Raw genomic sequence first — 57,671 nt, forward strand, 5'->3', positions numbered from 1 at the left:
CAATTCGAGGGCCAGCGCGTTCATGCTTCTGCCCTCCGGATCAGTTCTTCAATTTCGGTACTCACTTCGCCCCACGCATGTTGAAAGGACTTCCTGGCGCGCCAGAAGCCGAACCCGCCCACGGCCAGCAGCACGGCTGCGGCAAACCAGCCGGACGGTGCGGCGGTGTCGACCTGGAAGCCGAATAGTTTCATGGCGGTACCATTGGCCGACTCCAGCGTCAGGTGATACAGCATTTCGATCATCATCACGATGCCCAAGAACGCCACGCCCGCCATCGCGCACACGGCGCACAAGTGAGGCCATATGCGACCGAATCTGCCGTACTTGGCCACGCGCAGGTTCATCATGAGGATGCTGGCCAAGCCGCCCGGCGCGGCCATCACGATCAGGATGAAGAACACGCCGAGGTACAGCTGCCATGCGGTCGTGTACTCCGACAGCATCACCGTCAGGAACACGCCGATGATGGCGCCGATCATGGGGCCGAAGAAGAAGCCGACGCCGCCGATGAAGGTGAACAGCAGCACGCCGCCGGAACGCAGGGCGCTGACGTTCTCGGCCGTGACGATCTCGAAGTTGATCGCCGACAGGCCGCCGGAAATACCGGCGAAGAAACCGGAAAGGATCAAGGTCAGGTAACGCGCCCACTGGGTGTCATAGCCGATGAACTCGACGCGTTCCGGGTTATCCCGCACCGCGTTGATGAGGCGCCCCAGCGGCGTCTGCGTGAACGCAAACATGCCCACCGTGCTGATGAACAGCCAGAACGCGATCAGGTAGTACACCTGGATCTGCGGGCCGTAGGTGATGCCGAAGAATTTCTCGCCGTACACGCGATTGGTGGAGATGCCGCCCTCGCCGCCGAAGAACTCGGGGAACATTAGCGAGCAGGCAAACACCAGCTCGACGATGCCCAGCGTGATCATCGCGAATGTGGTGCCTGATTTCTTGGTCGTGACATAACCGAACAGCATGCCGAAGAACATGCCGGCGAAGCCGCCGACCAGCGGAACGAGCGTGACCGGCATCCAGATCTTGCCGGCCGTGGCGAGATTCATCGCATGGATTGCAAAAAACGCGCCCAGGCCGGAGTACACGGCATGTCCGAAGGACAGCATGCCGCCCTGCCCGAGCAGCATGTTGTACGACAGGCTGAAGATCATCACCGTGCCGATCTGCGACAGGATCGACAGCGACGCGCCCTTGTTGAAGATCAGGGGCGCCACGATCAGGATCACAGCGAACATGCCCCAGATGATCCAGCGCGCCAGATTCATCGGTTTGTAGGTCAGGCTGTTTGTCATTGCTAAAGTATTCATTGGTTCAGCCCTCACGCGTGCCCATCAAGCCACGCGGCCTGAAGATCAGAATCAGGACCAGGAGCAGATACGGCATGATCGGCGCTACCTGGGAAATGGTCAGCTTCAGCACTGGATAACCGAAGGTTTCCGGTGTGACGGCGGTGCCGAAGCTCGACATCAGCGTGGCAAACGAATAGTCGAGCGCCACGGCAAATGTCTGCAGGACGCCGATCAGCAGCGAGGCGAGCAAGGCGCCCACAAGCGAGCCCATTCCGCCGACCACCACCACCACAAAGATGATGCTGCCGACAGTGGCGGCCATGCCTGGCTCGGTGACGAAGGCATTGCCACCGATCACACCCGCCAGGCCAGCCAGCGCACAACCTCCGCCAAACACCAGCATGAACACCCGCGGCACGTTATGCCCGAGCGTCTCCACCGCCTCCGGATGGGTCAGCGCCGCCTGAATGACCAGCCCGATGCGGGTTCTCGTCAGTACCAGGTAAATCGACACGAGCATCAGGGCAGCGATCAACATCATGAAACCGCGATAGGTCGGGAAGGTGGTGGTGAACAGCGTAAACAGCGGCCCGTCCAGCTCGGGTGGGATCGAATAAGGCACGGCCGCCCTACCCCAGATCAGTTGCACCAGCTCCACCACCACATAGGAAAGGCCGAAGGTGAATAGCAGTTCGGGGATATGGCCGTACTTGTGCACCGAGCGCAGGCCGTAGCGTTCGACCACAGCGCCGATAACGCCTACCAGCAAAGGTGCGACCACCAGGGCCGGCCAAAAGCCGATCACGCTGCTGATCGAATAAGCGAAATAGGCTCCGACCATGTAGAAGCTGGCATGGGCAAAATTGAGCACGCCCATCATGCTGAAGATGAGCGTCAGGCCCGAGGAAAGCATGAACAACAGGAGCCCGTAGCTCATGCCGTTCAGCAAGGTGATGACTGTAAACTCCACGAAGTGACTCCTGCGAGGTGTGCAACTCTCTTGTTTTTATGTATGGGGAAACAGCGTGGTGACCTGCGAGGCACCACGCTGCGCGGGCATTCTTACTTCGACGGACGCTTCATTTGGCAGGAAGTCGGCTGTGCCGAGATATGAGTGTCGAGCACCTGGTTGGTCTTCCAGCCGTAACCGGTGTTCTCCTGGTCATACTTCACGTCCTTGCCGTTGATCTTGGTCCATGTCGTGATATAAAGCGGCTGCTGCAACTGGTGGTCGGCCTTGCGCATTTCGACTTCGCCATTCAGGCTTTGCACCTTCATGCCCTCCATGGCAAATGCGACTTTCACGGGGTCGGTCGACTTCGTCTCCTTGATCGCCTGACCCAGCATCTTCATGCCGGTATAGGTCGCCATCGCGTAGTAATCGTCGTTGTACTTCTTCTTGAAACCTTCGACGATGTCCTTGCCGACAAAGCCCTGGTTGTTCGGGTTCCAGTAGCCGACAAATTTCACACGATCGACGCCGGCGCTGCCCATCGCCGTGGGTGTGCCCGTGGTCACGGCGTAATAGGTATACATGTTCGTCTTCAGGTCGGAGTCTTTCGCTGCCTTGATCAGCAGCGCGAGGTCGGCACCCCAGTTGCCGGTGATGACGGTATCGGCGCCGGCCGCCTTGATCTTCGCGATGTAGGGCGAGAAATCCTTCACCTGCCCGATCGGATGCAGGTCGTCGCCGACGATCTGGATGTCCGGGCGCTTGCGCCTCAAATACTCCCTGGCTGCACGCTGGACAGAATGGCCGAATGCATAGTTCTGGTTGATCAGGTAGACCTTCTTGATGTTCGGATCCTTCGCCATGTAGGAGGTCATCGCCTCCATCTTCATGTCGCTGTTGGCATCGACCCGGAAGTGCCAGAAACTGCACTTGCTGTTGGTGAGGTCGGGATCGACTGCCGCATGGTTCAGGTAGATAACCTCTTTGCCAGGGTTACGCTCGTTATACTTGTTGATGGCATCGATGAGGGCAAGTGCGACGCCCGAGCCGTTACCCTGGATGACATAGCGATAGCCTTGGTCGATTGCTGCCTTCAACTGGACCAGCGATTCCTGCGGGCTGCCTTTGTTATCGAAACCAACGATGTCGAAGGTGTTGTCGCCTGCCCACTTCTGCTTGTTGGCCAGGTCGGCGATGTACTGCCAGCTTCTCAGCATATTTTCCCCGACTGGCGCGAACGAGCCCGACAAGGGATCGATGAACGCCATCTTCACAACTTCGGCGCCAGCTGTCGCGGGAATGGCAATCGCCGCAGCGAATGAAATTGGCAGGATCAGGGATTTCAAGCGAATAGTCATTTTCCTCTTCCTTATGGATCTTGTGCATACGCCATATTGTTTCGGCGTTCTGTATTGGTCATTGTTGCAATGCTGTAGTTATTGTCTTTCCTGGTCCCCCTTTACATTGGTGTGAATACTCCGGCGTTAAAGATATGGAGCTCCTTTCTGCCGGAAGCCGATCATGAAAACAGTCTCGATCCAATCGAGCGCGGGCAGGCAATCAATTACGTCGCTTCCGTCCTCGGAATAACGCTTGCCTTTGTCAACGTCTTGCCAGGATCACGCCACCTCGAAAAGTCCGGCCGCGCCCATGCCGCCGCCTACGCACATCGAAATCACGACGTATTTCACTCCGCGCCTTCTTCCCTCGATCAGCGCGTGTCCAACGAGACGTGCACCCGTCATGCCGTAGGGATGGCCAACTGAAATTGCGCCGCCGTTGACGTTGTAGATCTCTGGATCGATATCGAGCTTGTCGCGGCAATACAATGTCTGGCACGCGAATGCCTCGTTCAGCTCCCACAAGCCGACGTCTTTGATGGTCAGTCCGTGTTGGTCGAGCAGTTTATGAATGGCGGGCACGGGCCCGATTCCCATTTCTTCCGGAGCGCACCCTGCCACCGCGATGCCGCGGTAGATGCCAAGCGCTTCCAGTCCGCGACGTTCGGCCAAGCTGCGCTCCATCACAACGCAAGCCGATGCGCCATCCGAGAGCTGGCTCGCATTACCTGCCGTGATCACGCCGTCATCAATTACCGGCTTCAGGAGCTGCAATCCTTCGAAAGTCGTATCGGGGCGATTGCCTTCGTCCGCGGACAAGGTGACATCCCGGAAGCTCACCTGCCCGGTTTCTTTGCTGAAAACGGCCATCGTGGTGCGGATCGGCACGATCTCGTCGTCGAATAGACCTGCCTTCTGTGCCGCTGCGGTACGACGTTGCGATTCGAGGGCATAGCGATCCTGCGCCTCGCGCGTGATGCCGTATTTGGCGGACACGAATTCCGCCGTTTTCAACATGGGCATGTAGGCATGTTCGGCTGCGGCAACGACGTTCGGATCGGCGTCCTGCCATGTCCACTCCATGTAGCGGTTCTGCAGAGCGGAGATATTGTCCTGGCCACCGGCGACGACAACCTGCATGCCATCGACGATGATCTGCTTCGCAGCGATGGCCACTGCCATCAACCCCGAGGAGCATTGACGGTCAATGGTTTGCCCGGGAACCGTATTGGGCAGGCCGGCGGCAAGCGCAGCGTACCGGGCAAGATTGCCGCCGCCGGTCCCTGCCGTCAGCACACTGCCGATGACGACGTCGTCGACTTCCGCGTCGTTGATGCCGGCACGATCCACCGCGTGCCGAATGGCATGCCCCATCATTGTGGGCGACTTGATGTTGTTGAGCGAACCGCGAAAGGCACGACCAATGGGCGTGCGTGCGGTAGAGACAATGACAGCGTCTTTCATGTTTTCCTCTGAAGCGATCGGTTATCCGATCTGTATTTCAATTAAGCTGCCGGCCGCATACACGTTGCTCTTTTCAGCCGACTCTGACTTCAAAGGCCGGCATCTTGTCTAGAGGGCCGTCGCACACTCTCACCGTCGATGAGCGACGCGCAATGATCGGCTTACAGTGTCGGGGATGGGTGCTTCAAAAACTATGTGCGCCGAGCACATATACGAGGGCATTTAGGTGTAACAACAGGCATTTCTTGTTTTACAAGTGCAGTTCTACCAAGTTCGCTGTACGCCCATGCGTCTCGCCGCCGGCCCCCACCGCCCCGAGGTCCGGCGAGCATGAGCGCGCGGCATGCAGTGCAATTGCGCCGCCAGGGCGGCATCTCCCTGTCGCTTATTCGACGAAAGCCCCGGCCTTGGCAAGTTCGAGCCGGTACTGCTCCCAGCCCGATTCCGGAACGGTCTCGTCGTGCCGATCCCGGATTTCATCGAACCTCTTGCAGATTTCTGCGACCGGCTCCTCGGAATCCCCCGCAAAAATGCCCTTCGTCATGGTGATGTGCGCGCACTCGAAGCTCCCTGCACCCGCCAGAAGAATCGTGCGCGTTGGTGCATTTTGTCCGACAAGCGCTACCACACCCGGGCTCACGGCGGCCGGCTGAAGTTGCGCCAGGTCTTCGGGGGAGAGTACGCCTTCGGTCATTGCAGTCGCTGCCGTCGGGGCCAGGCAGTTGACGCGGATATTGTATTTGGCACCCTCGAGCGCGAGCGTTTGCATCAAGCCGACGACGGCCATCTTGGCGGCACTATAGTTCGCCTGGCCGAAATTTCCATACAAGCCGGATGACGATGTCGTCATCACGATCCGGCCATACTGTTGCGCACGCATCTGCTCCCATACCGCTTTGGTGCAGTTGACCGAACCCATCAGGTGAACGTCCATCACGAGGCGGAATTCATCGAGCGTCATTTTCGAAAAACTCTTGTCTCGCAAAATACCTGCGTTGTTGACTAGAATATCGACGCGCCCCCACTCCTCCACAGCCAGCGCAACCATCTTTTCCATTTGGGCGAAATTTGTGACATCACCTCCGTCCGCGATCGCGATACCGCCATTACTTACAATCTGATCGACGACATTCCGTCCGGGCGATCCCTGGTGGCTCCCGCCGATATCGTTGAGCAGCACCCGGGCACCATACTTCGCAAGCGCCAGGGCATGGGTGCGCCCCAGTCCGCTTCCCCCTCCGGTGACGATGGCCACTCGGCCGTCCAGAATTTTTTTCATCTTTGCTCTCCTGTTAGAACGGGTTATCGCGTGCCGACGTTCACGGACACGCTTGAATTGTTGACTGAAGTGAACACGGCCTTCCCTGACCGACCAGCTAGCGCATGAGACGGTATCGAAAGAAAATCCGAAACGGATCGACCCGGGCGGAGGATCTTTCCAAACTTGTTTAATGATCAAGTTGCCTGCTTCGGCATTTCGGAGTGGATCTTGCGGAATCTGAAATCGGCTGCTTCGTGTCAGGTCGCGGTGGGAAACACTATATGGAGCGATGCCCCACTACTCAATGTCAGGCATCGACATCAAAAGCCGCATATTTGTGTAGTTGGCCGACATGGCTTCTGGATGGTGCGCATGATGTAGTTCATCATCCTTAACACTCGCCTGCACGTTCGCCGCCTGACGACAGCAAAAAGACTTGGAGAACCCGGACGAGGTGTTTCACGCCCAGCGCGATATTCGGCCCCGCAAATGGCTGCCATATGCCAGCGGCAAATCTTTCAACCAGGTTGGTTTACAATGGAACACATACATCAATCGCCATTCGGTCTGTTCGGCGCGAAATGAATAAATTGAGTGATCATGGAATCGACCACACGCCTGAAAACATCGCGGCCGATCTAATTCGCCTGATGCATCGCAGCGCTCCTGCGAAAGAGTTTGCAATACATCTTGCTCAAGCCGAGGCGATTCCCGATAACGACCCGCGAAAGCCCGGCGTTGTCGAACTCGTGCAAATGGCGATGGCGGTGCAGGACCGGCTGGAGTCGCAACAGCACAGCGAACAGGGCATGCTGGCAGTGGTCGAATCCGCCAAAGATCTTTCCAGTCGTCTGAACCTGACCGGACTGCTGCGAGCAATTGCCACTCGCACTCGCAATTTGCTGGGGTCGCATGTGACCTGGTTGTCGGTGTACGATGCGGAGCACAATGAATTCCGGGTAGTGGTCACCGACGGCGCGATATCTGAAAGCACAACGAAGATGACTGCCGGAAGACAGCTGGGGGTCGCCAGCGTCGTCATGTCGACACGCCTGCCGTTTTCAACCCCCGACTACCTCCACGATAAACGGTTTCCTCACGATCCCGAGATTGATAATACTTTTCGCGATGAGGGAATCGCTGCACTGCTTGGAGTGCCGTTGCTCTGCGACGGCAACGTCCTTGGTCTGTTGTTCGTCGCAGATCGATACCACAGAACGTACACTGCCCTGAACATTGCCATTCTGTCCACGCTTGCAACACACGCCGCCGTCGCGATTAATAACGCAAAAGCTTTCGAGCAGGCCAATGCGGCGCTTCAAAAGGCCGATATCGCACGCGCGGAACTGGAACGGCACGCACGCGATGTACAAAGTGCCGCCGAGGCTCACGAACAGCTAACGTCCCTGCTCGCAAAGGGGGCTTCGCTGGGTAACCTCTGTCATTCCATTGCACAACTGCTTGACGGCGACGTGCTCATTCTAGACGAGGCCTCCCAGGTCATCTGCCGGGCGACAGCATCTGATTACGCCGGAACCGCGGCAGATACCTACGCACCGCACACGGCGCACAACGCTGCCATTACGCAGGCCTTGCGCGAAAGCAGACTGAGAGGACGATCGGTGATTGCCTACGAGGCAGATGGCGAAATATGCAGAGTCACTGCTGTCATAGGCGGAGATGACGTACTTGGAGCCGTACTGCTATTCCGACATGATGATCTCAGCGAGATTTCGATACGTACGCTGGAAAGAAGCTCGAGTGTAATAGGCATCGTTTTACTCTCCCAGGAGCGAATTGAAGCAATCAAGAGTCGCGATGTATCCACCTTGCTACGCGCTCTCATTTTCCCTCGACAGGAAAGCACGAAATTGATATGGGAGAGAGCCGAACGCTTCGGGCTCGATTTGTCCCAGCCAATTTCGATGATGCTCATTGAGATGGAGCAACCGAAGTCAGAGTTGGTAGCACGGCGCCTGCGAGCGAGCGCCCCATTTTCCCAACTTGTACTGGATGAAGTGGATGGCGCGCTGGTTATCGTTTGCGGGACCACGAAGGCGCAGGGCGTCTTGAAAGGACTCACTTCCACCATCCGGTGTGAATTCAGCCAGGATTACCGCGGGGTCTTGTCAAGGCCGATTCAATCTTCCGCAGAAGCCCCCGCTCTGTATACGACGCTAAGGCGGGCTCTTTCGGTACTCGCTCGCATCGGCGTCCAAGGGCAGATCCTGGATCAAAACGAGATGGCCTTGTACTCGGTATTATTCGAGACCCACGATCAAACAAGTCTGAAAGCATTTTTGAGTGCAAACATTGGGCCACTTATCGCATACGACGAAAAGCGCAGCGCTGACCTCACACACACGCTACTCAGTTATTTCGATAACAACCAGAATGCGAAATCCACCGCAGCCCGCCTGGGTATCCATGTAAACACGTTGCGGCAGCGACTGGCGAATGTTGAGGAGCTGCTGGGTTACTGGGGCAGTCCAAGTCGGGCGCTTGAAATTCATATCGCGCTGCGACTCTGGAGTGTGAGCATGCGCAGCCAAAAAGGACAGCAATGATTTACTTCCCGGCTGCGGCCTTCGCCAACTAACAGAACCCACCAACGTTGCACCCGGGCGCGGATCCCGCATGATCCGCACGATTGTGGGTCACATAAGCAGTCTATTCAGGTTTCCCCGCCCTCCTTGTTTCTATTCGTTCACGCTAATCGATGACGAAAAAAAGCCGGCATCGCTGCCGGCCAAAAACCCTCAAGAGGCATCGGATGGACTGGGCCAATGAATCACCATCCTCCACCGAGGGAGCGGATCAAGGCGACGGTGGCGGTTGCACGGGAGCCGCGCAGCTGCACCGCGCTGCGTTCCACCACCAGCAGATTGCGCTGGGCGTCGAGCACATCGAGAAAACTGGTGCGTCCGGCGTCGTACAGCTTGTGCGCGAGCTCAGCACTGCGGCGCGCGCTGGCGACTGCGTCGTCGATGGCTTGCGCCTGGTCGGCCAGCGTGCGCAGACCGACCAGGTTGTCTTCCACTTCCGCGAATGCGGACAGCACGCTCTGCCGGTAGCCGGCAACCGATTCCTCCAGCGCCGCTTCGCTGCGGGCGATGTTGGCGCGGTTGCGACCGCCGTCGATCAGAGGCAGGGACATCAGCGCGCCGACCACCCAGGTTCGGCTGCTCCACTTGAACACGTCCGACAGGTCTGCCGACTCGCCGCCGCCGGCTGCCGTCAGAAGCAGCGCCGGGAAACGCGCCGACTTCGCCACCCCGATGCGTGCGTTGGCGGCGATCATTGCGCGCTGCGCAGCGGCGATGTCGGGCCGGCGTTCCAGCAGAGCCGACGGCAACCCGGGCGGGATCGCCGGCAACAAGGTCGAGGTCAGCAGCGGATTGCCCTGCATGCCGAAGGCGGCAGCCGGTTTGCCGAGCAGTACCGCGAGCGCATGTTCGAGCTGGGCGCGTTGGCGCTCGAGCGCGATCGCATCGGAGCGTGTGGTCGACAGTTCTGTCTTCGAGCGTTCGAGGTCGAGCTCGCCCAGGTCGCCGAGGTCATAGCGCCGCTGGTTGATGCGCACGTTCTCTTCGCGCAGGCGCACCGTCTCGTTCAGGTAGGCGAGTTCCGCGTCGGCGGCGCGCAGCCGGAAGTAGGTTTGCGCCACGTCGGCCTGCAGCGCAAGCAGTACCGACCGCAAGCTTGCTTCGCTCGCCGCTGCGTCGGCTTGCGCCGCGCTGACATTGCTGGCCACGCGACCGAACAGGTCGACTTCATAACTGGCGGTCAGCTTCGCCTGCCAAGTGTTGCGGGGCGAAACCGGCGTGCCTTGCGGCAAACCGAGCGAGACATCCGACGCGCGGCCGCGCTGGCCGCCGAGCTGCACGCCGACCTGCGGCACACGGTCCGCTTCCGTTATCCCGGCGATGGCGCGTGCCTGCTTTACGCGGGCGGTTGCGGCGGCGAGGTTCTGGTTGGCCTTGGTTGCATCGTCGATCAGCCGGGTGAGCGTCTCGTCCTTGAATGCCCTCCACCATTCGCCGCGCGGCTGCGCTTCGGCGGGTTGTGCTGTCTTCCACTTGGCGGCGAAGGTCTGGTCAACCCCGGCCGCCTCCTTGTAGCCGCTCGGCACTTCGACGTCCGGCGCGCGCAGCTCTGGCGCTGCACAACCGGCGAGGACGACGGCGGCGACCAGCGGAATGAGTTTGATTGCTTGCATCATGCCACTCCTTCCGGCTTTGCCTGCGCGTGCGCGACCGCATGGGCAGGCTCTGGTTGTTTTTCAAAACGTTGTGCCAGCGTGCGCAACAGCACGTAGAACACCGGCGTGAGGAAGAGCCCGAACAGCGTCACGCCGAGCATGCCGGCGAACACTGCTACGCCCATCGCGTGCCGCATCTCGGCGCCGGCGCCACTGGAGAACACCAGTGGCACCACGCCCATGATGAAGGCAATCGAGGTCATCAGGATCGGGCGCAGACGCAGGCGGCAGGCTTCGAGTGCGGCCTGCACCACGCTGCGGCCGTGCAATTCCAGCTCCCGCGCAAATTCCACGATCAGGATCGCGTTCTTCGACGCCAAGCCCACCAGCACGAACAAGGCGATCTGCGTGAAGATGTTGTTGTCGCCATGCGTGAGCTTCACGCCGAGCAGTGCGCACAAGATCGACATCGGCACGATCAGGATCACCGCCAGCGGTAGCGTCCAGCTTTCGTATTGCGCGGCGAGCACGAGGAATACCAGCAGCACGCACAGCGGAAACACGATGACCATGGTGTTGCCAGCCAGGATTTCCTGGTAGGTCAGTTCGGTCCACTCATAGGTCACGCCCTTGGGCAGCACTTCCTTCGCAAGCGCTTCCATCGCAGCCTGCGCCTGTCCGCTGGAGACGCCGGGCGCCGGACCTCCGTTGATGTCGGCGGAGATATAGGCGTTGTAGCGTTGCACGCGGTCGGGGCCGTAGCTGTCCTTGACGCGCATCAGCGACGACAGCGGAATCATTTCGCCCCTGTTGTTGCGCACCTTCAGCTGCGCGATGTCTTCGGCATGCGAACGGAACGGCGCGTCAGCCTGCACCCGCACCTGGTAGGTGCGGCCGAACTGGTTGAAGTCGTTCACGTACAACGAGCCGAGGTTGATCTGCAGCGTCTGGTAGATCGTTTGCAACGGAACGCCGAGCTGCTTGGCCTTGGTGCGGTCGATGTCGGCGAACAGTTGTGGCACGTTGATCTGGTAACTGGAGAACACGCCCGCCAGCTGCGGCGTCTGCCAGGCCTTCATTTGCAGCGCCTGCACCGCCTTGTACAGCGCGTCGTAGCCGACGTTGCCTCGGTCCTCGATCATCATCTTGAATCCGCCGATGGTTCCCAGGCCGTTGACCGGCGGCGGCGGAAACACCATGATGAAGGCATCCTGGATGCCGCCGAGCTTCTGGTTGATCTGCTGCGCGATCGCCATGCCGGATTGCTGCGGCGACTTGCGTTCCTCGAAGGAGTCGAGTGCGAAGAACACGATGCCCGCGTTCGGCGCATTGGTGAAGCCATTGATCGACAGGCCCGGGAATGCGACCGAATCCTTCACGCCAGGCACGCTCTTGGCGATGTCGGACATGCGGCGGATCACGTCTTCGGTGCGCTCCAGCGAAGCGGCATCCGGCAGTTGCGCAAAGCCGACAAGGTATTGCTTGTCCTGCGCCGGCACGAAGCCGCTTGGCACCGCCTTGAAGACGAACACTGCGGCTACCGACAGCACGGCATAGACAGCGAGCGCGATGGTCTTGCGCTGGAGCACGCCGTGCACTCCCCTCTCATAGCTGTGCGAGCCGCGATGGAACACGCGGTTGAAGCCGGCGAAGAAACGGCCGAACAGCTTGTCCATGACGCGCGTCAGTGCATCCTTCTTCGCGCCGTGCGACTTGAGCAGTGTAGCGGCCAGCGCCGGCGACAAGGTCAGCGAATTGAAGGCCGAGATCACGGTCGAGATCGCGATGGTCAGTGCGAATTGGCGATAGAACTGGCCGGACAGTCCGGAGACGAAGGCGATCGGCACGAACACTGCGCACAGCACCAGCGCAATCGCGATGATGGGGCCGCTCACCTCCTTCATCGCCTGCACCGTCGCGTCGCGCGGCGACAGGCCGCTTTCGATGTTGCGCTCGACGTTTTCCACCACCACGATCGCGTCATCGACCACGATACCGATCGCCAGCACCAGGCCGAACAGCGACAGCGTGTTGATCGAGAAGCCGAAACCAAGCAGCACCGCGAAAGTGCCGATGATGGATACCGGCACCGCCACCAGGGGGATGACGGAGGCGCGCCAGGTTTGCAGGAACACGATCACCACCAGCACCACCAGCGCGATGGCTTCGAGCAAGGTGTGAATGACGGCATTGATCGATTCGCGCACGAACTGCGTCGGGTCATAAACCACGCTGTAGTCCACACCTTCCGGGAAGTCCTTCTTCAGCTCTTCCATCTTGGCGCGCACGTCGGTCGACAGCTGCAGCGCGTTGGCTCCCGGCGCCTCGAAGATCGCAATCGCTGCCGCCGACTTGTTGTTCAGGAGCGAACGCAGTGCGTACGAATTCGAGCCGAGTTCGAGCCGCGCCACATCCTTCAGCAGAGTGACGGAACCGTTGTTGCCGGTCCGTACGATGATGTTGCCGAACTCCTCCTCCGACTGCAGGCGGCCCTGCGTGTTGACGGTGAGCTGGAACTCGGCATTCTTCGACGGCGCTTCGCCGATGGTGCCGGCTGCGACCTGCACGTTCTGCTCGCGGATGGCGGCGACCACGTCGCTTGCCGTCATGCCGCGCGCCGCGACTTTCTGCGGATCGAGCCAGATGCGCATCGCATAGTCGCCCGCGCCGAACAGCAGCACTTCGCCCATGCCCTGGATACGGGCGAGCTGATCCTTGATGTTCAGCACCGCGTAGTTGCGCAGGTAGACGTCGTCATAGCGGCCGTTGGGCGAGGACAAGTGCACGACCATCGTCAGGTTCGGCGAACTCTTGGCGGTGGTGACGCCGATCTGGCGCACTTCCTCCGGCAGGCGCGGCAGCGCGCGCTGCACACGGTTCTGCACCTGTGTTTCGGCTTGCTCGACGTTGGTGCCGATCTTGAAGGTGATGGTGAGGGCGAGCGAGCCGTCGGACGTTGCCTGCGAAGACATGTAGAGCATGTTCTCGACGCCGTTGATCTGCTCTTCCAGCGGCGCGGCGACGGTTTCGGCGATCACCTTCGGGTTGGCGCCGGGATACTGCGCGCGCACCACGACAGAGGGCGGCACCACTTCCGGGTATTCGGAAACCGGCAGCTTGAAGATCGCCAGCACGCCGGCGACGAAAATGATGATCGACAGGACGGCCGCGAAGATCGGCCTGTCGATGAAGAATCGGGAGAAATTCATGTTGTTCTCTCTTGTTGCTTGTTCAGGGCGAAGGATGGCGGAGCGTTACGACTTGGCCGGCGTTTCCGCCTCGGCCTTCACGTCCGCCTTCTTGCCTTCCTTCGCATCGGCCTTGCCCTGCACCGTCAGGTCCGCATCCATCGTGACCGTCTGTGCCGTCACCGGCGCGCCGGGGCGCACGCGCTGCAGACCGTTGACGACGATCTTCTCGCCGGGCTTGACGCCCTCGCGCACCACGCGCAAGCCGTCGACTACCGGACCGAGCCTGACCGGGCGGTATTCCGCCTTGCCTTCACCGTTCACGACGAACACGAACTTGCGATTCTGGTCGGTGCCGACGGCGCGATCGGCAATCATCGCCGCCCTGGTCTCGCCGCCCGTCCCGTTGCCCGCTGCAAGTTGCACGCGGGCGAACAGGCCGGGAGCGAGTGCGTTGTCCGCATTCTTGAAGGTGGCGCGCATGCGCACGCTGCCGGTCGCGGGATCGACACGGTTGTCGACGAATTCGAGCTGGCCTTCATGCGGGAAACCGGTTTCGTTGGCGAGTCCGATGCGCACCGATACCGATTTGCCGGCGCGGATGAGCGCGCCGACGCGCAGGTAGGTGTCTTCATCACCGTCGAAGCTGGCGTAGATCGGGTCGGCGGAGACCACCGAGGTCAACACCGCATTGCCGTCGACCAGGTTGCCGACCGTGACCTCCGCCTTGCTCACGCGTCCGTCGATCGGCGAGGTGACTGCGGTGAAGCCGAGATTCAGTTTCGCGGCTTCATAGGCGGCCTGTGCAGCGCGTGCGGAGGCTTCAAGTTCCTTTGCATTCGCCGTTTTCTCGTCGACATCGCGCTGGGCGACCGCCTTTTCCGCGACCAGCTTTTCCGAGCGGGCGAGCTCGGTACGCGCGAGGTCGGCTTTGGCGCGTGCGGCGATGGCAGCGGCTTCGGTGCGACGCGCTTCCGCTTCATATGGGCGCGGATCGACCACGAATAGCACCTGCCCCTTCTTCACTAATGCGCCCGGCTTGAAATTCGCTTTGGAAATGAAGCTGGCCACGCGCGGTCGGATCTCGACACGGTCGACCGCTTCCAGCCGTCCGGTGAATTCCTGGGTTTCGACGATGGATTTCTCGATGACGGCTGCGGCGGTGATTGGCGGGCCGCCGCCTGCCTGCTTGCCGGCTTCCTGCGCGGCGGGTTCGCCGCAGGAAGACAGGAGAAGTGCTGAGAGGCTGCCCAGTGATAAAGCGGCGGCAAGACGGGTGGTGGTTTTCATGTTGTTGTCCTTCCGTTTTCCAAAGAAAAAGAGATCCCGCGGCCGGTGCTTGCGGCACGGCCGACCTTGTGTTTCAGAGCGGATTGATTAGAAACTTACGACGGCGTTTCCTTGTACAGCCTCTCGAGGAACGCAGCAATTTCCCGCAGTGCGTTCTCCCTGCGCGCGCAGCTGCATCGCGCATTCGGTTCCTGCAGCTCGATATGCGGCAGACGCTTGACCACTGCCATGATGCCGGCTGAATTCAGCTTGATGCCGTACTGCTCCGCCTCATCGCGCAGCGGGTCGTCGTCGGCCGACAGGATCAATGCTGGTGGCAGGCCCTTCATGCGGCTGGACTGCAGAGGCGACGCATACGGATGCGCGCGGTCGATTGCACGCGGCAAGTAGTCGCGGTATGCGGCCGCGCACTGGTCGGTGGCGCGCGCCACACCAGCATCGCGGCTTAGCCTGCGCATCGAGCAGCTGGTAAGACCGGGATCGAGCATCGGCATCAGCAAAAGTTGCGCTGTCAGCGTCGGACCGCCGCGGTCGCGAGCCATCAGCGCCGATACCGCCGCGAGGTTGCCGCCAGCTTCGATGCCGGCCGTTACCAGCCGCTTGCCATCCCAGCCGACTTTGGCCTTGTTGCGGGCGACCCAATTCAGGACTGCATGCGCGTCCTCCGCTGCAGCCGGGAATGGCCGTACCGTGGCGAGCGTGTAACTGCTCCCCAGTACGTTCCAGCCGGTACTGACTGCGAGCGCGCGGAAAAACTCGTCACCCGCATCCAGTTCATCCGTGACAAAACCGCCCGACGGAAAGAACACGATCAGGCCAGGTGCCGCATCACCCGCAGGACGCTTCGTCGCATACAGCCGCGCGGCCAGCTTGTCTTTCGCGCCCTGCACCGCCAGTGCGCGGTATTCCAGCTGCGCCGTCTCGCCACCTACACAACCCGTCGTCTTGCCTTGCATGGTATCCGTCCTTTATTGCACGTCTGCCGTGCTGCAAGCCTTGCCGTCGAACATGCGGTCGGCGAGTACATCAAAGCCCATGGCCTGCGCGCGCACGGCAGTGCCCACGATCTGGCCAGTCGCTGCCATCCCGGCCGCACCGGACAAGCCCAGCGCCAGCACGGCCACGGCGAAAAGTGCGTCACGATTGCTCACAAGGGACTCCTGGTTTCTCAAATCCGGCTTTCATGCGTTGGACTATAGCTTGTTCTAGAATATAGACAAACCAGCATAAAACGAATTGACTGTTCAAGAATCTGAACAATGATCAAGTGCATTCCTGCCGAGCCGGTTGCCATTACTATAAGGCAGGGATACTGACAACGTTCTGTCAGGAGTGAGACTGGTGCAGTGTCGGGTTCGCCATAGAAACCAGCACCAAAAACGACACCGCGCCAGCTCCAAGGAGAAAGAAATGGACAAGCTGCAAGCAATGGAAGTCTTCGTGCAGGTGGTCGATACCGGCAGTTTCACGCGCGCCGCGGAAAACCTGCTGATGCCCAAGGCAACCGTCTCGACCCTGGTACGCAGCCTCGAAACGGCGCTGTCGACCAAGCTGCTCAACCGCACCACCCGGCAGATCAGCGTGACGGCCGACGGTGCCGCCTATTATGAGCGCTGCCTTTCCATTCTGGCCGATGTGCGTGACGCCGAAGAATCGTTGTCGGCAAGTCGCGCCAGCCCGACCGGACGGCTGCGGGTAGACGTCTCGACAGGTTTCGCCCGCCATTTCCTGATTCCCCTCCTGCCCGATTTCTACGCCCGCTATCCCGGCATTGACCTCGACCTGGGCTGCAGCGACCGCCCGGTGGACTTGATCGAGGAAGGCGTGGACTGCGCGGTACGCGGCGGCGAGCTATCTGATTCGACGCTGGTCGCCCGTCGCATTGGCGTCATGCGGTTCATTACCGTCGCGACGCCCTCCTACCTCACCTTGCACGGGCGGCCGACGCATCCGGACGACCTGCATCGTCATCAGTGCCTCAAGTATTTCTCGGCCAAGACAGGGAAGACCTACGAATGGGATTTCGCGCGCGATGGCCAGCGTATCCAGATGAAGGTGCCGGGCCGGCTGGCAGTCAACGATGCCAATGCCTACATGACGGCTTTATTGAATGGCATGGGCATTGCGCAAATGGTGGCATTCGTGGTCCAGCCCTATATCGCCGCGGGCCGGCTCGAACGCGTGCTCGAAGACTGGTGTGTCGATCCGATGCCTGTCCAGGTGGTGTATCCGCAAAACCGGCACCTCTCGGCCAAGGTGCGAGCGTTCGTGGAATGGGTGGCGGAACAGTTCGATGCGACCCCGGGCTTGCGCATGCAGGATGCCGGCGAGTGCCCGGGATTGCAGGCGGCGCCCGGTTTCGCAGCTGTCGATGCACTGCAAGCCAGCATAGGAATACCGAGCGAGATTTCCCGTCCTAGCGCCTAAGTCTCCCCGCCATCCGATTCGTCGCCACCGGGAGTGTCGCGGGAGTGGACGAGGCGCTGCTTGTGGTGCCCGGTCGGCAAGCTTGCCGATGCGTCACGGCGCAGCTTGTGACATCAGGTCTATTACTTGTCGATGCGTTTCGACACGACGACACAGCACTTGCCCATGGCTTTGGCTTCATACATCGCATCGTCGGCACAGTGGAAAAGCGTTTTGCTGCTCGTTCCGGAGTCCGGGTATCCAGCCACGCCGATACTCGCTGAAATGCCGACCGTAAGGTCTTCCATCACATAGGGAACGGATAGACTGTCGACCAGCTTTCTGGCCACTGCTGCCGCAGATTCAGTCGTCGCAGCGATCAATAGGACCGCAAACTCGTCGCCACCCAGGCGTGCGGCGAGATCGGAGTCCCGTATCCCGGCTTTGATTCGTTCAGCGACGATGCACAGCAATTTGTCGCCGGTCGCGTGGCCATATTGGTCGTTGATATTTTTGAACCCGTCGAGATCGATATAAAGAATGGACAGGCAAGCGGCGTTTCTTTGGCACAGCGCCAGTTGCTGATCGACGATTTCGCCAAACAGCGCCCGATTTGACAGGCCGGTAAGCACGTCATGCCGCGCCTGGTGCTGCGCCTGGAGCAGCATTTCGGATGCTTTCATCAGCGACATCCCGACTTCATTCGCCTCTTTCAGATGGAGTGGCGGAACGATCACCGGTCTGCCGGAGCCAAGTGCGAGTGCCGGACGCGTCAGGCCTCGGATCGATCGCGCAATTCGTCCGCCCGCCCACCACGCGACGGCAAGGCTGCTGGCCAATAGCAGCGTTGTCGCAAGAATGAGCCATGACAAGCTTCGCCACAGGGCATGGGTCAATGTTTTCGTTGGTATGTCGATTGCTACGGTCCAACCGGAAACGGCGGAGCGGCTGAAAACAGTTACTGCGGCGACGCCATCCACCGTTCGTCGTTCGAAAGCGCCCTCGCTTGACGCCGCGATTCGCGTAATCAAATCCTGCGAAGCCATCCTCCCGACGAAGCGGGCATTGTCACGCGTGCGTGCGACGATCGCGCCGTTGCGGTCGAAAATGATGCCGATCCAGTCCGGAGGCAGGCTTTGGGCCTGCAGATGCCTGATAAAGCGATCCGCAAACATGCCGACGCTCAGACTGCACATCTCCATGCCATTGCACGCAACCGGAACGCCGACCGCGATTGCCGGGCGGTTGAAAATCGGGCCGACGAATAGCCTGGAAATCATCGGCTCGCGGGTTTTTTGCATCGTGGTCCAGAGACCTAACCGAGTCCGTTGTGGAAGTGGCATGCCGAATGGGCGAAGGGTGTTGATATATTGCGTGCCCATCATGTTGCCAAGCACGATGTTGTCGCCCTGCTGGCTTTTGAGCACATCCTTGGCCTGGCCGTAAAACGCCGCGGGATCATTCGATTTCAGATACGGCGAAGTGGCCAGGGATCTCAACGAGGCGGTGATGCTGGACAGGTCGCTGTCCACGACGGATGCCATTGCATGGACAGTGGCGACGGAATTGCTGACGAGTTGTTCGCGGGCACGCTGATAGTCGTAGAAGATCAGCGTGCCCGCGATCACTGCTGCGGGTACCACGCAAGCCATGACGAGCAAGGCGAGCTGCGTACGGATGGATGAGCTCGAGCTTGCTCTCATTTTCCGCGGGCAGGTTTGAAAGTGCAGGCTAAACAAAACGCTTCAGTACCGTAGTCACCAAGTTGGTGAATATTCTACATTACTTGGAAGAAACGTTTTGTGAAAAGATGTGAATTTCACAAGAGCCATTCAATCGGCAAGAGCGACATCAGATACATGCCGAAGCGCTGCCAAAGAGTGGTGCCTGGCTCGATATCATGCCGGATCAAGGCGCCCTCCTTGTGCTCCAGCCAGTAGACCCTTCCGTCCTCCGCGAGCTTTGCTTCATACGCATTGAGCGGAACCCGGTTCTTGAATGCGTCGTCAATCTGCTGTGCCAGCGCCGGACTTTCGATGACAAAACCCAGTTCCGTATTCAGCCTGGCGGATCGCGGGTCGAAATTGAACGAGCCAATGAAAACGCGCTCTCGATCAACGGCAAAAGTCTTCGCATGCAGACTGGATCCGGAAGTGCTGTCCCCCAGGCTGCTGCCGCTTCGTCGTGCCGCGGGTATCTGTGCCAGTCGCTTCAATTCGTAGAGCGTGATTCCGGCCGAAAGAAGCGCCTTGCGCCGCTTGGCATAGCCGGCATGCACAACCGCGACGTCGGTCGCTTCGAACGCATTGGTCAACACGTTGATTTTCACGCCACGCTGCACCATGCCTGCCAGCGAATCCACCCCCGAAGCCGTCGGCACAAAATAGGGTGAGACCAGATCGACCTCGTCTTTCGGCTCCCCGATTGCCCGCTTCAGCTTGTCGGTGAACTGTCCTTCCGGCGTGGCTTTCCCGAGGCCTTTATCGGGGTTATCGCTGACGATCAGCGTTATGGCCCATTCGAAGGGCAGCGCGCCTTGCAGCAGCTCGCGTTCGAATGAGGACTCCTTTACCGCGCGGATGTATGCCTTGGCTGGCGGGCTGTTCTCCATCGCCATTGCGGCCAGCCGGAGATTCGCGGACTGCACGTCGGTGACGGGCGTCAGCAGACCTTGGACCGGATACGATGAATCGCTGGCCCAGTAGCGATCGAATTCCGCCGATACGCCGGCGACGACCGGACCGATCGCCATCACGTCCAAATCGGCAAACAGGACATCGTTGGTAGCGCCGAAATAGGCGTCGCCAATGTTGCGGCCGCCGATGATCGTCACCTGGTTGTCCGCAGTGAACGACTTGCTGTGCATGCGGCGGTTCAGCCGGGAAAAATCCGTGAGATACCCGAGCCAGCGCCACGAACGAATGGCAAACGGGTTGAACAGGCGCACTTCGATATTCGGATGCGCATCCAGCGCCGCGAGTACCGGGTCGAGTCCGGATGTGTTGTTATCGTCGAGCAGAAGCCGGACGCGCACGCCGCGATCGGCGGCGTCGCGCAAGCCTTCGAACAACAAGCCCCCGGTCATGTCGTTGCGCCAGATGTAGTACTGGACATCCAGTGTCCGTTGCGCCGATTGCGTCAACACGACACGCGCATCGAATGCAATGCGCGCATCCCGCAAGGTGTAGATGCCGGACTTCGCGGGATGCAGGGCCACGAGCGGCGCGACCGCCCTGCCGAGCGTCGTTCGCGCCGTATCGGTAATGGCAGTAGAGACGCTGCGATTCTCCAGCGGCGGCAAGTTGACGCATCCGGAAAGCGATGTCGCAAGAACCAGTGCGGCCAGGAGCCGTGGAAGAAGGCGGACGTTTACATCACGGGCCCGGGGTAAGGTGCATGAATCGTGCATAGCTCGCACGCCTGTATGTAATCCCACTGTTAGCCGACGAGTTTCAAATACGACATGGGCAGGTAAGTCGGGGTTTGATCAGCTCCCCGCGCCTTTCTCTACGATACAAGCTTTTCGCGGTTCTGCACGAATGCCCTCGTGTCTGCTTGACCTGAGTAAAGCAGGCATCTCGTGGATTCCGGGCCAGGCAGTCTAATTGAGGACAAACCGCGCCTGGCTTATAATAAGCACTGCTTACTATTATTTGAGCTATTCGATGGAACTCCACAAGGAAAGTATCGGCTTCTTGATTGCCGATCTCGCACGCCTCATGCGCCATGCTTTCGAGCAACGCACAGAGGGAAGCTGCATCACGCTTGCCCAGTCAAGGGCCCTGCTCTACCTGGAGCGAAACGAAGGCATCCGCCAGGTTGAACTGGCTGGATTACTGGAAGTGCAACCGATCACGCTGGCTCGCCTGATCGACCACCTGCATGCCGAAGGCCTGGTGGAACGGCGCGCGGACCCGGCCGATCGTCGCGCCTATCGCTTGTATCTCACGGCGGCGGCAGAGCCAAGGCTTGCGGCAATCAGGCAGGTTGTCGGCGAGATACGCGCTGACGTTCTGGACGGGATAGACCCGCAGCAAGTCTCTATTGTGCTGGCCGCCCTGAACAGGATGCGCAGCAATCTGCTTGCACCCCAATGCCTCGATTCCGGAGAACATGCCCAATGACGCAAACGAATACCAATGAAGCTCAACCGCAGGCCGCAGTCCGCCGGCGTAATCCGCGCATGAAGCGAATACTTCTGCTGGTGGTTGTGCCGCTGATCGCGATGCTGGTGGTGTTCGCCCTGTACATGAAAGGCGGCCGTTATGTCGAAACCGATAATGCCTATGTGAAGGCCGATAAGGTGCCGGTCAGCTCAGAGGTGTCGGGCGCGGTCAAGGAAGTGCTGGTGCAGGAGAATCAAAGCGTGGCCGCCGGACAGCCGCTGTTCCGTCTCGATCCCTCGTCATTCCAGGTGACCGTCGCGAAAGACGAAGCCAAACTGGCGCAGGTGCGCACCGACCTGGCCGCGCTCAAGGCCAGCTATCGCGGGAAACAGGCTGAAATCGCACTGGCGCGCACCAAATATGCATTCGCGATGAAGGAACAGCGCCGGCAGGCCGATCTCGCGGCAAAGAACTTTATATCGCCCGCCAAACTTGACGAAGCCAAACAAGGTACCGACCTGGCAGCGCAGCAGGTCACAGCGCTGGAACAGGATCTGAAGCGCATCGCCGAATCCCTCGGCGGCAGCGTAGACATGCCGGTCGAGCAGCATCCCAGCTACCTCGCCGCGCAAGCCGAGCTGCAACAGGCACGGCTCGACCTCGCCCGCGTCGAAGTGCGTGCGCCGCTACCTGGCGTGGTCAGCAAACCGCCCAAACCCGGCCAATACGTGGCGGCGGGCAGCACGGCCATGGCGCTGGTGGCGAACGGCAACCTCTGGATCGAGGCCAACTTCACCGAAACCGACCTGACCAATGTCGCCCCGGGTCAGCATGTGAGTATTCATGTCGACACCTATCCGGACGCCGAATGGAACGGCGTGGTTGATAGCCTGAGTCCGGCCACCGGCGCGGAGTTTTCCATCATCCCGGCGCAAAACGCGACCGGTAACTGGGTGAAGATCGCGCAGCGGGTACCACTGCGCATCAAGCTGGATGACAAGCCGAACCTGCCGCAGTTGCGTGCCGGACTGTCCACCTCGGTGGAGATCGACACCGGCCATCGCCGGCGCCTGTTCGGCTTTTCACTCTAAGACAGCAACATGGGTGCTGCTTCCATGCCGGCCGGACGGCCTGACACCGCGCATCGCGGACTCATCACCTTGTCCGTGATGCTGGCCACGATCATGCAGGCACTGGACACGACGATTGCGAACGTGGCCTTGCCGCACATGCAGGGCTCGATGAGCGCGACCCAGGACCAGATTTCCTGGGTTCTGACTTCCTACATCGTCGCGGCAGCCATCTTCATGCCGCTCACGGGCTTTCTCACCGCGCGCTTTGGGCGCAAGCGCATTTTCATGTGGGCGGTGGTCGGCTTTACCGTTGCCTCGATGATGTGCGGCGCGGCACAAAGCCTGACGCAGATTGTCTTGTTCCGCTTGCTGCAGGGCGTGTTCGGTGCCAGCCTTGTGCCGCTGTCGCAGTCGGTATTGCTGGATACCTATCCGCGTGAACAGCACGGCTCGGCCATGGCCTTGTGGGGCGTGGGCGTGATGGTCGGCCCTATCCTCGGACCGACCCTCGGCGGCTGGCTCACCGAGTACTACAACTGGCGCTGGGTCTTCTACATCAATCTGCCGTTCGGCATGCTGGCATGGCTGGGTCTGGCGGCCTATGTGCGAGAAACAGAGACGGACCGTACGCGCCGCTTCGACCTGCTCGGATTCGCACTGCTCAGCATCAGTATCGGCGCCTTGCAGATGATGCTTGATCGCGGCGAATCGCTCGACTGGTTCGCCAGCGCGGAAGTGATGATCGAAGCCATGCTCGCAGGACTGTGTTTCTATCTTTTCGTTGCCCACATTTTCACGGATGAACACCCGTTCATCGAGCCGGGGCTGTTCAAGGATCGCAACTTCGCGGTCGGGCTGCTATTCATCTTCATCGTCGGCATCATCCTGCTTGCGACGATGGCGCTGCTGCCGCCCTTCCTGCAGAACCTGATGGGCTATCCGGTGATCGATGTCGGCTATGTGCTCGCGCCGCGCGGCATAGGGACGATGGTCGCGATGATGGTGGTCGGCAAGCTCTCCGGCAAGGTCGATGTTCGCTACCAGATTTTCCTGGGCCTGATGCTCACCAGTCTTTCACTATGGGAAATGACGCATTTCAACACCGATATCGGCAGCTGGGATGTAGTGCGCACCGGTGTCATTCAGGGGCTGGGACTGGGCTTCATCTTCGTGCCCCTGTCGACAATTACCTTCGCCACGCTGGCTCCGCGTTATCGTAACGAGGGCACCGCGCTGTTCAGCCTGTTGCGCAATATCGGCAGCAGTATCGGGATCTCGGTGGTCATCACCAAGCTGTCGCAAAACCTGCAGGCCAATCATGCTGCGCTGGCCGATTACATCAATCCTTTCAACCTTGCGCTGCGGCAGGCAGTCGAGGCCGGCGCGTACAACCTGAACACGCCACAGGGCCTGGCCGCGATCAACGGCGAAGTGACCCGCCAGGCTGCCACCCTCGCTTATCTGCAGGACTTTCGGCTGATGATGTGGATCACGCTGGCCGCCGTGCCCTTGATCGTGCTGCTGCGCGCGCCGGCAAAGAAGGCTGCGCCAGGCGAGGTCCACGCGGCGCTCGATTAAGCGGTCGTCGCAGCGCTCCTCACATTTGCGGAACCTTGGCCGCTTCCAGCCACTGCCGCACGCGGCCGGCATCGGCGGCGCGCGCGAATTTGCCCTTCGCGTCGAGGAAAACCATCACGATCGACCGTCCCTTGATCATGGTTTGCATGACCAGGCAACGCCCCGCTTCGGAGATATACCCGGTTTTCTGCAGAATGATGTCCCAGTTCGGATTGGCGATCAGATGGTTGGAATTCCTGTATTGCAGCGACGGGCCGCCCGGGTCGACTTCGTATTTGCGGTTGGTCGAGTATTCGCGGATGATCGGGTGCGCTTGCGCGGCGACCACCAGTTTTGCAAGGTCGCGCGCGCTGGATACGTTCTCGCTCGATAAACCGGTCGGTTCGACATAATGGGTATCGTGCATTCCGAGGGCCTTGGCTTTGGCATTCATCGCGGCGACGAAAGCCGTCAGGCCGCCCGGATAATTCCGGCCCAATGCCGATGCGGCCCGGTTTTCGGAGCTCATGAGCGCGATATGCAGCATGTCGGCCCGCGTCAATTGCGAACCGATGCGCAAGCGCGATGAAGTGTGCTTGATCCTGTCGATGTCATCCGCGATCACCTCGATCACCTCGCTCATGTCCTGCTGCGCCTCGACCACGACCAGGGCCGTCATGAGCTTGCTGATCGATGCGATCGGCTGTACCGAGGTCGAATTTTTCTCGAACAGGATTTGCGAAGTGGCAGGGTCCCACACGAGGACCGAGTTTGATCGCAGATCGAGTGAATCCTCGATCTCACGCAGATCGGCCACGGGCTTCGGGTGTAGTGCTGGGCGGACGCGATGACGGCGAGTGCTTAGCGAAGACTGGACAGACGCTACTCTGCCGTGCCTCGCGACTGCATTCTTTACGATCCTGGGGCTCCGGTTCCGCGTGCCAGGGGACGGGCGGCGCTGTGGGGAGCGCAAGTTCTTGGCGCTGACGTTTGCTTTGCGTTTCGCCGCTGTGTCTTTTTTTGCCGCATGCTTCCGCGCGGACGGTGTGGTTCTTGTGCCCTCTTTCGCCCACGCCGACTGCGCCGAAAAAACAAGATGCAGTGTCAGAAACAGGATCAAAAGGCCAAGCCTGCTGATCTTCTGCGAACCTCGATCATGCTTGAAATCAATGGCATCGAAGCTTGATGATAAATTGACAAAACGCAGGCAAATTAACGGCTTGGACATGGGTTTTAAGCTTGATTCTGGTGCGCAATCTGGATCGCGAGGGCGACGGATCATCACATGCGAGATGTCCTGCAAAAACACCGAACGGGCAGCAGAGAATGGCAAAGTGTCGTTCGTAATGAGTATCTGCAATATTGCCTCATGATACTTAGGCGGGCCTTAAGCTGGAGGAAACACGGCCACGAAAATTTCCTGAGATGAAATTCAGGTGCCTGGAGGATCCTGTCGTGCTGCCATTGTTTAAGTTTCACCTAATCTTTTGAAGCCATAATGCATCCCCAAGGCAAACGACTGTCGGCGCGCATGGCCCTTCTCGCATCCTCATGGCATTGAATTCGCAAGCTCCCGATCTGCACGGCTCACGTGAGCGACAAGGCCTTCCTTGCGCCCGGGGTGTGCAATGCCTGGCGCTGACACTGGCTGTGACCTTGTTATCTTCCTGCGCGTCAGGCCCCGTCCGCGAACCGTCGGTCGCGCCCGTGCCGGTTGCTGCCGCACCGCATGCTGTGTCAGCTCCGGCGAAAATCATCCAGTCTGACGAAGGCCTTCAGAACACCGAACCCGCCCTTGCGCAAGCGCCGCTCGCCGTGCAGGCTCCGCAGCAAATCGACGACGGTCTGCGCTTGCGTGCCTGGGTTGAGCAACAGGGCCGGATCTATCGCGTCGCGTCGCCCTTATTGATCAATAACACCGAGTTGTGCCCGCAGCATGCGCGCCGCATCCTCGGCCTCACCGCAAAAAACAAGTATTCGTATTCTGCCGATTTCATTTCGCTCGCCGAGTCCGCGCTCGGACTCGATGATGAGCTCCAGGTAATGCATGTCTTGCCCGGCAGCGGCGCTGAGCTGGCCGGCGTGCGCAAGGGCGACGTGTTGCTCGCAGTGGAGATCGAGCCCATCCCGAAAGGGCCGGATGCCGAGCACGCTGCAGCCGAGCTGATCGGCTCGGAGATGCAGGGACGCGAAAGTGTGTACGTGAGCGTCCGGCGCGAAGGACAGCGGATGGGCTTCGACATCCCGTTGACGATGGCATGCGGCATGGTTCTCGATCTGGGCAATACGGATGAACCAGGCAGCTTTTCCGACGGTCAGCGTGTGCTGGTCACGCGCGGCATGCTGGACTTCGTCCGGTCCGATGAGGAGCTGGCCTATGTGCTGGCCAGGGAAATCGCACGCAACGAAATGATGTCGGACAGTCACCCCGAGATAACAAGTGTCATCGAGCGTTTGCATGTATTGGAATCACGCATCACCGCTGCCGAGTTCAGCACTGCAATGCAGCCATTTGAGTCGGACATCGATTCAGCAACCGAACGCCTCGCGCTCGATATGCTCGGGCGGGCTGGTTATGGTGTTGCGGACTATCGGTCCTTTCTGCAACGGCTGGCAAGCTTTTCAGCTTCCAGTGTCGGGAGCCGCACTGCTCCGGCCCCTTCTTCGGCGCCTTACCGCATTTCCGTCTTGAATCCGAAAGTAAAGGATGGCGCATCCGGAAGCGGAAACGGTACTCGATAGGTGTATGAGTTTGTCCGGATCTAAAACAGCACACGCCCTGCCCCGGTGTGTGATTTTTCCTCGGTCGTACTGCGGTAATTTCGTGCACCAGGCGCAGGATAGACCGCGTGATATTATCGATTCCGGATTCTCCGCTTCGCCCTGTGACAAAGCATGTCGATCGACAACCTGTGCCGATGGCGTGGGCCGGCCTGCGAGCATCGCATTTATCGCATTTCAAGAGCGACGCAGGCACGGTCCGACCACCGGAGACGTTGAGAGGAAATGATGAATGGGGGAAATATCCCCGATGATGTAAAGCGCTTCATCCTTGTCAGCATTGCGTCGGTTCCACACCTTGAGGCCATCTTGTTGTTGCGCAAGGAGAAGACGCGCGACTGGAACAGCAGCCAGCTGGCGCAACGGCTCTATGTAAGTGAAAAAACGGCTGACGATCTGCTGTCCGAACTGCACACGGCCGGCATTCTTGCCGAGGATGACGACTCGTCTGGCTACCGATTCCAGCCGCAATCTCAGGAGCTGGTCCAGATGATCGACCGCCTGGCTGATATCTACGCACGGAATCTGGTCGAGGTTACCAATCTGATCCACTCGAAGACCAGCAAGAACGCACAGCGCTTCGCCGATGCGTTCATTTGGCGAAAGGACCCGTGACCCATGGCGCCCGTAATCTATTTCCTGTGCGCGCTTACCGCGCTGACCTGTGCTTTTCTGTTGCTGAGGAGTTACCTCCGGCAACGATTCCGCTTGCTCCTTTGGAGCGGCCTGTGTTTTGCCGGACTGGCCATCAACAATATGCTGCTGGTGCTGGACAGGATTTTTTTGCCGGAAATCGATCTGTCGCTGGTGAGGTTGTTAAGCGCACTCATCGCATTGCTGCCCTTGCTTTACGGCCTGGTATGGGAAGAGGAGTAGCAAGCGATGAATGACATGCTTGTCGGCGCGATTGCGATGGGTTCTCTGGTTGCGAGCCTGTTTTTCCTGCGTTTCTGGCGAACTAGCGGGGACCGGTTTTTCCTCTATTTTTCGCTGGCCTTTTTTCTCGAAGCCATCAGTCGTGTTCTGCTCGGCTTGAGCGCCTCGAAAAGCGAAGACATGCCGCTGTATTACCTGATCCGACTGGTGGCGTATGGTTTGATACTGCTGGCGATTATCAGGAAGAACAGCGGACGCGATAAATCGGGCTAAGCCATTCCCCTGCCCTCCCGATCGGGGACCTGCAAAGGCAAGAACGAAATCCCCTGTCGGCACACATTGGTCAGCGCGGCATCAATTGGTAGTAGTCAAATCCGGCACTTCTTCCACCGAGGCAATCGGCAAGAAAGTCCTCGATTGCGCGCCAGGCGGCAAGCCGGTTGCGCCAGCGTCGCATCTGATGCCCTTCATTGTCAAAGACGAGGTAGTCGACCGGGCGCCCGAGCTTGCGCAGCTCGGCCACCACCTCGTCTGAGTCCTGTTTGAGCACGCGTACGTCGTTGGCGCCGTGAATCACCAATAAGGGTTCGGTGATCCGGTCAATTCGACTAAGCGGCGAACCATGCCACATTTCTTCACGCTGGACAGGATCTCTCGCGTCACCATAGAACCACTCGAAGTAATGCCGATTGCGCCAGAAGGATGGCCAGGTGTCGAAAATGCGTGGCCAATTGGCGACGCCGACCAGATCGACGCCACAGGCATACTGATGAGGTTTGTCGATGAGCTGCATCAAGGTCGAAAATCCTCCGAAACTTCCGCCAATGACGGCGATATGCTTCGGATCGGCAATCCGCTGGTCAATCGCCCATTGTGCGGCTTCGGCGACATCCTGTTGCAGGCGCGTCGCCGTCACTCTTGCTCCGGCCGCCATGAATTTGCGGCCGTACCCGGCAGAGCCGCGATAATTCACCTCGATCACCGCATAACCGCGATTGGCCAGCAGCTGCATCGTGCTGAATTCGCCTGCGCTCCAATAGTCGCGAGTCCACGGGCCGCCGTGGATGTTGATCACGAGCGGGGCAGGTTCTGTGACCCCGTTTGGCCGGAGGACGTATCCTGCAATGTCCAGTCCGTCCGAAGCACGGAAGGAAAACGGTTGCATCGGAGCGAGAACATGGGACGCGTCTGCCGATGGTGTACGCAGCGGCGTCACCGTATCGGTGCGCCGGTCGAAAAGCAGTTCGCTGTTACCCGCGGCGGAAAATCCTTTAATGATCACGCGTTGCCGGTTTTCCGATATCGTGCCGGGACGCGCCCATACGAGATCCGCGGGGATGACGCCCTGCTTGCGCGCCAGCATAAGCGCTTGCTCAACCGCGTCCCTCATTTCCTTGCCGACGGCATTGTCGAGATAGTCGATCCGCGGGTAATCCGGCGTGCTCGTTACCGCGTACGGCTCACCGTGACGGCGCGGAAAAAGGGTGAGGCCGACATCGACGCGCGGATGTTCGAACAGCACGCGTTCGCTCCCGTCGTCAAGATTCACTTCAATGACCGCAGCCTTGTCCCGATCGATATTGGAGAATGCATACAGGCGATGCTGCGCGCGCTCCACCCGCAATGCATGCCACCAATCGAAACCGCCGACCTTCTTGATGGTTCGCCATGTTGCAGGCGATTCAGAGGAATCAATCGCGATTTCTGCGACACGATCGGCGCCATCTTCGCGTCCAAGTTGACGGATGCGGCCGATCAGCCGGCCGTCGGTATCCACCATCCAGCTCAGGACATTGCCGTCACTGCGGGCAATTTCCCGGATCTTTCGCGTGGCGAAGTCCGCCTCATAAACATCAAAGGTGCTGCGATCGCGGCGATTGGTGGCAAACAGGACGCGGCTTGAGTCAGGCCTGCCCGCGCCGAGCAGGAAGGAGCGTGTATCGGGCCACGGTGTGACGAACCAAGGCTCAAAATCTGCCGCACGCGTATCGAATATCGCGATCTGCGTATTTTCAGCACCGCTGGCATCCTTGTAGAAGTATGCGTGGCGGCTGTCGGCGAGCCATCCGAAGTTGCCCATTTCGTCCATTGGTCGCGCAAGGTGGCCGGTTGCGAAACGTTGATCCGGTGTCGTCGAAATATCTCCTGCGCGATCGACATTTCTGGCGGCCAGGCCGACATCGAACCCGAAGGGCTGACTCCAGATCAAGCGTTGACCATCCGGCGACAGGAGGAAGTTTCCCCTGTAATCGATATCTGCAACGAAGCGGCGCACAGGCACCAGTTCGGGCAAGGTGGCCGACTGGAGCGACGGATGGTTGGGCGCTGTGGCGCAAGCGGACAGCAGTACGGTCGCCAATGCAACCAATAGCGTCGGGATGTTTTGTCTAACGGACACGATCGGAATGCTCCGCGAAAACGCTATCCCCGATCGCGCGGGGCGGGATCGGAAACCGCAGGATTGTCAGGGGGAACGGAATGTTTCTACAGAGCGGAATGGTATCGGCAAATTGCTATATTGCCATCCCATGGACATGGTGCCTTTGCCTGGCAGTCATGCTTTGGCCGGCCCCGAGTGCGGATGCAAGAGAGAAGCGGGTCCGGCCGATAGAGAGCGCATGAACGCTTAGCGCTTGTTGCCGGACGCCATGAACTGCGCAATCGTGCCGTCGTCCAATACCCGTCTATCCTCGAGATCTTTTCCGAGCTTTCCGCATACGTCGCGGCACAGGTCGATCGTGCTCTGGTCCTTGATCCGATAATAGACCTGCGTCCCTTCCTTGCGCCGTGCCAGGATGCCATAGCGGTAGAGCATATTGAGCTGGCGCGAAATGTTCGCCTGGGTCGATTCGCTTTGCACCACAATGTCGCCGACCGCCCGCTCGCCATTGCACAAGGCGTGCAGGATCTTCAGGCGCGTCGGCTCGGATAGCAAGGAGAAGTAATGCGACACCTCCTCGAACAAGGCGTTCATCTGTTCCCGACCGGATTTCGTGTCCATTAAGTCAGTTTCTTCATCGGCTCTAAAGTTATATATGTAATCAAAATTGGCGCCAAATTGCAAACACTTGTTCGAGGTCTGCCGGACAAATCAGCATCCCGCAGTCTTCTTGAAGGACTTGCTGTTGTTCTTTGCGCCCTCCTTTTCGAATTTTGCGCGGATCTCGTCGCCTTCCACGATCCGTTTGTCCTTGAATTTGTCGAGCGTCAGATCGTCGCTAATGTCGATACTGACGGACGCCCCGGTCTTGTTGTCCTTGAGAACGGCGACGGCCGACTTGCCGTCGGGGGCCAGCTTGATCTTGCTGACAGGCCCGACTACGGTGACCGCCTGTGCGGAGGCGACGGGAGTGAATGCGATACTGGATGCGGCGAGCAACGCGACAAGAACGATGCGTGAAAGATCGGTTTTCATGATGACTCCTTTCGAGTGCGATTAATTAATGGTATTCATAAAATGTTGACTCAGAATTTCACCTCGAAGCTTGCATACAGGTTGTAGGCTTTCGCCAGCGGCGTCGTGGTCATCATCTGGCCGCGTACATCCGAGATGCGTACCGGCGCACCGACCCAGTTGTTGCTGCCGGTGTAGTCGAAGTCGTAGTACTGGAAGCCGAGGCGGAAGAAAGCCTTGCTGAAGAATGAGGAAATCGGCCTGCGGTCGAGTTCCTGGATCAGGTAGGTTTCGTACACATTGCCACGCGTGCCAACCTTCGATGTCCACATGTCATCGGCAGCGGGCGCAAAGGTGATCCAGTTCTTCGAGCCGTGATTGAACTCGAAGCCCAGCTTGGTCCTTGATGGCAGGTCGTAGCGGACGCCGGCGGCAACTGCCCAGCCGGTCTTGCGCTGCGCCGCCTCCGGCGCGAAGAAGCCGCCGGTCAGCAAGCCCTGGAATCCGAACTGCGAGGAGACGTTCTGATTCGGATGGGTGATGCTCGTCGCGACATCGGCAAACCAGTTGAGGTCACCCGTGCCCACCTTCTTGATCTTGCCCATCGCACCGCCGCCCCACCAGTCGATGTCACCCAGATTCGTCTTCGGCGCGGTGTTGCCGAAATAGGTGTTGCGCATGACCGGCGCATCGAAAATGTTGAAGCCGCGATCCCACTGCAGCCAGACGCGCAGTGCGTCGGTGTCGATCGGCACGACGGCGATGCCGAGCATGTCGGTGTCTGAAATCGCGTTCGCCGGCGTGGAGCGGAAGCCGCTTTCAAATCCGCGTCCGTAACAGAGCTTGGCGTAAGCGCCGGGCAGCGATTCGATATCGGGCGCCCAGCCCAGCGTCATGCCGTCGAATGCGTAATCGACCAGCAGCGACGGCGTGCCGCCCTTGCCTGGCCCGGCTGTGTTCAATTTCAGGTTGCTGGGGTAGCCATTGGTGGACGGACGGCGGCCGACCGAGAACCAGATATCCTGTTCGGCGATGTTGCTCCAGGTCCCGTAAGCGCGATCGACATTGAGATAACTGGTGGACGGAATGTGGCCGAGCGTTCCGTCGAATACCCCGACGCGGTCCGCAAAGTATGGGGCCGTGCCACCGTTGACGATGGCGCTTTCATCCTGTGCGCCGAACACCTTGTACATCGCCAACCGTGCGTTGACACTCACGTCCTGGGTTGCCTTCGCACTCAGGTCGAGGCCGAAGCGATTGGTGTAGAGCGTCGTGTTTTCCGGCTTGTAAGCGGGAACCTGCACGGCGAATCCCGCAAGGCCCTGGATCAGGCCCGCGTTCTGCGGGCTGGAGACAAAGGCGGCTGCCTGATCGTAGGTTTTCACCGCGTTCATCGCTTGCGAAAAGCCCATCAAGGCACCGAGCGCGCCGGAAGTGGACATGCCGCCCGCAGCCGGAGCGCCGAAATAGCTGGACGATCCTGAAGCGGTGGATGGGTTATTGAAGAAGTCGGTTTGCAAACGTTGCTGGGCATTGGCAAAGGTCGCGTTCACGTCCGTGAATGTCCGCGTCTCGCCCTTGAGCGAGTCGAGCCGGAAGCGGTAATCGCCGCCGATCGTGAGCCACTTGGCGACCGACTTGTCTTCGACACGCTTGATTTGGCTCTTGAGTTCGTCGATGGCTTCGGCGTCAGCGGCCTTGGGCTGGCTCTTCAGCGCTTCGGCAGTTTTTTCCTCGTTCAACTTGACCTGTTTTTTCAATTGCTCCAGTTCGCTCGACAGCGCTTCGATCTTCTTCAACAGCTCGGCATCGGCGGCATTCGCCGCAAAAGGCGGAAACACCAGGCTCGAGATCAATGCTGCCAGCACGCGTTTAGACATGGCCTTTTTCATTTTCTTCTCCCTGTGCGGTCAATCGACCAATTGCGATTTCGGTTCGGCTTCGGTGTCGCTCCAGCCGGTGATCATTGCCTTGATGTGCGCCAGCGGCGTGTGGCCGGCCGTGGCCAGATAGAGGTGCGCAATCAGGAAGATGAGCATCATGAAAGCCGCGGCGGTATGCGTCAGCGCGATCGCGCCCAGCGACAGCCCGGACAGGAAAGCGCTCCCCGATCGGCCGAGATCGTTGTAGAACAGATAGAGCAGCCCGCTGGCCCAGACCAGCGGAAGGATGAACAGCTTGATCTTGAGGTAGACCAGTCGTTGCAGCGGGTTGTGCTTTTGATCTTGCGTCACATGGAAGGGATGCGGCGCGCGGGTGAATATGCCGACGGCGTAGTAATTCATCATCGCCCCGATCTTGTCGGTGGTCGGGATGTATTGCCGCCATTCCCCGGTCGTGAAGTGCCAGAAAATCGCGAACAGCCACAGCCCGATCAAGGCCCAGGCCGCGGTGGTGTGCAGGTCCGCTGCTTGTTGCCAACCCATCAGCGTATACACGCCGTGGACCTCAAAACCGGTGATGAGCATCAGGATGATGAGGGCCGCTTGTGCCCAGTGCCAGAAGCGTTCGAAACGCTTGAACAGATAGATGCGTGCCATGATGGTTTGTCCTGGTTATTTGTTGCGGAAGAAGGCAATCACGCGACCGAGCCCGTGGAGCACCACACCCAGCAAGGCCAGTGCCGCGATCGTCCAGCCGGCGCCGTCGAGCCAGCTTGCGTGGTCGCTTGAGCGACCGGGAATGTAGATGCCGCTGACTTTTTCAAGGCGTCCGGCGGAAGAATGGCACTCGACGCAATCCAGCGCCCTCTCCTTCGGCGCGACCATGTGGGTGATCGGCCAGGTGCTTTCGGTGCTGATGAAATCGACCTTGCCTGAGAACGGTGCGTTGACCGATTTCATGCCGGTGGCGACCGCTTTTTCCCAGTTGAGGTTGGTCCAGTACGCGCTATCGTCGTTGCCGGCCAGATGGGTGACGACGAGGGTCTTGTTGACCGGGTCGTAGGCCTGCTTGCCGCGGAAGATCTTGACTGGCCAGATCATCGACTTGCCATCGCTGGCGCTGCCCTCGAACTTGTTGATCTGTACCGGTTCGGCGCTTTTTTCGATCTTGTCGCCGAGCAGCGTGTAGGTCACGGTGCCGTTGAACCAGACATACTCCGGCTTGACGTTCTCGCCCCACACGAAGTCGCCCTTGATCCCCATGTAGACGTCGTAGCCGTCATCGTTCCTGACGACGAGCGGCTTGCCGTCGGGGCCGCGCTTGCCGGCGGTGGACCAGTCCCATGACATCTTGGTGGGAACGCCGCCGCGCGCGTAGGTCGGGATGTGGCAGGTCTGGCATGCGATCTTGTCGGTATGATCGTTCAGCTTCGCCGTCTTCTTGTGCGGAGTGGCCGTGTGGCAGGAGCGGCAGGTAGTCGGATTGGCCTTGTCCGCCTTGCCGCGCATCGGTTGATCGCCGTTTTCCATCGCCGTCGGCGCGTAACGGCTGCCTGGAACCTGGTGTCCCTCTGTCTTGTGGCAGGTGGTGCAGGTGAAGTTATTGCCCTTGGTGTCCATGTGAACATCGAGCACCTTGCCTGGGGCTTCGAGCGAACTGTCGAGGTCGCCGTGCTTCACGCCATCCCCGCCGCCGCCGCTGAAATGGCATGCGCCGCAATTTGCGCGACGGCTGCTGCCGACGCGTTGCGCAATCTGCTTGAGGTCGATTCCGCGAATGATCTTGCCGGAGCCCGGCGGATATTCGGTGTCCCTGGTGACCACGTTTCCGGCGAAGCCGCCCGGTTTGCGGTATTTGCCGGTGGTGTCATGGCACACCAGGCAGTCGACGTTCTCCTCCGAGGCAAAGTCGAAGCTGTCGTCCTTCCACCCATAGCCGATGTGGCAGGAAGCACAGCCGCCCATATTGCTGGAGGCGGAAGTGCAGAAATTATTGATCAGGTGCTTCTTGCCCAGGAGCTGCCCGGTCGCCGGATTACGGTATTCCCACTTCCAGTGCTGCGTGGTATGAATCTGCTTGGAAGCTTCCGTATGGCAGCTCAGGCAGGCCTTGGTAACCTCCGGACCGGATTTGAAGTCCTGCTGCAAGGCGGTGAACTTGCCGTGATCGGCGGTGGACTTGAATAGCCTGGCCGGAAGCTGGTCGGTTGCGGCATGGGCCAGAGAGGCGGCGACGAAGATGCAGGCCGCAGCGGTGAATGCTCGAAAACGCATGACTTTCCCCTTTAAAGAAGCCGAACTGCGCGTCGATGCCATGAGGGTTGTAACTTAATCCCTCAATACGCATATAGCTATATACCCATAGGAACTATGTGGCTTAAACGGGGAATTTGGAAATTTCGATTTCAAATACGTGACATTTCGCCTGCGAATATGTCGTATGAGTAAGAAAAGAAAATCCCTCTTGATGCGCGGATGGCGAAAGGGAACGCCGCGAACAACAAGGAACTCAACATAAGGCACCGCACAGGATGCTGTTGATTAACGGTGGTGTTTAACTTATGGTGATCGCCAGCATATGAAAGCAGTCGTCGCTGACATCGAAGACGCAGCGATGCACCAATGCACCGATGCCCTGTCCGCCCTGGAGAAATCAATGACGCACCCGGAACTGCACGAAAAGACTTTCCTCTTGTTGTTGGTCGTGGTCACGCTGGCATTCGGCTGGATTCTCTTGCCCTTCTATGGAGCGCTGTTCTGGGGTGCCGTGGTGGCGATCCTGTTCGAGCCGATCTATCGGAAGCTGCTGGCTGCCATGCGGCAGAGAAGGAATCTGGCGGCAATCACGACCCTGTTGCTGTTTTTGATCATCGTGATTTTTCCGCTTGCGCTGATTACCGCGGCTTTGGGCAAGGAGGCGACGGCCATCTATCAGCAGATGCGTTCCGGTTCGCTGGATTTCGGGGCGTACCTTCAGCAGGTGATCAACGCCTTGCCATCCTGGCTGATCGGTTTGCTGGAACGCTTCGATCTCGGCGACCTGGCGTCTATCCAGAAGAAGCTGTCGGCGGCCGCCGTAGAAGGCAGCCAATTCATCGCGTCGCAGGCGCTGAATGTCGGGCAGAACACCTTCGGATTCATCGTCGGCGTCGGCATCATGCTTTACCTGATGTTCTTTTTTCTGCGTGATGGCCGGACCCTGACGGTGCGCATCAAGCAGGCGATTCCGCTGAGCACGGAACACAAACGCTATTTCTTCCTCAAATTCACCACCGTCATCCGCGCCACGGTCAAGGGCAACATCGTTGTCGCCATCGTGCAAGGCGCGCTGGGCGGATTGATTTTCTGGTTTCTCGGCGTTCAGGGGCCGCTCGTGTGGGGCGTGGTGATGGCCTTTCTTTCACTGCTGCCTGCGGTGGGCACGGCCATGGTCTGGGCGCCGGTTGCGGTCTATTTCCTTCTCACCGGATCGATCTGGCAAGGCGTCACCCTGACTGCCTTCGGCGTACTCGTGATCGGCCTGGTCGACAACGTCCTGCGCCCTATCCTCGTCGGCAAGGACACACAGATGCCGGATTACGTGGTGCTGGTCTCGACCCTCGGGGGGATGGCACTCTTCGGCCTGCACGGTTTCGTGATCGGGCCGGTGATCGCCGCCTTGTTCATCGCCGCGTGGGATCTCTTTTCCTCGGATAAAGAGCCGACTCCCTGACGATCTATCGCGCCGTGCCAGGCTTGTTTCTTCACGCCTGACACGGTGCTTCTCGGCGGAATCGCTATGCTGCCGCGGCGGAAAATTCGTCGAAAGCGGCTATCGCGTTGGCGGAATACATGAGCGACGGTCCGCCTCCCATGTAGACGGCCATGCCCAGGGCTTCTTCCACCTCGGCCTTGGTCGCGCCGAGTTTCACCAGCGCTTGCACGTGGAATCCGATGCAGGCATCGCAATGCGCCGCGATGCCGAGCGCAAGCGCGATCAGCTCCTTGGTTTTCTTGTCGAGAGCGCCATCGCGGGATGCGGCGCGCGCCAGGTCGCTGAATCCCTTCATCACATCCGGAAGGTCAGTGCGCAAGGTGGCGAGATTTTTCGAGACCGACTGCGTCAGCTCGCGGTAATTGGGAGGAAATGTGCTCATGCCTGTTCGTTCCTTTGCCGATTACGGTTTTGCATCATTCTTGACGCTGCAGGTGCGCAGCCCGAACGGCATGTAGGCCGGGCAGAAGCCGAATACGCCGGTTGCGAGAGGGATCAGGCCGAGCCAGCCCCACGCCCCGATGGCGCCCAACAAACTGGCAGCGATCAAGGCCAGGCCAAACACGACGCGCAAAACGCGGTCGATACCGCCAACATTCGACTTCATGTCATCTCTCCATCAGGTAAAAAATCAAACAGGACATACCCCGAATACACGGAAGTTCAACAAGCGCATGCCTTTGCCTGACATGCGCCGGGATATCTACCGACGCTTGGTACGCGCGGCCGTCTGAATGAACGGCTGCCGTTCGCGGGCGTGCTGTTCGAACTGGCGGGCAATGCTGCCGCAGACCAGGTCGCACAGCGCATAGACCGATTCGTCGGCGATACGGTAATAGACGCTGGTGCCTCGGTTCTCGCGCGCAACCAGGCCGTGCTTGCTGAGGATCGCCAGATGCCGGGAGATATTTGCCGATGTGTATTCACACAACTCGGCCAGCTCTCCCACGTTGCGTTCCCCGCTTCGCAGGAGCGTGAGAATGCGCAAACGCGTGGGCTCGGAGAGCGCCTGAAAATAGGACGCTACCTGATCCAGTGCTTCCAGAGGTAAATCTTGCATATTGGATACCGATGAACAATTAAAGGGTTTCATTCTGCCTCAGCAATTCGGCCCTGTACACACGTTTGTCTATTAAGGTGCTTGCGTATTTAATTAACTGGTTACATAATAACAGAGAAAAATTCAAATGCCAATCATCCGAACGGCATTTGCACCACATGCATCTGGAGAAGGATATGTTGAAGAAAACCCTGTTCGGTCTGTTGATCGCCGCCGTTGTGGTCCATGCATCCGGCGCAGCGCCGGCGCAGGACGGCTTGGCGACGGTGACCGTCCAGTCGGCCGGGGGCGCAGAGGCATCCCCTTACGACGGCGTTGTCGAGGCGGTGCGTCAGACCGTCCTGGCGGCACAAGTGCCCGGCGCTGTCGTCGCCCTTTCCGTCAAGGCCGGCGATGTCGTCAAGGAAGGCCAGGTGCTGGTGCGCATTGATGCACGCGCCGCAACGCAAAACAGTGCCGCCAGCGAAGCACAGGTGCAGGCAGCGCGCTCCGCCCTGGAAGTGGCGACCAAGGACTATCAACGCCAGCAGCAGCTCTACCAGAAGCAATACATCAGCCAGGCCGCGCTCGAACGCGCCGAAGCACAGTATCGCGCGACCTCGGCGCAATTGAAGGCGCAAATCGCGCAGGCGAGCGCCACGAATATCCAGTCCGGCTTCTATACGGTCAAGGCGCCATACGCAGGCGTGGTCGCGGATGTGCCGATTACCCTGGGGGACATGGCCATGCCGGGGCGCCCTCTTCTGACCCTGTACGACCCGGGTGCGTTGCGTGTGACGGCAGCCGTGCCACAGACGGCGCTGGGACGCGTCGCCGCAGGGCAAGCGGCCAAGATTGAGTTGCCAGGACTTCCCGCGGATAGGCAATGGATCACGCGGCCGCAGGTGCAGGTGCTGCCAACCATCGACGCAGCGACGCATTCGGCGCAAGTGCGCGTCGATCTTCCCGCAGATCTGAAAGGCGTCACCCCCGGCATGTTTGCCCGCGTGTGGCTGCCCTCGCAAGCCGCAGCCTCCGGTCGCTTGTATGTGCCGGGTGCGGCGATCGTGCGGCGCGCCGAAATGACCGGTCTCTATGTCATCGATTCCAATGGGCGGCCGGTCTTGCGCCAGGTGCGGCTCGGGCGCGTGGAAAATGATCGGGTCGAAATCCTGTCTGGCGTCGCACACGGAGAACGCGTGGTGATCGATCCGCAGGCAGCCGCACGCGTGCGCTAAGGACCGACGATGAACGTACAGCTTGGTATTTCCGGCCGCATCGCGGCATTTTTTCAGAGCGCAAGGATCACGCCCTTGCTGGCGCTGGCGGCACTCCTGCTCGGCGCCTTCGCCGTGATCGTCACGCCGCGCGAGGAGGAACCCCAGATCAACGTGACGATGGCAAACGTGCTGATCCCCTTCCCCGGTGCTTCGGCGCGCGACGTGGAGCAGATGGTCGCCACGCCGGCCGAACAGGTCCTGTCGCAGATTGCCGGCATTGAACACGTGATGTCGGTCTCGCGACCCGGCGTTGCGATCCTCACCGTGCAATACAAGGTCGGCGTGCCGCGCACCGAAGCGCTGGTGCGCCTGTACGATACGGTTCACTCGAACGCCGACTGGCTGCCCAGGGGCTTGGGCGTGCTCGATCCGATCATCAAGCCCAAGGGCATCGACGACGTGCCGATTGTCACCTTCACCTTGTTCAGCAAGAAGGCCGACACCGGTGCTTACGATCTTGAACGCATCGCGCACAGCATCGAGGCCGATCTCAAGCGCGTCCCCGGCACACGGGAAGTGACAACGATCGGTGGACCGGGCCGCGCAATCCTGGTCGAACTGGACCCGGCCCGCATGGCCGGCTCCGGCGTCACCGTGTCGGACCTGCGCATGGCGCTGCAGTCGGCCAATCTCGGCTTGCCGGTGGGCGAACTGCTGTCCGGCAATCGCGCCGTCGAGGTCGAATCCGGACCGTTCCTGAAGGATGCCCGTGAGGTTGGCGAACTGGTGGTCGCGGCACGCGACGGCAAGCCGGTATTCCTGCAGGACGTGGCTGCTGTGCGCGATGGCCCCTTGCCGCCTGCGCGCTATGTCTGGCACGGTGTCGCCGGAAAGGATGGCGGCGAATATCCGGCCGTGAGCATCGCCATTACAAAGAAACCGGGCGAGAACGCCATCGACGTAGCCAATGCCTTGATGCGCCGTGTCGACGTGTTGAAGAACACCGTGATTCCGGCCGACGTGCAGGTCGCGGAAACACGCAATTACGGCGCTACCGCCAACGACAAGGCGCAGAAGCTGATCCAGAAGCTGCTGTTCGCCACTTTGTCGGTGGTCGCACTGGTTTTCATTGCGCTGGGAAAACGCGAGGCGGCCATTGTCGGCAGCGCCGTGATCCTGACTCTGACCGTGACGCTGTTCGCGTCCTGGGCCTGGGGATTCACGCTGAATCGCGTGTCCCTGTTCGCCCTGATCTTCTCGATCGGCATCCTGGTCGATGACGCCATCGTGGTGGTGGAAAACATCCACCGTCATCAGCAACTATCGCCCGGCCGACCGCTGGCGGAAATCATTCCGCACGCGGTCGATGAAGTGGGTGGCCCGACCATACTCGCAACGCTGACCGTGATCGCCGCGCTCCTTCCGATGGCTTTCGTGACTGGGCTGATGGGGCCGTACATGAGCCCGATTCCGATCAACGCGAGCATGGGCATGCTGCTGTCGCTCGCGATTGCCTTCGTGGTCACGCCGTGGCTGGCGCGGATCTGGATGAAGACGACGCACGGAACTTCCCACGATGAAGCGCCGCACGGTCTGTCCGCACGGCTGGCGCCGCTGTTCCAGCGCATCTTCCGCCCCTTCCTCGACGACACGCGCGGCAAGCGCAACCGGCGCCTGCTGGGCCTCGGTATCGCCGGCCTGATCGTGCTCTCCATGTTGCTGCCGGCAGCCGGACTTGTGCTGCTGAAGATGCTCCCCTTCGACAACAAGTCGGAATTCCAGGTGGTGGTCGACATGCCGGCCGGAACGCCGCTGGAACAGACTGCGGCTGCCTTGCATGAACTCGGCGTCTATCTGGCCACCGTGCCGGAAGTCACCGACTACCAGGCTTATGCGGGGACGGCCGCGCCGATCAATTTCAACGGGCTGGTGCGCCAGTATTACCTGCGCTCCGGCGGCGACATCGGCGACATCCAGGTCAATCTGGTGGACAAGCATCACCGCGACGAGCAAAGCCATGCGATTGCGACGCGACTGCGCCCCGCCCTGCAGAAGATCGGCCAGCGCTTTGGCGCGAATGTAAAAGTGGTGGAGGTGCCACCCGGTCCGCCGGTCCTGGCCCCGATCGTGGCGGAAATCTACGGCCCGGAAGCGGAAGGCCGCCGGCAGATGGCCAAGGCGGTGCGTGCGGTATTCAACAAGACCGCCGGCGTGGTGGATGTCGACGACAGCAGCATCGCCGTGGCGCCGAAGACGGTGCTGCTGGTCGATCGCCGCAAGGCCGCATTGCTCGGCGTGCCGCAGCAGGCGATCGTGAGCACGCTGCGCGCCGGACTGGCGGGCGAAAGCGCGACCTATCTGCATGACGACAGCAAGTATCCCGCGGCCGCGATCCTGCAGCTCCCGGCCGATCGCCACGGCGACCTCGACGCGCTGCTCCAGCTTTCGGTGCGCTCCGCCTCCGGCAAGCTGGTGCCGATCCGCGAACTGGTGAACGCCAGCGATACCCTTCGTGAACAGCCGGTGTATCACAAGGATCTGCTGCCAGTGAATTACGCGGTGGCCGACATGGCCGGCAAGATCGACAGCCCGCTGTATGGCATGTTCTCGATGCGCAAGGAGCTGTCCGCGCTTTCCTCGCCGAGCGGCGGCGGACTGATGGAGTACTTCATCAGGCAACCGGAGGACCCATACCGCGACTATGCGATCAAATGGGACGGCGAATGGCAGATCACGTATGAGACCTTCCGCGACATGGGCGCCGCCTATGCGGTCGGGCTGATCCTGATTTATCTGCTGGTCGTCGCGCAGTTCGGCTCCTACCTGACGCCGCTGATCATCATGGCGCCGATTCCGCTGACCATCATCGGCGTGATGCCGGGACACGCCCTGCTCGGTGCGCAGTACACCGCCACCAGCATGATCGGCATGATCGCGCTGGCCGGCATCATCGTGCGCAATTCGATCCTGCTGGTGGACTTCATCAACCTGCAGGTGCGCGCCGGCATGCCGTTCAAGGACGCGGTGGTCAACTCGGCCATCACGCGTGCGCAGCCCATCATGCTGACCGGTCTGGCTGCGATGCTGGGCGCGTTCTTCATCCTGGACGATCCGATCTTCAACGGGCTGGCGATCTCGCTGATTTTCGGCATCCTGGTGTCCACCATGCTGACGCTGGTGGTGATTCCCCTGCTGTACTTCGTCGCTTATCGCAATCGTTTGACTTTCATTACTCAACAAGGAGATTGATCATGACTTCCTGGCAAATCGTTCGTGTCGTCGCCGGCACATTCATCCTGCTCTCGCTGGCGCTGGGCATTCCCGGCAGCCCGATCTTCGTCAGCCAGTGGTGGCTTGCGTTTACGGCATTCGTCGGCGCCAACCTGCTGCAAAGCGGGTTCACCAACTGGTGCATGATGGAGACCATCCTGCGCAAGCTGGGTGCGCGCCGGGGCTGCTAAAGGGAGACGATCATGCATCTCGTCTGCCCGGCGTGCGCAGCCGTGAACCGCGTTCCCGAGGAGCGATTGCAGGACAACCCGGTGTGCGGCAAATGTGGCACCGCCCTGATGGCTGCCGAGCCGGTCGCCCTCAGCGACGCGACCCTGCCGATATTCGTAGCGAAAACAGAACTTCCGGTCCTGGTTGACTTCTGGGCGGACTGGTGCGGCCCGTGCAAGATGATGGCGCCGCAGTTTGCCGCCGCCGCGCGCCAGATGCCCCGCGTGCGCTTCGCCAAGATCGACACCGAAGCCTGTCCGCGCGCCAGCATGAGCTTCGGAATACGCAGTATCCCTACCCTGATCCTGTTCAGCGGCGGGCGCGAGATCGACCGCCTGTCTGGCGCGGTTCCTGCGCAGGAACTCATCACCTGGGTACGAAGCCACTTTGAGAAAGGCTGATCATGAAGCGCGCAAGTTCCGCACTGTTGTCCGTGCTGCTGGCGCTGGCCGTGCAAGCCTCGCATGGCACGACGCTGCGCGAGGCATGGGAACGGGCACAACAGCACGACCGTGAATATGCCGCGGCGCGGGCCGCGTATGAAGCCGGCAATACACGGCGCGAGCAGGCGCGTGCCTTGTGGCGTCCCTCCGTGATGCTGAGCGCGGCCGCCGGCCGGATGAGCAATGACAGCCATGCTGCGGGCGCACAGTTTTCCGCGCCGGGGTTCGGCCAGTCCTCCGGGGTAAGCTTCGACACCTCCATCGACAACGGCACGATGGAACGCTATACCCTGTCCGCGAAGCAGCCGCTGATCAGTCGCGAACGGCTCGCGCAAAGCCGCCAGCTTTCCCTGTCTGCGGACGTGGCGGAAGCGGAATGGCAGAACGCGCGCCAGTCCCTCATGCTGCGCGTGTCTGAGCGCTATTTCGACGTGGTGCTCGCATCGGACACCCTGCGCCTGCTGCGTCAGCAGGACATGGCCGTGGAACGCATGCTGAATGAAGCCAGGGACCGCTACAAGCTCGGCACTTCGCCGATCACCGACACGCACGAAGCGCAGGCGCGCGCCGAGACGGTCAAGGCGCAGGTCCTGATGGCCGAGACCGACCTGCAGATCAAGCAGCTCGCGTTCACCGACCTGACCGGCATCGGGCCGAACGACATGGCCCTGATGCAGCCGGATGCGGACTCCGCGCCGCAAGGCTTGCTGCCGTTCGACCATTGGCTCAAGGCGGCGGACCAGAACAATCCTGCGCTGCGCATGCAGGCCAAGGGCCTGGAGGCCGCGGAAGAAGAAGCGGCAAAGCACAGCGCCGCAGGCGCGCCCTCGCTCGATCTCGTGGCGCAGATGGGCCGCGACCGGCTGCATGGCAGCGGCGACTATGGCAGCGCCGAAAACACGAGCAGCAACCGCATGATCGGCGTGCAGCTCAACATCCCCCTATTCACCGGCGGCTACCGCAGCGCAAAGCATGAAGAAGCGCTGCACATGGTCGACAAGGCACGCGCCGACGGCGACCGGTTGCGCCAACAGATCGCACTGCAGACACGTTCCGCATGGCTCGGCATCACGACCGGAGCCAGCCGTGTGGCGGCGCTGGAACAGGCGCGCAAGGCCAGCCTCGCGCGGCTTGACGCCACCCGCCTCGGCCGCGAGGTCGGCGACCGCACCACGCTCGATCTGCTCAATGCAGAGAATGAGGCGACGGCTGCCGAACTGGCGCTGCTGCAAGCGCGAGTCGCGCTCGTGACGGACCGCTTGCGCCTTGCCGCGCTGGCAGGCAGCCTGGATGAAGCCGAACTGGAATCGGTAAGCAAGCTGGTCCAGCGACCTGCCACGCAGCGGCAGTAAAGCATCCGGGGTAAAGGGAATGAGCGTGTCCTGATGCATTGCCGTCGTGGCCGGAACATTATGGATGTCCATGGAATGCGCGGAAAGCATCGAACATGCTTTGTTGATCTCCGTGTTTTCCGTGGACAAGGGCTAGGTCTGTCGAACCAGGCGCTCTAGGCTAAGCTAGGCGATCACTGCTTGCGCCTCAAAGCGCGCTCTGTAAGCAACGTTAAGCGAACCTTCGTCATCGGCGCGCGCGACAGCCATCACGCGCACTCCGTTCTGCGCTTCTATGTTGGCGTGCCCTTCCAGTTCCGTGATGGCGCCTACGTCGAGTCCTGCCGCTTCCGCAATGGTTCGCAGCGCCCCCTTTTACACAACGAATCGTTCGGTCACCAAGCATAACGATCGATTCGGTGCGCCGAGTCGCTGCGGCACAGGTGGCGTCTTGCAGGGTCATCGCATCGGTTAGGCCAGTATCCGCAGCTTCGATCAGAACCCGGAACGTCAGCTCGTACACGTACAGGCGGAATTTCGCAAGATTATTGGGAGTGGACGAAAAAAAGGCAAGACCCGCATCACGAGTCTTGCCTTGCATCCGTGCCCGCCTGCGCATGTTGTCATGCGCAGGTCAGTCGTCAGATTCAGACCTTGACGGTATCCGCAACTTCGCGGAATTCCTCGATCTTGTCGAAGTTCATGTACTTGTAGATATCGGCGGCATTCTTGTCGATGATGCCGATATTTGCCATGTACTCTTCCTTCGTCGGAATCTTCCCGAGCATTGCGCAGACAGCCGCCAGTTCAGCCGAGCCGAGGAAGACGCGCGTATCCAGACCGAGACGGTTCGGGAAGTTGCGGGTCGAGGTCGACATGGCGGTCGAACCCTTGCGGATCTGCGCCTGGTTACCCATGCACAGCGAGCAGCCCGGCATTTCCATGCGCGCGCCGGTGCGGCCGAGCGTGCCGTAATGGCCTTCGTTGGTCAGTACCTGCTGGTCCATCTTGGTCGGCGGAGCGATCCACAGGCGAACCGGAATGTCGGTCTTGCCTTCGAGGAGCTTGGACGCTGCGCGGAAGTGGCCGATGTTGGTCATGCAGGAACCGACGAACACTTCGTCGATCTTTTCGCCGGACACTTCGGACAGGGTCTTCACATCGTCCGGATCGTTCGGGCAGGCGACGATCGGCTCGCTGATATCGGCCAGATCGATTTCGATCACGGCGGCGTATTCGGCGTCGGCGTCCGGAGCCAGCAGTTCCGGCTTGGCCAGCCATGCTTCCATTGCCTTGATGCGGCGTTCCAGCGTGCGCTTGTCCTGGTAGCCGTTCGCAATCATCCACTTCATCAGCGTGATGTTGGAATTCATGTATTCCATGATCGGCTCTTTGTCGAGGTGCACCGTGCAACCTGCGGCGGAACGCTCGGCGGACGCATCGGACAGCTCGAATGCCTGCTCGACCTTCAGCTTCGGCAAGCCTTCGATTTCGAGAATGCGGCCGGAGAAGATGTTCTTCTTGCCCTTCTTCTCGACCGTCAGCATGCCTTGGCGGATTGCGTACAGCGGGATCGCGTTGACCAGGTCACGCAAGGTCACGCCGGGCTTCATTTCGCCCTTGAAGCGGACCAGTACCGATTCCGGCATGTCGAGCGGCATGACGCCGGTAGCTGCAGCGAATGCGACCAGGCCGGAACCGGCCGGGAACGAGATACCGATCGGGAAACGGGTGTGCGAGTCGCCGCCGGTGCCGACGGTGTCAGGCAGCAGCAGGCGGTTCAGCCAGGAGTGGATCACGCCGTCGCCCGGGCGCAGTGCGACGCCGCCACGGTTGGAGATGAAGGTCGGCAGTTCGTGGTGCATCTTCACGTCGACCAGCTTCGGGTAAGCGGCGGTGTGGCAGAACGATTGCATGACGAGGTCGGCGGAGAAGCCGAGGCAAGCCAGGTCCTTCAACTCGTCGCGGGTCATCGGGCCGGTGGTGTCTTGCGAGCCGACGGTGGTCATCTTCGGTTCGCAGTAAGTGCCCGGGCGAATGCCCTTGCCTTCCGGCAGACCGCATGCACGGCCAACCATCTTCTGCGCCAGCGAGTAGCCCTTGCCCGAATCGGACGGATTCTGCGGCAGGCGGAACAGCGTGGACGGCGGCAGGCCGAGTGCTTCGCGCGCCTTGGCGGTCAGGCCGCGGCCGATGATCAGCGGAATGCGGCCGCCGGCGCGCACTTCGTCGAACAGCACGTCGGACTTGACCTTGAATTCGGAGATGACTTCGCCGTTCTTCAGTGCCTTGCCTTCGAACGGACGCAGTTCGATCACGTCGCCCATGTCCATCTTGGACACGTCGAGTTCGATCGGCAATGCGCCGGCATCTTCCATCGTGTTGTAGAAAATCGGAGCGATCTTGTTGCCGAGGCAGACGCCGCCGAAACGCTTGTTCGGGATGAAGGGAATGTCTTCGCCGGTGAACCACAGCACGGAGTTGGTTGCGGACTTGCGGGAAGAACCGGTGCCGACCACGTCGCCGACGTAGGCGACCAGGTTGCCCTTGGCTTTCAGCGCTTCGATCTGCTTGATCGGGCCAACCTTGCCCGGCTCGTCGGCGTTGATGCCCGGGCGCGGGTTCTTCAGCATGGCCAGCGCGTGCATCGGGATGTCGGGACGGGTCGTCGCATCGGGTGCGGGCGACAGATCGTCGGTGTTGGTTTCGCCGGTGACCTTGAACACGGTCAGGGTCAGGCTTTGCGGGACTTCAGGACGGGAGGTGAACCACTCCGCATCGGCCCAGGATTGCACCACGGCCTTGGCGTTGGCGCTGCCCTTGTCGGCCAGTTCCTTCACGTCGTGGAAATAGTCGAACATCAGCAGGGTCTTCTTCAGGCCCTCGGCAGCAACGGTGCCTACTTCGGCATCGTTGAGCAGATCGATCATCGGCTTGATGTTGAAGCCGCCGAGCATCGTGCCGAGCAACTGGGTCGCGGTCGTACGCGAAATCAGTGCGCAGGTTTCGGTACCCTTGGCGACTTTTTCCAGGAACGCCGCCTTGATCTTCGCAGCGTCATCCACACCGGCAGGAACACGGTGGGTGATGAGGTCGACCAGGAACTTTTCCTCGCCGGCCGGCGGGTTCTTCAGCAATGCCACCAGCTCTTCTGTCTGTTTTGCGGACAGCGGCAGCGGAGGAATGCCGAGCGCGGCGCGTTCGGCGACGTGTTGACGGTAGGCTTCTAACATGGGGTTCCGATAAGTTGGTTTGTTGGAAAAGCGGCTCATGTCCTTGTTCCACATGACCGGGGTACAGACAAATGGAATAAGGCTTACCCGAATTATACTTCCGTTCCGCCAAGTCTTCTATAAGACATAAGACTTTTCTTTGAAGAATTTCGTTGCCATATCATTACCAAGGCGACGTCGCATTACGCGAACTGCCCGGTCGATTTCATCGGATTCGCACGTGTGGATTGCTTTTACGGCTTGCCATTTTTCTTTTTTTATATAAGATAGTAATCAATTACTTGCTTATGTGGAGCAAACATGGACTCACGTCCCAAGCTACCCGCCGATGAACGCCGCGCCGTGACAGTCGAAGCCGTGGTCGAGTTGGCAGGTTCGCAAAACCCCAGTGAAATCACCACTGCTGCGATCGCCAAGCACATGAACTTGACCCAGGGTGCGCTATTCCGGCACTTCCCGACCAAGGATTCGATCTGGCAGGCCGTCATGGAATGGGTCGCCGAGCGGCTCCTGGCGCGAATCGATCAATCGGCCCAAGGGATCGATTCGCCCCTGGTGGCCATGGAGGCGATGTTCATGGCGCACATCGATTTCGTGGTCGATCATCCGGGCGCGCCACGGATGATCTTCGGAGAGCTTCAGCGCGCCGATTCAACGCCGGCAAAGCACATGGTGCAGACCTTGATTCAGCGTTATGGCGAACGCCTGAATCGGCTTATTGAAAAAGGAAAAGCATGTGGTGAACTGTCGGCCTCCCTCGACAGCGATGCTGCGGCGATCCTGTTCATCGGCACGATTCAGGGGCTGGTCATGCAATCATTGCTGGCCGGAGACGTGCAGCGCATGCGACGCGACGCGCCGCGCGTATTTGCGATTTATCGCCGCGGGATCGGGAGTGCGCAATGAAACGCCTACCCATGCAGAAGCGCACACTGGCGCTGCTGGCGGTGATTCTTCCGCTGCTTGTGCTCTTTATCTACGTTGGCTTTCGATCCGGCCCGCTCGCACCCATTGCGGTGACGGTCGTGACCGTGGAGTCACGGGCCGTTACGCCGGCACTGTTCGGTATCGGGACGGTGGAGGCGCGCTATACCTACAAGATCGGACCCACCATTGCCGGCCGCGTAAAACGGCTGGACGTCCATGTGGGCGATCAGGTCAGAGCCGGCCAGGTGCTGGGAGAGATGGATCCCGTCGATCTCGATGATCGTGTTCGCTCGCAGGAATCTGCCTCCAGGCACGCGCAGGCCGTCTTGCGCGAAGCGGAAGCACGGCAGAACTACGCGGAGACACAGGTGCGCCGCTATGAACAGTTGTTCAAGGTGCGTTTTGTCAGCGAGGAAATCGTCACGACGAAGCGGCAAGAATTGCAGATTGCGGACGCCGCGCTGTCGGCAGCCCGGGAAGAATTTGCGCGAACACGTTCCGACCGCGAGGCGCTGGTCGCGCAAAGAAGCAACGTGCGCCTGATTGCTCCGGTGGAGGGCGTGGTCGCGGTGCGGGACGCCGATCCGGGCACCACCGTTGTCGCCGGCCAGTCCGTGGTCGAGATCATCGACCCCAAGAGTCTGTGGATCAACCTGCGCTTCGATCAGATCAGAGCGGCGGGGCTCGCGGCCGGATTGCCGGCCCGAATCACCCTGCGTTCGCGGGAGGGTCTGGCCTTGAAAGGCCGTGTGCTGCGGATTGAACCCAAGGCCGATGCAATCACGGAAGAAATGCTTGCCAAGGTGGTCTTCGATGCCCTGCCCCAGCCATTGCCGCCAATCGGCGAGCTGGCTGAGGTCACCGTCGATTTGCCGGCGCTTCCTGCTGCCGCCGTGATTCCCAATGCAGCAGTACGGAGAGACGGCAACAGGACCGGCGTCTGGCGGGTCGTCGATGGCGACCTGCGCTTTTCACCTCTCAAGCTGGGCGCTTCCGACCTGGACGGCTACGTGCAGGTGCGCGACGGCCTTCAGGTGAATGACCGTGTGGTCGCCTACAGCGAAAAGGCCCTGACGTCGCGCAGCCGTATTCACGTGATCGACCGCATGCCGGGAGTGCCGCGATGATCAGCCTGGCCGGACGCGACATTCTCCACGCCTGGGGAAAATTTGTTTTCACCGGCGTCGGCCTCGGTCTGCTGATCGGCGTGACGCTGGTCATGGCGGGGGTATACCGGGGAATGGTGGACGACGGCAAAGCCTTGCTTGACAACAGCGGTGCCGACCTCTGGGTTGTGCAAAAGGATACGCTCGGCCCTTATGCGGAATCTTCCAGTCTCAACGACGATGTGGTTCGCACCATCCGGGCGATGCCGGGCGTCGCCCATGCGGCGAATGTGACTTACCTGACGATGCAGGTGCGCAGGGGCGAGAGCGACGTGCGCACCATGGTGGTGGGCATCGCGCCCGGCGAACCGGGAACGACGCCGGGCTGGCCGCCCTACCTGACAGCCGGGCGTCAGATCACGCGTGGTCATTTTGAAGCAGTGGCCGACGGCGCCACCGGCTTTTCCCTGGGGGACCGCATTGTCATCCGCCGCAATCAATACACCGTGGTAGGACTGACACGGCGCATGGTGTCGTCGAGCGGCGATCCGATGGTATTCATTCCGCTCAAGGACGCGCAGGAAGCGCAATTCCTCAAGGATAACGACGCCATCTGGCAAAGCCGGCGCCGCAGCGAGGCCAATCCGGCCTTCAACCGCCCCGGTGTTCCCGGCCTCCTGGACGCGGTCATCGCCTCGCAAAGCACCAATGCGTTCGTCAATGCAGTGCTGGTGACGTTGCAACCGGGTCACGCGCCGGAGGAAGTCGCCGAATCCATCCGGCGCTGGAAGCGCTTGACGGTCTACACGCGCACGCAGATGGAAGGCATCCTCGTTGGCAAGCTCATCTCCACCTCGGCAAAACAAATCGGCATGTTTCTGGTGATCCTCGCTGTCGTCAGCGCGGCCATCGTCGCTTTCATCATCTATACGCTGACGATGGACAAAATTCGAGAGATCGCTGTGCTGAAACTCATCGGCACGCGTAATCGCACCATCGCCGCAATGATCATGCAACAGGCGATTGCGCTGGGCGTGATCGGCTTCGTGGTCGGCAAGATCGCCGCGACCTTATCCGCGCCGATCTTCCCCAAATATGTGCTGCTGATGCCGCTCGATTCGGTGCTTGGCTTCATCGCAGTGCTTGCGATCTGCGTTGTCGCCAGTGTCGTCGCCATCCGTATGGCGCTCAAGGTCGATCCTGCCGAAGCAATTGGAGGCTGACATGAGCAGCAAAGGTATTCGCATCGAAGGTCTGAGAAAGCGCTATGGCACGGGTGACACCGCGGTCGATGCCTTGAAAGGTGTTGATATGCACGTCGATCCCGGAGAGGTGGTAGGCCTGATCGGTCCTTCCGGCTCGGGCAAGAGCACCTTGCTCAAATGCCTGGGCGCGGTCATCGATCCGACCGGGGGACGGATGACGCTCGGCGACGAAGTAATCTATGACGATCGCTGGAATGTGCGCGACCTGCGCGCGCTGCGGCGCGACAAGATCGGATTTGTGTTCCAGGCGCCCTATCTGATTCCGTTTCTTGATGTCACTGACAACGTCGCCTTGCTACCGATGCTCGCCGGCGTCGCGAATGCCCAAGCCCGCGCGAAGGCACTGGAACTGCTCGTCGCGCTGGATGTGCAACACCGGGCGCAAGCCATGCCATCGCAGCTTTCCGGCGGCGAGCAGCAGCGCGTGGCGATCGCGCGCGGCCTGGTAAACCGCCCGCCGGTCATCCTCGCCGACGAGCCCACCGCTCCGCTCGACAGCGAGCGGGCGATGGCTGTCATCCGTATTCTTAATGACATGGCCCGCAAGTTCGAAACCGCCATCATCGTCGTCACCCATGACGAAAAAATCATTCCCACCTTCAAGCGCATTTACCACATCCGCGACGGGATGACCCATGAAGAAGCGGGCGAAGGACGCGCCTTCAACTAATCCGGGGAATCAGGCGTCTTTCATGGCGCGGCTCAAGCACTTTTCGGCGCGAAAACATAGCGGACGCCAAAGCAACAGCCAATCTCGCATGCTTATCCAGGCCGAACAAGACCGCTCGGCGCATATTGTGCAAAAATCCATTTTCCTTGCCCATTGAAGCCCGTCATCACCGCGTTCGGGCGTCACTCTTGATCATTCACTGGAAAATGTCATGCCTTATATGCTGCTCATTATCGAACCCACCGGCCAGAGACAAGCCCGGACGGAGGCTGAAGGCCACGAAGTCTACGAACGGATGCTGCGCTTCGCGGGCGACTTGAAGGAACGCGGCCTGCTCTTGGGCGCGGAATCGCTCGGCCCGCTTGCCAATGCCGCGCGGGTTCAGGTGCATGGCGGCAAGCCGCGCGTGCTCGACGGCCCGTTTTCCGAAGCGAAAGAAATGATCGGCGGTTTCTTTTTGATCGACTGCGCAACGCGGGAAGAAGCTGTCGCCATCGCAAGCAAATGCCCCGCAGCCGAATGGTGCACCGTCGAGGTGCGCAACCTCGCTCCCTGTTACGAATCCTGAAAAAGTTCTAATTTATCTGCGCCGGCTTGTCGATTTCGCCGCACTTCGTTCGTCGTGTCATCAGGAGGCCGCCAAGCGGGAGCAATCCGCTCCCCGGCAGGCATCCGTGAACAATTCGAAGGAGAAACAATCATGCGCTACATGATTATCGTGAAAGCAAGCCAGCAATCCGAAGCCGGCGTCATGCCGGAAGAAAAACTCATGGCCGAGATGGCGGATTATCACGAGCAGCTCGCCAAGGCGGGTGTGCTGCTCGACGCCTCCGGCTTGCAGCCGAGCACAAAAGGCTGGCGCATCCGCTATTCGGCAGGAAAGCGTATGGTGATCGACGGCCCGTTCGCGGAAACCAAGGAGCTGGTGGCCGGTTACACCATCATCCAGGTGCGCTCGCGCGAGGAGGCGCTGGAGTGGACGCGCCGCTTCCCAGCGCCGCATGGCGACGATGTCGAGGCCGAGATCGAGGTCAGGCAGATGTACGAACTGGAAGACTTTGCCCCCAGCCCGGCAGTCGAACAATTCCGCGAACTGGGCATTCGCGGCGAGTCGGTACGCTGAGCATCCACTTGCCACCTTATTCCACCTTAGCGACAGCAAAGGACAAGCATGAACAAGCAAATCTACGTCAACCTCCCGGTCAAGAATCTCGACAGCGCGAAAGCCTTTTTCACGAGCCTCGGATTCGGCTTCAACGCCCAGTTCACGAACGAGCAAGGCGCCTGCATGATCGTCTCCGACGACATCTATGTGATGTTGCTGGCGGAGAGCTTCTTCCAGACCTTCACGCACAAGCCGATTGCGGATGCCAGCAAGCTCACTGAAGTTCTGGTGTGCCTGTCCTGCGAAAGCCGCGATGAAGTCGATCAACTGGTTGCCAAGGCGCTCGCCGCCGGCGGCAAGGCACCGCGCGCACCGCAAGACCACGGTTTCATGTATGGCCATGGGTTCGAGGACCTGGACGGGCATATCTGGGAACTGGTCCACATGGATGCTTCCGCAGCGGGAAATGCCTGATGCATTCGGCCGTGCACCAGGCGATCGACGCGGTCTGGCGCATTGAATCGGCCAGGATCGTTGCCGGCGTCGCACGCCTGGTGCGCGACATCGGGCTGGCTGAAGAGCTGGCGCAGGATGCGCTGGTGGCGGCACTCGAACACTGGCCGGCCGCGGGCGTGCCGGACAATCCCGGCGCCTGGCTCATGGCGACGGCAAAGAACCGGGCGCTCGACCGCCTGCGGCATCACAAGCTGGCGCAGAGCAAGCTGGAACAACTGGGCCATGAGCTTGACGCGCAGGAGGCCATGATCGTGCCCGATTTTGTGGATGGACTCGATGTCGCCTGGGCAGATGAAATCGGAGACGATCTCCTGCGTTTGATCTTCACCGCCTGTCACCCGGTGCTGCCGACTGAAGCGCGTCTGGCGCTGACTTTGAAGCTGCTGTGCGGGCTGACCACACATGAGATCGCGCGTGCTTTTCTCGTGCCGGAACCGACGATTGCGCAACGCATCGTGCGTGCCAAACGCAGCTTGCGCGAGGCGCGCGTGCCGTTCGAAGTGCCGCGCGGCGATGCGCTGCAAGAGCGGCTATCGTCGGTGCTGGAAGTGGTCTACCTGGTTTTCAACGAGGGGTATACCGCGACCGCCGGCGACGACTGGATGCGTCCTGCGCTGATCGACGAGGCGCTTCGCCTTGGGCGCATGCTGGCCGAACTCGCTCCGGATGAATCCGAGGTGCACGGACTTGCCGCGCTCATGGAATTGCAGGCATCCCGCGCCAAGGCGCGCGTCGATGCATCGGGACGTCCGGTCCTGCTGCTCGACCAGGACCGTTCGCGCTGGGATCACCTGCTCATCCGCAGAGGGCTTGCGGCGCTCCAGCGCGCCGAGGGTTTGATGGTCTCACCTGGCCCCTACGCGCTTCAGGCGGCAATCGCAGCCTGCCACGCGCGCGCTATCGCAGCGTCCGAAACGGACTGGCCGCGGATCGCGGCGCTTTACGCGGCGCTGGCGCAGGTTTCGCCGTCGCCCGTAATCGAGCTCAACCGCGCGGTGGCCGTCGGCATGGCCTTCGGTCCTGCGGCCGGCCTTGAGATTGTTGACGGCCTGCGCGGCGAACGCTCCCTGCAGGGATACCAATGGCTGCCGAGCGTGCGTGGCGACCTGCTCGCGAAACTCGGGCGAAACGAAGAGGCGCGGACAGAGTTCACGCGCGCCGCGCAGCTGGCAGGCAATGCCCGGGAACGCGATCTGCTCCTGGAGCGCGCAGCGGAGCTTGCCGGCGCCGATGCAGGTGCGTCCGGCGGACAACAAGGCCCGCAGGACATGCCCTGAGGCGTCCTGCGGATTCCTTCGGCAAATGGGATCAGGCCGGAATTACTTCGGCTGCGTGCCCGATTGCTCCGAGCCTGCAGGCATGGATGGTGTGGACGAGGACGGACTGGAAGGCGTGCTTTGTCCAGTCGATGAAGAGCCTGATGTGCCCGCACTGCTGCTACCCGTCATCGCGCCCTGCCCGCTGGAGGAAGTTCCGGTTGCGCTGCTGCCGGATGTTTTCTGCTGCGACTGTTTCTTGGCTTCTGCCAGGGCGAGGTTGTGCTTGGCCTTGGCTTCCTTCTGGCAGGCATTCTTTGCGTCGCCGACCTGGTCGTCGCAACGCTCCTTGGCTACCTTGTAGTCGGCGTCGGCTTTCGCCTCTTCCAGATCGAGGCGGTTCTTCGGCGTATCGCGCTGATCCAGTTTTGCCTGTGCCTCGGAAATCTTCTTCTGGCCATCGGCTTCGGCCTTGCAGATATCCTTGGCGTTGCCGCTCATGCCGTTGCATTTCTCGATTGCCGCCTTGTGCTGCTGTTCAATGGTCTGCTTCGAGCTTTGCTTGCCGGAAGTGCCAGAGCTGCCTGAGGTCTGCTGGGCATAGGCGCTTGATGCAAAGACAAAGGCGAGCGATGCTGCGAGGACGGTGAGTTTATTGTTCATAGCGGTACTCCTTCCATTCGTGAAAGATGGTGAGGTGCAAGCAACGTGCCCGGCCCTGTCGGGTCAGGCCATTGATTGCTTCCCGGGTTGATGTCACAGGTGCCTACCAGGGTGTAGACAATGATCCGCGGCGTTTGTTAGATTTTTAAGAGATGATTTGAGCCAGCGCGAAGTTTTTTCGGAATAAGAGCCCATTTCGGTAGGCAGTGTCTGCGGATTGCAGGCCAGGAATGGCGCAGACAAGGCGCGAGGAGGCGACATAGCGCTGGCTATGGCAACGACGAGCAACGCAGTATCCGCCATTTCTGGCCTGGAAGCTGCGGGCCACTGCCTGCCGAAATGGGATCTAAAGAAACTCCGCAGCTTGCAACGCGGAATGAAATCAGCCCAGCCGCGCTGCGCTGTCGTGCAGCATTTTCTCCAGGTCGGCAAAATTTACCGGCTTCACGATGTGCCGCTCGAAGCCCGCCTCGGCGATCCGCTTGCGATCGCTGTCCTGGCCGTAACCGGTCAGCGCGATCAGGCGGACGCGCTCCTTGCCTGGCATCGCACGAATGCTGCTTGCAAGTTCGTATCCATCCATGCCGGGCAAGCCGATGTCGAGAATGGCAATGTCCGGCGTTTCCGACTGCAATCTTGCCAGCGCCGAAGGCCCATCGAATGCGACGAGGGTGCGATAGCCGCGGGCCATGAACAAATCTCCGAGCGTGCGTGCGGCATCCGCGTTGTCGTCGACAATGAGGACGGAAGCGGTGCCATCGACATCGGCGCAAGCGGCGGAAGGCGCATGCCTCGCAAGTTGGGGCTCGGTTTCCTGCATGCCGAACGCCGGAAAGCGCAAGGTGAAGACGCTTCCCTTACCCGGCCCCGCGCTTGACGCGCTGATCGAGCCGCCGTGCAGTTCGATCAGGCTGCGCACGATGGTCAGTCCGAGCCCAAGCCCGCCACGCGACCTGGCGAGGTTCTGCCGGTCCTGCACGAACATGTCGAAAATATGCGGCAGCATCTCCGGCGAAATGCCGTTTCCATTGTCGGCAATCTCGATCATGATGCCGGATGCCTCCTGCGCCGCGTGAATGCTGATCGTGCCATCACTGTCGGTATATTTCGCGGCATTCATCAGGAGGTTGGCCAGGATCTGCGCGAAGCGATTCGGATCGACATGGACTTGCATGCCGTGCGACGGGATATCGCTGCGGAGCTTGTGACGTTTTTCTTCCAGCAAGGGGCTCGCGGTTTCGATCGCCTTCGCGACAATGGAGTGCAGTTCGACGAGTTCCTTGCGCAGATGGATCTTTCCCTGTGCCACGCGCGCCACATCCATCAGATCATCCACCAAGCCGACAAGATGTTCCGCCTGCCGTTCGATGATCCCGCGCTCCTTTTCCGCCACCTGGATTCCGCGCAGTTTCATCAGCTGCAGCGCGGTCATGATGGGTGCCAGCGGGTTGCGCAACTCGTGGCCCAGCATGGCGAGGAATTCATCCTTGGCGCGGCTTGCCCGCTCGGCGGTCCGCCGCGCCATGCTCAGCTCGGTTACGTCGAAGGCGACCACGGCAATACCGTCAATGCTGCCCTCATCCGCGAACATCGGCTGATAGACGAAATCGAAAAAACACTCCTGCCGCGCGGGCGGATCGCCCTTGACGACTTCAGCGCGCAGCGAGCGGCCCACATACGGCGTGCCGGTGCCATAGACGCGATCCAGCAGTTCGTAGATATCCTGCCCTTCCAGCTCAGGCAAGGCTGTGCGAATCGGCTTGCCGATGATTTCCCGGCCTCCGACGAGTTCCAGATAGGAGGGATTCGCCAGCTCGTAGATATGTTCCGGGCCACGCAGGATGGCAATCGCGGCTGGTACCTGTGCGAACACCGCCTCCATCCGCCGCGCCTGGGCGGTTTCGATGGCGCGCAGGCTGGAGCGAAGCAGCAAGGCCTCGACCCGCGCGATCAGCTCCCTGCTCGAAAACGGCTTGACGAGGTAATCATCCGCACCCGCCTGCAGGCCGCTGACGCGCGCCTCTTCGCCTGCGCGGGCGGAGAGCAAAATGACCGGCACATCCTTGATCGTCGGCTCGCTTCGCAACGCGGCGAGCATCTGGAATCCATCCATCATCGGCATCATGACATCGGCAATGACGAGCGCCGGAGGATGGGCTTGTGCCGCTGCCAATGCCTGCCGTCCATCCGCGAATGCATGCACGTTCCATCTCGGCTGCAACAAGCGCGTGACGTAGTCGCGCATGTCGGCATTGTCGTCCACCACGAAGATGCGTTGTTGTGCGGCGGTGTCGGCCTGCGCGGTGTCGGGCGCCCGCATGGACACCGCCTTCGGCCCGTTCCCGGAGGCCAGCCAGAGTTCGGCTTCCATCATGAAGGCGTCCGCCTGCGCCGCGCTCGGCCGATCCGTCGGCAATTCCCTGACCTGATCCGGCGGCAGGTGCGATTTGCCGAAGGGCAGCGCGATGGTCAGCGATGTCCCCTGCCCTGGCGTGCTGCGGATGGCAATTTCGCCGCCGTGCAGGCCGACCAGATCGCGGACCAGCGCCAGGCCGATCCCCGATCC

At 60.4% G+C, this 57,671-nt stretch carries 49 protein-coding genes (1 of these 49 running past the window's edge); 24 read left to right on the plus strand and 25 right to left on the minus strand.

The window, feature by feature from the left end:
* Positions 1–20 precede the first annotated feature (20 nt).
* The 5 genes from E6W33_RS19220 to E6W33_RS19240 form a co-directional block, all read right to left on the minus strand.
* The gene (locus tag E6W33_RS19220) at positions 21–1,322 is read right to left on the minus strand and encodes a branched-chain amino acid ABC transporter permease (protein ID WP_136418948.1); all 1,302 of its coding nucleotides are present in this window, start codon (positions 1,320–1,322) and stop codon (positions 21–23) included.
* A 4-nt stretch (positions 1,323–1,326) separates the two neighbouring features.
* Positions 1,327–2,241, minus strand: coding sequence for a branched-chain amino acid ABC transporter permease (locus E6W33_RS19225; protein WP_136419100.1), 915 nt, complete (start codon positions 2,239–2,241; stop codon positions 1,327–1,329).
* Between the two features lie 125 nt (positions 2,242–2,366).
* The gene (locus E6W33_RS19230) at positions 2,367–3,614 is read right to left on the minus strand and encodes a branched-chain amino acid ABC transporter substrate-binding protein (protein ID WP_136418949.1); all 1,248 of its coding nucleotides are present in this window, start codon (positions 3,612–3,614) and stop codon (positions 2,367–2,369) included.
* A gap of 261 nt (positions 3,615–3,875) precedes the next feature.
* Positions 3,876–5,060 (minus strand): acetyl-CoA C-acyltransferase, encoded by a 1,185-nt coding sequence (locus tag E6W33_RS19235; protein WP_136418950.1) that lies wholly within the window; start codon positions 5,058–5,060, stop codon positions 3,876–3,878.
* Between the two features lie 385 nt (positions 5,061–5,445).
* Positions 5,446–6,339, minus strand: coding sequence for an SDR family NAD(P)-dependent oxidoreductase (locus E6W33_RS19240; RefSeq protein ID WP_136418951.1), 894 nt, complete (start codon positions 6,337–6,339; stop codon positions 5,446–5,448).
* Positions 6,340–6,902: 563 nt separating this feature from the next.
* Between E6W33_RS19240 and E6W33_RS19245 the strand changes: the two genes are divergently transcribed.
* Positions 6,903–8,888: a helix-turn-helix domain-containing protein gene (locus tag E6W33_RS19245; protein ID WP_136418952.1), complete on the plus strand. Its 1,986-nt coding sequence runs from the start codon at positions 6,903–6,905 to the stop codon at positions 8,886–8,888.
* A 224-nt stretch (positions 8,889–9,112) separates the two neighbouring features.
* Here the strand turns inward: E6W33_RS19245 and E6W33_RS19250 are convergent, their stop codons facing one another.
* From E6W33_RS19250 to E6W33_RS19270, 5 genes are all read right to left on the minus strand, one after another.
* Entirely contained in the window at positions 9,113–10,543 is a 1,431-nt protein-coding gene (locus tag E6W33_RS19250; protein WP_136418953.1) for an efflux transporter outer membrane subunit, read from the minus strand.
* On the minus strand, positions 10,540–13,731 hold the full coding sequence (locus tag E6W33_RS19255; protein ID WP_136418954.1) for an efflux RND transporter permease subunit: 3,192 nt from the start codon (positions 13,729–13,731) through the stop codon (positions 10,540–10,542). Before E6W33_RS19255 ends, E6W33_RS19250 begins: the two co-directional genes overlap by 4 nt.
* Positions 13,732–13,776: 45 nt before the next feature.
* Entirely contained in the window at positions 13,777–15,000 is a 1,224-nt protein-coding gene (locus E6W33_RS19260) for an efflux RND transporter periplasmic adaptor subunit (protein WP_136418955.1), read from the minus strand.
* Positions 15,001–15,095: 95 nt separating this feature from the next.
* Positions 15,096–15,956: an alpha/beta hydrolase gene (locus tag E6W33_RS19265; protein ID WP_136418956.1), complete on the minus strand. Its 861-nt coding sequence runs from the start codon at positions 15,954–15,956 to the stop codon at positions 15,096–15,098.
* 12 nt (positions 15,957–15,968) lie between these two features.
* The gene (locus E6W33_RS19270; RefSeq protein ID WP_136418957.1) at positions 15,969–16,151 is read right to left on the minus strand and encodes a hypothetical protein; all 183 of its coding nucleotides are present in this window, start codon (positions 16,149–16,151) and stop codon (positions 15,969–15,971) included.
* A gap of 259 nt (positions 16,152–16,410) precedes the next feature.
* Here E6W33_RS19270 and E6W33_RS19275 point away from each other — a divergent pair, with 259 nt between their 5' ends.
* Positions 16,411–17,427, plus strand: coding sequence for a LysR family transcriptional regulator (locus tag E6W33_RS19275; RefSeq protein WP_136418958.1), 1,017 nt, complete (start codon positions 16,411–16,413; stop codon positions 17,425–17,427).
* Positions 17,428–17,549: 122 nt separating this feature from the next.
* Here E6W33_RS19275 and E6W33_RS19280 read toward each other — a convergent pair whose 3' ends face one another.
* Together E6W33_RS19280 and E6W33_RS19285 are read right to left on the minus strand one after the other, a co-directional pair.
* Positions 17,550–19,109 (minus strand): sensor domain-containing diguanylate cyclase, encoded by a 1,560-nt coding sequence (locus tag E6W33_RS19280; RefSeq protein ID WP_136418959.1) that lies wholly within the window; start codon positions 19,107–19,109, stop codon positions 17,550–17,552.
* A 116-nt stretch (positions 19,110–19,225) separates the two neighbouring features.
* Positions 19,226–20,707, minus strand: a complete 1,482-nt coding sequence (locus E6W33_RS19285; protein WP_348983170.1) for a phospholipase D family protein — start codon at positions 20,705–20,707, stop codon at positions 19,226–19,228.
* Positions 20,708–21,071: 364 nt separating this feature from the next.
* Between E6W33_RS19285 and E6W33_RS19290 the strand changes: the two genes are divergently transcribed.
* From E6W33_RS19290 to E6W33_RS19300, 3 genes are read left to right on the plus strand one after another with little or no spacing between them, the layout of a single operon-like run.
* The gene (locus E6W33_RS19290) at positions 21,072–21,530 is read left to right on the plus strand and encodes a MarR family transcriptional regulator (protein WP_136418961.1); all 459 of its coding nucleotides are present in this window, start codon (positions 21,072–21,074) and stop codon (positions 21,528–21,530) included.
* Between the two features lie 59 nt (positions 21,531–21,589).
* Entirely contained in the window at positions 21,590–22,603 is a 1,014-nt protein-coding gene (locus tag E6W33_RS19295) for an HlyD family secretion protein (RefSeq protein WP_247869706.1), read from the plus strand.
* Between the two features lie 9 nt (positions 22,604–22,612).
* Complete coding sequence (locus E6W33_RS19300) at positions 22,613–24,163, plus strand: DHA2 family efflux MFS transporter permease subunit (protein ID WP_136418963.1); 1,551 nt, start codon at positions 22,613–22,615, stop codon at positions 24,161–24,163.
* Between the two features lie 19 nt (positions 24,164–24,182).
* Here the strand turns inward: E6W33_RS19300 and pbpG are convergent, their stop codons facing one another.
* Positions 24,183–25,244 carry a D-alanyl-D-alanine endopeptidase gene (gene pbpG / locus E6W33_RS19305; protein ID WP_247869716.1) on the minus strand — a complete coding sequence of 354 codons (1,062 nt, stop codon included), beginning with the start codon at positions 25,242–25,244 and terminating at the stop codon, positions 24,183–24,185.
* Positions 25,245–25,693: 449 nt separating this feature from the next.
* Here pbpG and E6W33_RS19310 point away from each other — a divergent pair, with 449 nt between their 5' ends.
* From E6W33_RS19310 to E6W33_RS19325, 4 genes are all read left to right on the plus strand, one after another.
* Positions 25,694–26,884, plus strand: a complete 1,191-nt coding sequence (locus E6W33_RS19310) for a peptidase M48 (protein ID WP_136418965.1) — start codon at positions 25,694–25,696, stop codon at positions 26,882–26,884.
* 264 nt (positions 26,885–27,148) lie between these two features.
* Positions 27,149–27,538, plus strand: coding sequence for a hypothetical protein (locus E6W33_RS19315; RefSeq protein ID WP_247869707.1), 390 nt, complete (start codon positions 27,149–27,151; stop codon positions 27,536–27,538).
* Between the two features lie 3 nt (positions 27,539–27,541).
* The gene (locus E6W33_RS19320; protein WP_136418966.1) at positions 27,542–27,799 is read left to right on the plus strand and encodes a DUF5985 family protein; all 258 of its coding nucleotides are present in this window, start codon (positions 27,542–27,544) and stop codon (positions 27,797–27,799) included.
* Positions 27,800–27,805: 6 nt separating this feature from the next.
* The gene (locus E6W33_RS19325) at positions 27,806–28,072 is read left to right on the plus strand and encodes a DUF5985 family protein (protein WP_136418967.1); all 267 of its coding nucleotides are present in this window, start codon (positions 27,806–27,808) and stop codon (positions 28,070–28,072) included.
* 70 nt (positions 28,073–28,142) lie between these two features.
* On the opposite strand, the gene E6W33_RS19330 is transcribed toward E6W33_RS19325, so the two are convergent.
* The 6 genes from E6W33_RS19330 to E6W33_RS19355 all read right to left on the minus strand — a co-directional run bounded on the left by E6W33_RS19330 (position 28,143) and on the right by E6W33_RS19355 (position 35,350).
* Positions 28,143–30,197 (minus strand): alpha/beta fold hydrolase, encoded by a 2,055-nt coding sequence (locus E6W33_RS19330; RefSeq protein ID WP_136418968.1) that lies wholly within the window; start codon positions 30,195–30,197, stop codon positions 28,143–28,145.
* Positions 30,198–30,425: 228 nt separating this feature from the next.
* Positions 30,426–30,800: a metalloregulator ArsR/SmtB family transcription factor gene (locus E6W33_RS19335; RefSeq protein ID WP_247869708.1), complete on the minus strand. Its 375-nt coding sequence runs from the start codon at positions 30,798–30,800 to the stop codon at positions 30,426–30,428.
* Positions 30,801–30,890: 90 nt separating this feature from the next.
* Positions 30,891–31,214: a hypothetical protein gene (locus E6W33_RS19340; RefSeq protein WP_136418969.1), complete on the minus strand. Its 324-nt coding sequence runs from the start codon at positions 31,212–31,214 to the stop codon at positions 30,891–30,893.
* Between the two features lie 50 nt (positions 31,215–31,264).
* On the minus strand, positions 31,265–33,085 hold the full coding sequence (locus tag E6W33_RS19345; protein ID WP_136418970.1) for a DUF3373 domain-containing protein: 1,821 nt from the start codon (positions 33,083–33,085) through the stop codon (positions 31,265–31,267).
* A gap of 18 nt (positions 33,086–33,103) precedes the next feature.
* Positions 33,104–33,733 (minus strand): cytochrome b/b6 domain-containing protein, encoded by a 630-nt coding sequence (locus tag E6W33_RS19350; RefSeq protein ID WP_211097386.1) that lies wholly within the window; start codon positions 33,731–33,733, stop codon positions 33,104–33,106.
* A 15-nt stretch (positions 33,734–33,748) separates the two neighbouring features.
* The gene (locus E6W33_RS19355; protein WP_211097387.1) at positions 33,749–35,350 is read right to left on the minus strand and encodes a tetrathionate reductase family octaheme c-type cytochrome; all 1,602 of its coding nucleotides are present in this window, start codon (positions 35,348–35,350) and stop codon (positions 33,749–33,751) included.
* A gap of 382 nt (positions 35,351–35,732) precedes the next feature.
* Here E6W33_RS19355 and E6W33_RS19360 point away from each other — a divergent pair, with 382 nt between their 5' ends.
* Positions 35,733–36,788, plus strand: coding sequence for an AI-2E family transporter (locus E6W33_RS19360; protein WP_136419103.1), 1,056 nt, complete (start codon positions 35,733–35,735; stop codon positions 36,786–36,788).
* 64 nt (positions 36,789–36,852) lie between these two features.
* Here E6W33_RS19360 and E6W33_RS19365 read toward each other — a convergent pair whose 3' ends face one another.
* The 3 genes from E6W33_RS19365 to E6W33_RS19375 form a co-directional block, all read right to left on the minus strand.
* The gene (locus tag E6W33_RS19365) at positions 36,853–37,212 is read right to left on the minus strand and encodes a carboxymuconolactone decarboxylase family protein (RefSeq protein ID WP_136418973.1); all 360 of its coding nucleotides are present in this window, start codon (positions 37,210–37,212) and stop codon (positions 36,853–36,855) included.
* A gap of 21 nt (positions 37,213–37,233) precedes the next feature.
* Positions 37,234–37,437, minus strand: a complete 204-nt coding sequence (locus E6W33_RS19370; protein ID WP_136418974.1) for a DUF2892 domain-containing protein — start codon at positions 37,435–37,437, stop codon at positions 37,234–37,236.
* 96 nt (positions 37,438–37,533) lie between these two features.
* Positions 37,534–37,890, minus strand: a complete 357-nt coding sequence (locus tag E6W33_RS19375; RefSeq protein WP_136418975.1) for a metalloregulator ArsR/SmtB family transcription factor — start codon at positions 37,888–37,890, stop codon at positions 37,534–37,536.
* Between the two features lie 176 nt (positions 37,891–38,066).
* Here E6W33_RS19375 and E6W33_RS19380 point away from each other — a divergent pair, with 176 nt between their 5' ends.
* From E6W33_RS19380 to E6W33_RS27100, 6 genes are all read left to right on the plus strand, one after another.
* Positions 38,067–39,107 (plus strand): efflux RND transporter periplasmic adaptor subunit, encoded by a 1,041-nt coding sequence (locus tag E6W33_RS19380; RefSeq protein ID WP_136418976.1) that lies wholly within the window; start codon positions 38,067–38,069, stop codon positions 39,105–39,107.
* Positions 39,108–39,116: 9 nt separating this feature from the next.
* Positions 39,117–42,338: an efflux RND transporter permease subunit gene (locus tag E6W33_RS19385; RefSeq protein ID WP_136418977.1), complete on the plus strand. Its 3,222-nt coding sequence runs from the start codon at positions 39,117–39,119 to the stop codon at positions 42,336–42,338.
* Positions 42,339–42,340: 2 nt separating this feature from the next.
* Entirely contained in the window at positions 42,341–42,550 is a 210-nt protein-coding gene (locus tag E6W33_RS19390) for a DUF2892 domain-containing protein (RefSeq protein ID WP_136418978.1), read from the plus strand.
* A 12-nt stretch (positions 42,551–42,562) separates the two neighbouring features.
* A complete protein-coding gene (gene trxC / locus E6W33_RS19395; protein ID WP_136418979.1) occupies positions 42,563–42,991 on the plus strand; it encodes a thioredoxin TrxC in 429 nt (142 codons plus the stop codon).
* 2 nt (positions 42,992–42,993) lie between these two features.
* Positions 42,994–44,385, plus strand: coding sequence for a TolC family outer membrane protein (locus E6W33_RS19400; RefSeq protein WP_136418980.1), 1,392 nt, complete (start codon positions 42,994–42,996; stop codon positions 44,383–44,385).
* Positions 44,386–44,565: 180 nt separating this feature from the next.
* On the plus strand, positions 44,566–44,772 hold the full coding sequence (locus E6W33_RS27100) for a hypothetical protein (RefSeq protein ID WP_168798694.1): 207 nt from the start codon (positions 44,566–44,568) through the stop codon (positions 44,770–44,772).
* A gap of 239 nt (positions 44,773–45,011) precedes the next feature.
* Here the strand turns inward: E6W33_RS27100 and E6W33_RS19405 are convergent, their stop codons facing one another.
* Positions 45,012–47,597 (minus strand): bifunctional aconitate hydratase 2/2-methylisocitrate dehydratase, encoded by a 2,586-nt coding sequence (locus E6W33_RS19405; RefSeq protein WP_136418981.1) that lies wholly within the window; start codon positions 47,595–47,597, stop codon positions 45,012–45,014.
* Between the two features lie 300 nt (positions 47,598–47,897).
* Between E6W33_RS19405 and E6W33_RS19410 the strand changes: the two genes are divergently transcribed.
* From E6W33_RS19410 to E6W33_RS19445, 8 genes are all read left to right on the plus strand, one after another.
* Positions 47,898–48,503 carry a TetR/AcrR family transcriptional regulator gene (locus E6W33_RS19410; protein WP_136418982.1) on the plus strand — a complete coding sequence of 202 codons (606 nt, stop codon included), beginning with the start codon at positions 47,898–47,900 and terminating at the stop codon, positions 48,501–48,503.
* Positions 48,500–49,651: an efflux RND transporter periplasmic adaptor subunit gene (locus E6W33_RS19415; protein WP_136418983.1), complete on the plus strand. Its 1,152-nt coding sequence runs from the start codon at positions 48,500–48,502 to the stop codon at positions 49,649–49,651. The genes E6W33_RS19410 and E6W33_RS19415 overlap by 4 nt, the downstream gene beginning before the upstream one ends.
* Positions 49,648–50,853, plus strand: coding sequence for an ABC transporter permease (locus tag E6W33_RS19420; RefSeq protein WP_136418984.1), 1,206 nt, complete (start codon positions 49,648–49,650; stop codon positions 50,851–50,853). The genes E6W33_RS19415 and E6W33_RS19420 overlap by 4 nt, the downstream gene beginning before the upstream one ends.
* Position 50,854: 1 nt before the next feature.
* On the plus strand, positions 50,855–51,565 hold the full coding sequence (locus tag E6W33_RS19425) for an ABC transporter ATP-binding protein (RefSeq protein ID WP_136418985.1): 711 nt from the start codon (positions 50,855–50,857) through the stop codon (positions 51,563–51,565).
* 211 nt (positions 51,566–51,776) lie between these two features.
* Positions 51,777–52,133: a YciI family protein gene (locus E6W33_RS19430; protein WP_136418986.1), complete on the plus strand. Its 357-nt coding sequence runs from the start codon at positions 51,777–51,779 to the stop codon at positions 52,131–52,133.
* A gap of 132 nt (positions 52,134–52,265) precedes the next feature.
* Positions 52,266–52,688 carry a YciI family protein gene (locus E6W33_RS19435; protein ID WP_136418987.1) on the plus strand — a complete coding sequence of 141 codons (423 nt, stop codon included), beginning with the start codon at positions 52,266–52,268 and terminating at the stop codon, positions 52,686–52,688.
* Between the two features lie 48 nt (positions 52,689–52,736).
* Complete coding sequence (locus tag E6W33_RS19440; RefSeq protein ID WP_136418988.1) at positions 52,737–53,144, plus strand: VOC family protein; 408 nt, start codon at positions 52,737–52,739, stop codon at positions 53,142–53,144.
* Positions 53,144–54,463 carry an RNA polymerase sigma factor gene (locus E6W33_RS19445; protein ID WP_136418989.1) on the plus strand — a complete coding sequence of 440 codons (1,320 nt, stop codon included), beginning with the start codon at positions 53,144–53,146 and terminating at the stop codon, positions 54,461–54,463. The genes E6W33_RS19440 and E6W33_RS19445 overlap by 1 nt, the downstream gene beginning before the upstream one ends.
* Before the next feature lie 42 nt (positions 54,464–54,505).
* On the opposite strand, the gene E6W33_RS19450 is transcribed toward E6W33_RS19445, so the two are convergent.
* Together E6W33_RS19450 and E6W33_RS19455 are read right to left on the minus strand one after the other, a co-directional pair.
* Entirely contained in the window at positions 54,506–55,105 is a 600-nt protein-coding gene (locus tag E6W33_RS19450; RefSeq protein ID WP_136418990.1) for a hypothetical protein, read from the minus strand.
* Between the two features lie 382 nt (positions 55,106–55,487).
* Positions 55,488–57,671, minus strand: the 3' portion of a protein-coding gene (locus E6W33_RS19455) for an ATP-binding protein (RefSeq protein ID WP_136418991.1). It continues 1,608 nt past the right edge of the window; only the last 2,184 of its 3,792 coding nucleotides appear in the window; the start codon falls outside the window, past its right edge; it ends in the stop codon at positions 55,488–55,490.

Source organism: Herbaspirillum sp. ST 5-3 (genome assembly GCF_004804275.1).
In the GTDB taxonomy this organism is placed as follows: Bacteria; Pseudomonadota; Gammaproteobacteria; order Burkholderiales; family Burkholderiaceae_D; genus Noviherbaspirillum.

What these genes read in the sequence shown, in the direction of transcription:
- E6W33_RS19220 (WP_136418948.1), bottom strand. Translation starts at nt 1,322, where the DNA reads ATGAATACTTTAGCAATGACAAACAGCCTGACCTACAAACCGATGAAT.
- E6W33_RS19225 (WP_136419100.1), bottom strand. Translation starts at nt 2,241, where the DNA reads ATGAGCTACGGGCTCCTGTTGTTCATGCTTTCCTCGGGCCTGACGCTC.
- E6W33_RS19230 (WP_136418949.1), bottom strand. Translation starts at nt 3,614, where the DNA reads ATGACTATTCGCTTGAAATCCCTGATCCTGCCAATTTCATTCGCTGCG.
- E6W33_RS19235 (WP_136418950.1), bottom strand. Translation starts at nt 5,060, where the DNA reads ATGAAAGACGCTGTCATTGTCTCTACCGCACGCACGCCCATTGGTCGT.
- E6W33_RS19240 (WP_136418951.1), bottom strand. Translation starts at nt 6,339, where the DNA reads ATGAAAAAAATTCTGGACGGCCGAGTGGCCATCGTCACCGGAGGGGGA.
- E6W33_RS19245 (WP_136418952.1), top strand. Translation starts at nt 6,903, where the DNA reads ATGAATAAATTGAGTGATCATGGAATCGACCACACGCCTGAAAACATC.
- E6W33_RS19250 (WP_136418953.1), bottom strand. Translation starts at nt 10,543, where the DNA reads ATGATGCAAGCAATCAAACTCATTCCGCTGGTCGCCGCCGTCGTCCTC.
- E6W33_RS19255 (WP_136418954.1), bottom strand. Translation starts at nt 13,731, where the DNA reads ATGAATTTCTCCCGATTCTTCATCGACAGGCCGATCTTCGCGGCCGTC.
- E6W33_RS19260 (WP_136418955.1), bottom strand. Translation starts at nt 15,000, where the DNA reads ATGAAAACCACCACCCGTCTTGCCGCCGCTTTATCACTGGGCAGCCTC.
- E6W33_RS19265 (WP_136418956.1), bottom strand. Translation starts at nt 15,956, where the DNA reads ATGCAAGGCAAGACGACGGGTTGTGTAGGTGGCGAGACGGCGCAGCTG.
- E6W33_RS19275 (WP_136418958.1), top strand. Translation starts at nt 16,411, where the DNA reads ATGGACAAGCTGCAAGCAATGGAAGTCTTCGTGCAGGTGGTCGATACC.
- E6W33_RS19280 (WP_136418959.1), bottom strand. Translation starts at nt 19,109, where the DNA reads ATGAGAGCAAGCTCGAGCTCATCCATCCGTACGCAGCTCGCCTTGCTC.
- E6W33_RS19290 (WP_136418961.1), top strand. Translation starts at nt 21,072, where the DNA reads ATGGAACTCCACAAGGAAAGTATCGGCTTCTTGATTGCCGATCTCGCA.
- E6W33_RS19295 (WP_247869706.1), top strand. Translation starts at nt 21,590, where the DNA reads ATGAAGCGAATACTTCTGCTGGTGGTTGTGCCGCTGATCGCGATGCTG.
- E6W33_RS19300 (WP_136418963.1), top strand. Translation starts at nt 22,613, where the DNA reads ATGGGTGCTGCTTCCATGCCGGCCGGACGGCCTGACACCGCGCATCGC.
- E6W33_RS19310 (WP_136418965.1), top strand. Translation starts at nt 25,694, where the DNA reads ATGGCATTGAATTCGCAAGCTCCCGATCTGCACGGCTCACGTGAGCGA.
- E6W33_RS19315 (WP_247869707.1), top strand. Translation starts at nt 27,149, where the DNA reads ATGATGAATGGGGGAAATATCCCCGATGATGTAAAGCGCTTCATCCTT.
- E6W33_RS19320 (WP_136418966.1), top strand. Translation starts at nt 27,542, where the DNA reads ATGGCGCCCGTAATCTATTTCCTGTGCGCGCTTACCGCGCTGACCTGT.
- E6W33_RS19325 (WP_136418967.1), top strand. Translation starts at nt 27,806, where the DNA reads ATGAATGACATGCTTGTCGGCGCGATTGCGATGGGTTCTCTGGTTGCG.
- E6W33_RS19335 (WP_247869708.1), bottom strand. Translation starts at nt 30,800, where the DNA reads ATGGACACGAAATCCGGTCGGGAACAGATGAACGCCTTGTTCGAGGAG.
- E6W33_RS19340 (WP_136418969.1), bottom strand. Translation starts at nt 31,214, where the DNA reads ATGAAAACCGATCTTTCACGCATCGTTCTTGTCGCGTTGCTCGCCGCA.
- E6W33_RS19345 (WP_136418970.1), bottom strand. Translation starts at nt 33,085, where the DNA reads ATGAAAAAGGCCATGTCTAAACGCGTGCTGGCAGCATTGATCTCGAGC.
- E6W33_RS19350 (WP_211097386.1), bottom strand. Translation starts at nt 33,733, where the DNA reads ATGGCACGCATCTATCTGTTCAAGCGTTTCGAACGCTTCTGGCACTGG.
- E6W33_RS19355 (WP_211097387.1), bottom strand. Translation starts at nt 35,350, where the DNA reads ATGCGTTTTCGAGCATTCACCGCTGCGGCCTGCATCTTCGTCGCCGCC.
- E6W33_RS19360 (WP_136419103.1), top strand. Translation starts at nt 35,733, where the DNA reads ATGACGCACCCGGAACTGCACGAAAAGACTTTCCTCTTGTTGTTGGTC.
- E6W33_RS19365 (WP_136418973.1), bottom strand. Translation starts at nt 37,212, where the DNA reads ATGAGCACATTTCCTCCCAATTACCGCGAGCTGACGCAGTCGGTCTCG.
- E6W33_RS19370 (WP_136418974.1), bottom strand. Translation starts at nt 37,437, where the DNA reads ATGAAGTCGAATGTTGGCGGTATCGACCGCGTTTTGCGCGTCGTGTTT.
- E6W33_RS19375 (WP_136418975.1), bottom strand. Translation starts at nt 37,890, where the DNA reads ATGCAAGATTTACCTCTGGAAGCACTGGATCAGGTAGCGTCCTATTTT.
- E6W33_RS19380 (WP_136418976.1), top strand. Translation starts at nt 38,067, where the DNA reads ATGTTGAAGAAAACCCTGTTCGGTCTGTTGATCGCCGCCGTTGTGGTC.
- E6W33_RS19385 (WP_136418977.1), top strand. Translation starts at nt 39,117, where the DNA reads ATGAACGTACAGCTTGGTATTTCCGGCCGCATCGCGGCATTTTTTCAG.
- E6W33_RS19390 (WP_136418978.1), top strand. Translation starts at nt 42,341, where the DNA reads ATGACTTCCTGGCAAATCGTTCGTGTCGTCGCCGGCACATTCATCCTG.
- trxC (WP_136418979.1), top strand. Translation starts at nt 42,563, where the DNA reads ATGCATCTCGTCTGCCCGGCGTGCGCAGCCGTGAACCGCGTTCCCGAG.
- E6W33_RS19400 (WP_136418980.1), top strand. Translation starts at nt 42,994, where the DNA reads ATGAAGCGCGCAAGTTCCGCACTGTTGTCCGTGCTGCTGGCGCTGGCC.
- E6W33_RS19405 (WP_136418981.1), bottom strand. Translation starts at nt 47,597, where the DNA reads ATGTTAGAAGCCTACCGTCAACACGTCGCCGAACGCGCCGCGCTCGGC.
- E6W33_RS19410 (WP_136418982.1), top strand. Translation starts at nt 47,898, where the DNA reads ATGGACTCACGTCCCAAGCTACCCGCCGATGAACGCCGCGCCGTGACA.
- E6W33_RS19415 (WP_136418983.1), top strand. Translation starts at nt 48,500, where the DNA reads ATGAAACGCCTACCCATGCAGAAGCGCACACTGGCGCTGCTGGCGGTG.
- E6W33_RS19420 (WP_136418984.1), top strand. Translation starts at nt 49,648, where the DNA reads ATGATCAGCCTGGCCGGACGCGACATTCTCCACGCCTGGGGAAAATTT.
- E6W33_RS19425 (WP_136418985.1), top strand. Translation starts at nt 50,855, where the DNA reads ATGAGCAGCAAAGGTATTCGCATCGAAGGTCTGAGAAAGCGCTATGGC.
- E6W33_RS19430 (WP_136418986.1), top strand. Translation starts at nt 51,777, where the DNA reads ATGCCTTATATGCTGCTCATTATCGAACCCACCGGCCAGAGACAAGCC.
- E6W33_RS19435 (WP_136418987.1), top strand. Translation starts at nt 52,266, where the DNA reads ATGCGCTACATGATTATCGTGAAAGCAAGCCAGCAATCCGAAGCCGGC.
- E6W33_RS19440 (WP_136418988.1), top strand. Translation starts at nt 52,737, where the DNA reads ATGAACAAGCAAATCTACGTCAACCTCCCGGTCAAGAATCTCGACAGC.
- E6W33_RS19445 (WP_136418989.1), top strand. Translation starts at nt 53,144, where the DNA reads ATGCATTCGGCCGTGCACCAGGCGATCGACGCGGTCTGGCGCATTGAA.
- E6W33_RS19450 (WP_136418990.1), bottom strand. Translation starts at nt 55,105, where the DNA reads ATGAACAATAAACTCACCGTCCTCGCAGCATCGCTCGCCTTTGTCTTT.